Annotated in this window: 56 protein-coding genes and 2 tRNA genes (1 of these 58 running past the window's edge); 32 read left to right on the forward strand and 26 right to left on the reverse strand. The window is 36.7% G+C overall.

Annotated features, from left to right (window positions below; translation table 11 throughout):
- Positions 1–1,089: 1,089 nt before the first annotated feature.
- The 11 genes from B154_RS32495 (at position 1,090) to B154_RS0116540 (ending at position 12,178) form a co-directional block, all read left to right on the forward strand.
- A complete protein-coding gene (locus B154_RS32495; protein WP_018615366.1) occupies positions 1,090–1,236 on the forward strand; it encodes a hypothetical protein in 147 nt (48 codons plus the stop codon).
- Positions 1,233–2,570 (forward strand): sigma-54-dependent transcriptional regulator, encoded by a 1,338-nt coding sequence (locus tag B154_RS0116490; protein ID WP_018615367.1) that lies wholly within the window; start codon positions 1,233–1,235, stop codon positions 2,568–2,570. The genes B154_RS32495 and B154_RS0116490 overlap by 4 nt, the downstream gene beginning before the upstream one ends.
- Positions 2,571–2,716: 146 nt before the next feature.
- Positions 2,717–2,911, forward strand: a complete 195-nt coding sequence (locus B154_RS32500) for a hypothetical protein (protein ID WP_157580825.1) — start codon at positions 2,717–2,719, stop codon at positions 2,909–2,911.
- Positions 2,912–3,202: 291 nt separating this feature from the next.
- Positions 3,203–3,280 (forward strand): potassium-transporting ATPase subunit F, encoded by a 78-nt coding sequence (locus B154_RS31510; protein ID WP_071595307.1) that lies wholly within the window; start codon positions 3,203–3,205, stop codon positions 3,278–3,280.
- 17 nt (positions 3,281–3,297) lie between these two features.
- Positions 3,298–4,998, forward strand: coding sequence for a potassium-transporting ATPase subunit KdpA (kdpA, locus tag B154_RS0116510; protein WP_018615371.1), 1,701 nt, complete (start codon positions 3,298–3,300; stop codon positions 4,996–4,998).
- A gap of 12 nt (positions 4,999–5,010) precedes the next feature.
- The gene (gene kdpB / locus B154_RS0116515) at positions 5,011–7,065 is read left to right on the forward strand and encodes a potassium-transporting ATPase subunit KdpB (protein WP_018615372.1); all 2,055 of its coding nucleotides are present in this window, start codon (positions 5,011–5,013) and stop codon (positions 7,063–7,065) included.
- A gap of 11 nt (positions 7,066–7,076) precedes the next feature.
- The gene (locus B154_RS0116520) at positions 7,077–7,643 is read left to right on the forward strand and encodes a K(+)-transporting ATPase subunit C (protein WP_018615373.1); all 567 of its coding nucleotides are present in this window, start codon (positions 7,077–7,079) and stop codon (positions 7,641–7,643) included.
- Positions 7,644–7,653: 10 nt separating this feature from the next.
- The gene (locus B154_RS0116525) at positions 7,654–8,748 is read left to right on the forward strand and encodes a porin (protein WP_018615374.1); all 1,095 of its coding nucleotides are present in this window, start codon (positions 7,654–7,656) and stop codon (positions 8,746–8,748) included.
- A complete protein-coding gene (locus B154_RS0116530; RefSeq protein ID WP_018615375.1) occupies positions 8,748–9,884 on the forward strand; it encodes a FrrC, osmosensitive K+ channel histidine kinase in 1,137 nt (378 codons plus the stop codon). The genes B154_RS0116525 and B154_RS0116530 overlap by 1 nt, the downstream gene beginning before the upstream one ends.
- A gap of 161 nt (positions 9,885–10,045) precedes the next feature.
- Entirely contained in the window at positions 10,046–11,575 is a 1,530-nt protein-coding gene (locus B154_RS0116535) for an ATP-binding protein (protein WP_245542611.1), read from the forward strand.
- A gap of 195 nt (positions 11,576–11,770) precedes the next feature.
- Entirely contained in the window at positions 11,771–12,178 is a 408-nt protein-coding gene (locus B154_RS0116540; RefSeq protein ID WP_018615377.1) for a ribosomal maturation YjgA family protein, read from the forward strand.
- A 551-nt stretch (positions 12,179–12,729) separates the two neighbouring features.
- Here the strand turns inward: B154_RS0116540 and B154_RS0116545 are convergent.
- From B154_RS0116545 to dnaA, 3 genes are all read right to left on the reverse strand, one after another.
- A tRNA-Pro gene (locus B154_RS0116545) sits at positions 12,730–12,804 on the reverse strand.
- A gap of 24 nt (positions 12,805–12,828) precedes the next feature.
- Positions 12,829–12,917: transfer RNA gene (locus B154_RS0116550), tRNA-Ser, on the reverse strand.
- A 237-nt stretch (positions 12,918–13,154) separates the two neighbouring features.
- Entirely contained in the window at positions 13,155–14,588 is a 1,434-nt protein-coding gene (dnaA, locus tag B154_RS0116555; protein ID WP_026260250.1) for a chromosomal replication initiator protein DnaA, read from the reverse strand.
- A 1,029-nt stretch (positions 14,589–15,617) separates the two neighbouring features.
- Here dnaA and B154_RS0116565 point away from each other — a divergent pair.
- Together B154_RS0116565 and B154_RS0116570 are read left to right on the forward strand one after the other, a co-directional pair.
- Complete coding sequence (locus tag B154_RS0116565) at positions 15,618–15,998, forward strand: DUF3127 domain-containing protein (RefSeq protein WP_018615380.1); 381 nt, start codon at positions 15,618–15,620, stop codon at positions 15,996–15,998.
- 116 nt (positions 15,999–16,114) lie between these two features.
- Complete coding sequence (locus tag B154_RS0116570) at positions 16,115–17,707, forward strand: NAD(P)/FAD-dependent oxidoreductase (protein ID WP_026260251.1); 1,593 nt, start codon at positions 16,115–16,117, stop codon at positions 17,705–17,707.
- 222 nt (positions 17,708–17,929) lie between these two features.
- Here the strand turns inward: B154_RS0116570 and B154_RS0116575 are convergent, their stop codons facing one another.
- The 4 genes from B154_RS0116575 to B154_RS0116590 all read right to left on the reverse strand — a co-directional run bounded on the left by B154_RS0116575 (position 17,930) and on the right by B154_RS0116590 (position 23,196).
- Positions 17,930–18,412: a YkgJ family cysteine cluster protein gene (locus B154_RS0116575; RefSeq protein ID WP_018615382.1), complete on the reverse strand. Its 483-nt coding sequence runs from the start codon at positions 18,410–18,412 to the stop codon at positions 17,930–17,932.
- Positions 18,413–18,629: 217 nt separating this feature from the next.
- On the reverse strand, positions 18,630–21,032 hold the full coding sequence (lon, locus tag B154_RS0116580) for an endopeptidase La (protein ID WP_018615383.1): 2,403 nt from the start codon (positions 21,030–21,032) through the stop codon (positions 18,630–18,632).
- 183 nt (positions 21,033–21,215) lie between these two features.
- The gene (locus tag B154_RS0116585; RefSeq protein WP_018615384.1) at positions 21,216–21,800 is read right to left on the reverse strand and encodes a porin family protein; all 585 of its coding nucleotides are present in this window, start codon (positions 21,798–21,800) and stop codon (positions 21,216–21,218) included.
- Between the two features lie 145 nt (positions 21,801–21,945).
- Complete coding sequence (locus tag B154_RS0116590; protein ID WP_018615385.1) at positions 21,946–23,196, reverse strand: metallophosphoesterase; 1,251 nt, start codon at positions 23,194–23,196, stop codon at positions 21,946–21,948.
- A gap of 233 nt (positions 23,197–23,429) precedes the next feature.
- Here B154_RS0116590 and B154_RS0116595 point away from each other — a divergent pair, with 233 nt between their 5' ends.
- The 5 genes from B154_RS0116595 to dapB all read left to right on the forward strand — a co-directional run bounded on the left by B154_RS0116595 (position 23,430) and on the right by dapB (position 27,577).
- Complete coding sequence (locus tag B154_RS0116595) at positions 23,430–24,110, forward strand: metal-dependent hydrolase (RefSeq protein WP_018615386.1); 681 nt, start codon at positions 23,430–23,432, stop codon at positions 24,108–24,110.
- Positions 24,111–24,152: 42 nt separating this feature from the next.
- The gene (locus B154_RS0116600; RefSeq protein WP_018615387.1) at positions 24,153–24,974 is read left to right on the forward strand and encodes a ParA family protein; all 822 of its coding nucleotides are present in this window, start codon (positions 24,153–24,155) and stop codon (positions 24,972–24,974) included.
- 234 nt (positions 24,975–25,208) lie between these two features.
- On the forward strand, positions 25,209–26,126 hold the full coding sequence (locus B154_RS0116605; protein ID WP_018615388.1) for a ParB/RepB/Spo0J family partition protein: 918 nt from the start codon (positions 25,209–25,211) through the stop codon (positions 26,124–26,126).
- Between the two features lie 6 nt (positions 26,127–26,132).
- On the forward strand, positions 26,133–26,792 hold the full coding sequence (locus B154_RS28880; protein WP_018615389.1) for a DUF5683 domain-containing protein: 660 nt from the start codon (positions 26,133–26,135) through the stop codon (positions 26,790–26,792).
- Positions 26,793–26,860: 68 nt separating this feature from the next.
- Positions 26,861–27,577 (forward strand): 4-hydroxy-tetrahydrodipicolinate reductase, encoded by a 717-nt coding sequence (gene dapB, locus B154_RS0116615; protein ID WP_018615390.1) that lies wholly within the window; start codon positions 26,861–26,863, stop codon positions 27,575–27,577.
- A 329-nt stretch (positions 27,578–27,906) separates the two neighbouring features.
- Here the strand turns inward: dapB and B154_RS0116620 are convergent, their stop codons facing one another.
- Positions 27,907–28,425, reverse strand: a complete 519-nt coding sequence (locus B154_RS0116620) for a hypothetical protein (RefSeq protein WP_157580827.1) — start codon at positions 28,423–28,425, stop codon at positions 27,907–27,909.
- 86 nt (positions 28,426–28,511) lie between these two features.
- On the opposite strand from B154_RS0116620, the gene B154_RS0116625 reads away from it, so the two are divergent.
- The 3 genes from B154_RS0116625 to kdsA all read left to right on the forward strand — a co-directional run bounded on the left by B154_RS0116625 (position 28,512) and on the right by kdsA (position 30,657).
- A complete protein-coding gene (locus B154_RS0116625; protein WP_018615392.1) occupies positions 28,512–28,943 on the forward strand; it encodes an RrF2 family transcriptional regulator in 432 nt (143 codons plus the stop codon).
- 21 nt (positions 28,944–28,964) lie between these two features.
- A complete protein-coding gene (locus tag B154_RS0116630) occupies positions 28,965–29,693 on the forward strand; it encodes a DUF3575 domain-containing protein (RefSeq protein WP_083934981.1) in 729 nt (242 codons plus the stop codon).
- Between the two features lie 142 nt (positions 29,694–29,835).
- On the forward strand, positions 29,836–30,657 hold the full coding sequence (gene kdsA / locus B154_RS0116635) for a 3-deoxy-8-phosphooctulonate synthase (protein WP_018615394.1): 822 nt from the start codon (positions 29,836–29,838) through the stop codon (positions 30,655–30,657).
- 104 nt (positions 30,658–30,761) lie between these two features.
- On the opposite strand, the gene B154_RS0116640 is transcribed toward kdsA, so the two are convergent.
- The 3 genes from B154_RS0116640 to B154_RS0116650 all read right to left on the reverse strand — a co-directional run bounded on the left by B154_RS0116640 (position 30,762) and on the right by B154_RS0116650 (position 33,074).
- On the reverse strand, positions 30,762–31,757 hold the full coding sequence (locus B154_RS0116640; RefSeq protein WP_018615395.1) for a helix-turn-helix domain-containing protein: 996 nt from the start codon (positions 31,755–31,757) through the stop codon (positions 30,762–30,764).
- A 74-nt stretch (positions 31,758–31,831) separates the two neighbouring features.
- Positions 31,832–32,821 carry a helix-turn-helix domain-containing protein gene (locus B154_RS0116645; protein ID WP_018615396.1) on the reverse strand — a complete coding sequence of 330 codons (990 nt, stop codon included), beginning with the start codon at positions 32,819–32,821 and terminating at the stop codon, positions 31,832–31,834.
- Between the two features lie 31 nt (positions 32,822–32,852).
- Positions 32,853–33,074 carry a PspC domain-containing protein gene (locus B154_RS0116650; RefSeq protein ID WP_018615397.1) on the reverse strand — a complete coding sequence of 74 codons (222 nt, stop codon included), beginning with the start codon at positions 33,072–33,074 and terminating at the stop codon, positions 32,853–32,855.
- A 155-nt stretch (positions 33,075–33,229) separates the two neighbouring features.
- Here B154_RS0116650 and B154_RS0116655 point away from each other — a divergent pair, with 155 nt between their 5' ends.
- Positions 33,230–35,509: an aconitate hydratase gene (locus tag B154_RS0116655; RefSeq protein WP_018615398.1), complete on the forward strand. Its 2,280-nt coding sequence runs from the start codon at positions 33,230–33,232 to the stop codon at positions 35,507–35,509.
- Positions 35,510–35,592: 83 nt separating this feature from the next.
- On the opposite strand, the gene B154_RS0116660 is transcribed toward B154_RS0116655, so the two are convergent.
- The 4 genes from B154_RS0116660 to thrS all read right to left on the reverse strand — a co-directional run bounded on the left by B154_RS0116660 (position 35,593) and on the right by thrS (position 39,957).
- Positions 35,593–35,850, reverse strand: a complete 258-nt coding sequence (locus B154_RS0116660) for a hypothetical protein (protein WP_018615399.1) — start codon at positions 35,848–35,850, stop codon at positions 35,593–35,595.
- A gap of 164 nt (positions 35,851–36,014) precedes the next feature.
- Complete coding sequence (gene yiaK, locus B154_RS0116665) at positions 36,015–37,031, reverse strand: 3-dehydro-L-gulonate 2-dehydrogenase (protein WP_018615400.1); 1,017 nt, start codon at positions 37,029–37,031, stop codon at positions 36,015–36,017.
- Between the two features lie 58 nt (positions 37,032–37,089).
- Positions 37,090–37,665, reverse strand: a complete 576-nt coding sequence (gene infC, locus B154_RS0116670; RefSeq protein ID WP_018615401.1) for a translation initiation factor IF-3 — start codon at positions 37,663–37,665, stop codon at positions 37,090–37,092.
- Between the two features lie 351 nt (positions 37,666–38,016).
- Entirely contained in the window at positions 38,017–39,957 is a 1,941-nt protein-coding gene (gene thrS, locus B154_RS0116675; protein WP_018615402.1) for a threonine--tRNA ligase, read from the reverse strand.
- Positions 39,958–40,152: 195 nt separating this feature from the next.
- On the opposite strand from thrS, the gene B154_RS0116685 reads away from it, so the two are divergent.
- On the forward strand, positions 40,153–40,737 hold the full coding sequence (locus B154_RS0116685) for a bifunctional nuclease family protein (RefSeq protein WP_018615404.1): 585 nt from the start codon (positions 40,153–40,155) through the stop codon (positions 40,735–40,737).
- Positions 40,738–40,989: 252 nt separating this feature from the next.
- Here B154_RS0116685 and B154_RS0116690 read toward each other — a convergent pair whose 3' ends face one another.
- The 3 genes from B154_RS0116690 to B154_RS0116700 all read right to left on the reverse strand — a co-directional run bounded on the left by B154_RS0116690 (position 40,990) and on the right by B154_RS0116700 (position 43,048).
- Positions 40,990–41,187, reverse strand: a complete 198-nt coding sequence (locus B154_RS0116690; protein ID WP_018615405.1) for a hypothetical protein — start codon at positions 41,185–41,187, stop codon at positions 40,990–40,992.
- Positions 41,188–41,262: 75 nt separating this feature from the next.
- The gene (locus tag B154_RS0116695) at positions 41,263–41,679 is read right to left on the reverse strand and encodes a response regulator (protein WP_018615406.1); all 417 of its coding nucleotides are present in this window, start codon (positions 41,677–41,679) and stop codon (positions 41,263–41,265) included.
- 4 nt (positions 41,680–41,683) lie between these two features.
- A complete protein-coding gene (locus B154_RS0116700) occupies positions 41,684–43,048 on the reverse strand; it encodes an ATP-binding protein (protein WP_051084315.1) in 1,365 nt (454 codons plus the stop codon).
- 298 nt (positions 43,049–43,346) lie between these two features.
- Here B154_RS0116700 and B154_RS0116705 point away from each other — a divergent pair, with 298 nt between their 5' ends.
- Both B154_RS0116705 and B154_RS0116710 read left to right on the forward strand, forming a co-directional pair.
- Complete coding sequence (locus B154_RS0116705) at positions 43,347–43,778, forward strand: DoxX family protein (RefSeq protein ID WP_026260254.1); 432 nt, start codon at positions 43,347–43,349, stop codon at positions 43,776–43,778.
- 224 nt (positions 43,779–44,002) lie between these two features.
- Positions 44,003–44,335 (forward strand): hypothetical protein, encoded by a 333-nt coding sequence (locus B154_RS0116710; RefSeq protein WP_018615409.1) that lies wholly within the window; start codon positions 44,003–44,005, stop codon positions 44,333–44,335.
- A gap of 6 nt (positions 44,336–44,341) precedes the next feature.
- Here the strand turns inward: B154_RS0116710 and B154_RS0116715 are convergent, their stop codons facing one another.
- The 3 genes from B154_RS0116715 to B154_RS0116725 all read right to left on the reverse strand — a co-directional run bounded on the left by B154_RS0116715 (position 44,342) and on the right by B154_RS0116725 (position 47,106).
- Positions 44,342–44,752, reverse strand: a complete 411-nt coding sequence (locus B154_RS0116715; protein ID WP_157580829.1) for a hypothetical protein — start codon at positions 44,750–44,752, stop codon at positions 44,342–44,344.
- Positions 44,753–44,762: 10 nt separating this feature from the next.
- A complete protein-coding gene (locus tag B154_RS0116720; RefSeq protein WP_157580831.1) occupies positions 44,763–45,599 on the reverse strand; it encodes a hypothetical protein in 837 nt (278 codons plus the stop codon).
- Positions 45,600–45,867: 268 nt separating this feature from the next.
- Positions 45,868–47,106 (reverse strand): MFS transporter, encoded by a 1,239-nt coding sequence (locus tag B154_RS0116725; protein WP_211217511.1) that lies wholly within the window; start codon positions 47,104–47,106, stop codon positions 45,868–45,870.
- A 365-nt stretch (positions 47,107–47,471) separates the two neighbouring features.
- On the opposite strand from B154_RS0116725, the gene B154_RS0116730 reads away from it, so the two are divergent.
- The 3 genes from B154_RS0116730 (at position 47,472) to B154_RS0116740 (ending at position 49,563) form a co-directional block, all read left to right on the forward strand.
- Positions 47,472–48,458, forward strand: a complete 987-nt coding sequence (locus B154_RS0116730; protein WP_018615413.1) for a manganese catalase family protein — start codon at positions 47,472–47,474, stop codon at positions 48,456–48,458.
- Positions 48,458–49,267: a DsbA family oxidoreductase gene (locus tag B154_RS0116735; protein ID WP_018615414.1), complete on the forward strand. Its 810-nt coding sequence runs from the start codon at positions 48,458–48,460 to the stop codon at positions 49,265–49,267. Before B154_RS0116730 ends, B154_RS0116735 begins: the two co-directional genes overlap by 1 nt.
- Before the next feature lie 65 nt (positions 49,268–49,332).
- Positions 49,333–49,563: a hypothetical protein gene (locus tag B154_RS0116740; protein WP_018615415.1), complete on the forward strand. Its 231-nt coding sequence runs from the start codon at positions 49,333–49,335 to the stop codon at positions 49,561–49,563.
- A 70-nt stretch (positions 49,564–49,633) separates the two neighbouring features.
- Here the strand turns inward: B154_RS0116740 and B154_RS0116745 are convergent, their stop codons facing one another.
- Together B154_RS0116745 and B154_RS0116750 are read right to left on the reverse strand one after the other, a co-directional pair.
- On the reverse strand, positions 49,634–49,963 hold the full coding sequence (locus B154_RS0116745) for a DMT family protein (RefSeq protein WP_026260256.1): 330 nt from the start codon (positions 49,961–49,963) through the stop codon (positions 49,634–49,636).
- Between the two features lie 178 nt (positions 49,964–50,141).
- Positions 50,142–50,684 (reverse strand): hypothetical protein, encoded by a 543-nt coding sequence (locus B154_RS0116750; RefSeq protein ID WP_018615417.1) that lies wholly within the window; start codon positions 50,682–50,684, stop codon positions 50,142–50,144.
- A 67-nt stretch (positions 50,685–50,751) separates the two neighbouring features.
- Between B154_RS0116750 and msrA the strand changes: the two genes are divergently transcribed.
- Positions 50,752–51,426, forward strand: coding sequence for a peptide-methionine (S)-S-oxide reductase MsrA (msrA, locus tag B154_RS0116755; RefSeq protein ID WP_018615418.1), 675 nt, complete (start codon positions 50,752–50,754; stop codon positions 51,424–51,426).
- 503 nt (positions 51,427–51,929) lie between these two features.
- The gene (locus B154_RS0116760) at positions 51,930–52,385 is read left to right on the forward strand and encodes a response regulator (protein WP_018615419.1); all 456 of its coding nucleotides are present in this window, start codon (positions 51,930–51,932) and stop codon (positions 52,383–52,385) included.
- A gap of 521 nt (positions 52,386–52,906) precedes the next feature.
- On the opposite strand, the gene B154_RS0116765 is transcribed toward B154_RS0116760, so the two are convergent.
- Together B154_RS0116765 and B154_RS30820 are read right to left on the reverse strand one after the other, a co-directional pair.
- The gene (locus B154_RS0116765; protein ID WP_018615420.1) at positions 52,907–53,341 is read right to left on the reverse strand and encodes a response regulator; all 435 of its coding nucleotides are present in this window, start codon (positions 53,339–53,341) and stop codon (positions 52,907–52,909) included.
- A gap of 495 nt (positions 53,342–53,836) precedes the next feature.
- Positions 53,837–54,505 carry a dioxygenase family protein gene (locus B154_RS30820; RefSeq protein ID WP_018615422.1) on the reverse strand — a complete coding sequence of 223 codons (669 nt, stop codon included), beginning with the start codon at positions 54,503–54,505 and terminating at the stop codon, positions 53,837–53,839.
- Between the two features lie 344 nt (positions 54,506–54,849).
- Here B154_RS30820 and B154_RS0116780 point away from each other — a divergent pair, with 344 nt between their 5' ends.
- On the forward strand, positions 54,850–55,521 hold the full coding sequence (locus tag B154_RS0116780) for a carbonic anhydrase family protein (protein ID WP_018615423.1): 672 nt from the start codon (positions 54,850–54,852) through the stop codon (positions 55,519–55,521).
- A 100-nt stretch (positions 55,522–55,621) separates the two neighbouring features.
- Here B154_RS0116780 and B154_RS0116785 read toward each other — a convergent pair whose 3' ends face one another.
- Positions 55,622–55,975, reverse strand: coding sequence for a VOC family protein (locus B154_RS0116785; protein ID WP_018615424.1), 354 nt, complete (start codon positions 55,973–55,975; stop codon positions 55,622–55,624).
- 318 nt (positions 55,976–56,293) lie between these two features.
- On the opposite strand from B154_RS0116785, the gene B154_RS0116790 reads away from it, so the two are divergent.
- A protein-coding gene (locus B154_RS0116790) for a T9SS type B sorting domain-containing protein (protein WP_157580833.1) crosses the window boundary here: on the forward strand, positions 56,294–57,671 show its 5' portion. Its footprint extends 473 nt past the window's final position; the window shows 1,378 of its 1,851 coding nt (coding positions 1–1,378); it begins with the start codon at positions 56,294–56,296; its stop codon lies off the right edge, out of view.

Below are 57,671 nucleotides of genomic sequence, written 5' to 3' on the forward strand. Positions count from 1 at the left end.
GACTTTGATAATGATGGCGATATTGATTATGTAGCAGGTAACCTTGGCCTTAATTCCAACTTTAAAGGCTCGCCTGCCGAACCCATGACCATTTATGCAAAAGACCTNGATAATAATGGTTTGGTTGACCCCATGCTCTTTTGCTATTTAATGGCTGAAGACAGCACCAGNAAGCCTTTCCCGATGCATGCGAGGGAAGACATGGTGAGCCAGATGATTTCGATGAGAAAGCGATTTCCTACCTATCAATCATTTGGAAAAGCTTCGATGGATGATTTGTGGACAGAAAAAGATAAGGAAAATGCTGTAACGATGAGAGCTGTTGATGTCAATACCAGTTATATAGAAAATAAAGGCAATGGCAAATTTGTAATAACGCCATTACCAATAGAAGCACAGACGGCACCGGTGTATGGAATGGCAAGTGAAGATGTGGATGAAGATGGAAACCTCGACCTGCTAATGGTAGGTAATGACTTTGGAATGGAGCCGGGCAGCGGAAGGCATGATGCCTTTATGGGCTTGTGTATGAAAGGTGATGGCAAAGGCAACTTCAGCAGTATGCCAATAGCTAAAAGTGGTTTTTTTGTAAAAGGTGACGCTAAAGGATTAGCCACGATCCATACGGCAAAAAATGAGGACGTGACAGTAGTTACTCAAAACCAGGATAGCCTGCAGGTGTACAGCAAAGGCGGTCAGCAGGAAAGAGGCAAATGGATCAATCTGGGTGAAAATGATTTTTGTGCAGATATAATTTACAACGATAACAAAAAAAGAAGGATAGAATTTTACTATGGCTCTACATTCTTATCCCAATCTTCAAGAAAAATGAAAGTTGATAAAAACGCCGCAAAAATTGTTATCACTGATTTTAAAGGAATTAAGAGAGAAATTAATAAATAACTATTAATCGTTGCCGGTTATTAAGTGTTTTCTGTTATAACCACATTCTTCTTTATTGTGTTATTCACTTATGCTCTGACTAGCTAGTTTAGTGAGAAGTGCTCCTTAGAATCGCATTTAAATGATAAAAATTTTAAAGAGGATAAAATAGTTTTTAATGTTTATTTAACAAATTTTACTTTATCTATGATAAATAAATATGGAAATAAAAATAGAGAAAAGAATACCCTCATCTTTTCGTTTATAACAGGTGAAAAAGATGCCAAAGACCATTTTCATCAAAGGCTGATAGTACTTTTTACAGTAGAAGTAGCCATTTTTGTTCTTGCATGACAGGAAAAATCTTGCTTATAGACGATGAAGAAAAGCTAAGAAGCCTTTTAGCACGACTGCTGAAACTGGAAGGCTATGTTATAACTGAAGTTGGAAACCTGAAAGCTGCACACAAGGCGATTGAAGCAGAAGACCCCGACGTTGTGCTTTGTGACGTAAAACTGCCCGATGGCAACGGGGTTGACTTTGTAACTGAAGTAAAGCAAAAACACCCGTTTATTGAAATTATCCTGCTTACTGCTTATGGTAACATTCCTGATGGTATCCAGGCAATGAAGAACGGCGCTTTTGACTACATTACAAAAGGTGACGATAATGATAAAGTCATTCCATTATTAAGTAAGGCAGTGGAAAAAGTGCAGTTGCAAAAGAGAGTACTCCAGTTAGAAAACCTGGTAGGGAAGAAATACAGTTTTGAAAGCATTATCGGCCAATCAAAACAAATAAAAGCTGCGATAGAGTTAGCTAAAAAAGTAGCTCCCACTGATGCTACCGTTTTGCTGTTAGGAGAAACAGGAACAGGCAAGGAAGTGTTTGCCCAGGCCATTCACAATGCAAGCACAAAAGCGAACAAGGCATTCGTTGCACTTAACTGCAGTGCCTTTACTAAAGAACTATTGGAAAGTGAGTTGTTTGGACATAAAGCTGGCGCATTTACAGGGGCAGTAAAGGATAAAAAAGGCTTGATGGAAGAAGCAAATGAAGGCACCTTGTTTTTAGATGAAATTGGTGAAATGCCTGTTGACTTACAAAGTAAATTATTGCGGGTATTAGAGACAGGTGAGTTTATTAAAGTAGGAGATACAAAATCGACAAAGGTAAGTGTTCGTATTATTGCTGCTACGAACAAAAATCTACAAGAAGAAGTGAAGGAAGGCAGGTTTCGCGAAGACTTTTATTACAGGCTCAATGTTTTTAGTATCACCCTTCCACCCCTTCGGGAAAGAAAAGAGGATATTTTATTACTTGCTGAATATTACACAAAATTTTTCGCTTCGAAAATGAACAAGAAGATCAGAAGGATTGAAAAAGAATCGTTGAAACTATTGTTAGAGCATGCATGGAAAGGAAACATCCGCGAATTAAAAAATATCATTGAAAGGGCAGTGATATTAGAGGAAAGTAACCAACTGACAGCAGAAGTATTACCGTATGATATTCAAAGCAATTCGCAAAGTTCAATAAATGTCTTTGACATATCAGTGATGGAAAAACAACATATTCAAAAAGTATTGGATTTTGCAAAAGGCAACAAGACAGAAGCTGCGCGTTTGCTTAATATTGGTTTGACAACACTTTACAGAAAGATGGAAGAATACAAGATATCCAAATAGCTAAACCTTTCCGATTTGAAAATGTACCCTTTCATTTTGAAAGGTTTTTTTTATAGCCATTCTGCTCGTATAAAACAAAAAAGTATTTAACGATGTGACTTTCAGTCCTTTCTGCGTGATCCGCCCATCTTCTTTCCTATTAAGGCATGTCATTTGGCATTATAACGGAAATGAAAATATCAATTAACAGACTTTTCATGGCACAGGACGAAAACATACCGAACAATCCATATGGAGACGAAGCACCGACATGGAAACAATTGCTGATTGTGTTCATCATCGTGGCAATCCTTCTCGCCTTCTCGTGGACAGCTTATTACAAGTTGGGATGGCTACATTGAAAAGTGTACCAGGTGACGGGTAGCATGACTGCTGTTGATGTTGCTCATAGTTATTGTCAGCAACAAGCACAAACTTTAAGTAATGGCAAAACAAAGAAATATAAGAGATGTGTTTGGGATTGTTTTAGCCTGGTTAATAGCTATAAGTCTCCTTTTCATTGTGTTTCTGAAAATCAAATTATTCACTCACTAACAAATTTTATCATGCAAACGCTGATACTGATTGTTGCCGGCCTCGTTGCCTTCTGGCTCTTTTTCAAATTCATTGATTGGTTCGAAAAAATCTAAAGTATGACACTATTATTCATTATCGCAATCATGGTTTTTTTCTATTTATGTTATGTATTGATAAAACCCGAAAAATTCTAAATCTAATACAAGTAATCATGACCACAGAAATTGCAGGTATCATCTTCATGTATGCATTTACCCTTGCGCTGGCTATTCCGATCGGACGCTATATCGGTAAAGTGTATGAAGGAGAAAAAACCTGGCTCGATAACATCTTACATCCATTAGACAAAATATTTTTCAAACTAGGAGGTATCAATCCTATTAATGAAATGAACTGGAAGCAGCATTTGGCGGCATTGCTTACCATTAATCTGGTATGGTTCATTTTATCTATGCTCATATTAATGAATATGGGATGGCTGCCTCTAAATCCTGATGACAATCCATCTATGTCAGCGGATCTTGCTTTCAATACCACTGTAAGCTTTGTCAGCAACACCAACCTACAGCACTATTCTGGTGAAACAGGTGTGTCCTATTTAGGACAGCTAACGCTAATGCTTTTTCAATTCATTAGTGCCGCGGCAGGTATGGCTGCCTGTGCGACCGTGTTCATTGCAATGAAAGAAAGAACCACAGAAAACCTTGGAAATTTTTACAACTTCTTCATCAAATCGTGTACAAGAATATTGTTGCCGATGGCCATTGTAGTTGCATTGATGCTTGTGTTTAACGGCACTCCCATGAATTTTGAAGGCAAAGCTCAATATATTTCTTTGCAGGGTGACACTGTGCACGTAAGCCGCGGTCCCGCTGCTGCTATGATCGCTATTAAACAATTAGGAACAAACGGAGGCGGGTATTATGGTTCAAACGCTGCGCATCCCTTAGAGAACCCCAATTATTTCACCAATATAGTAGAGAACATTAGTATCATCCTTATTCCAATTGCAATGGTGTTTGCTTTAGGATACATTATTAAAAGGCGAAGGTTTGCATGGATGGTGGTCGGTGTAATGACGCTTGGATTCCTATTCTTACTGTTCAACGCTGTTTATAATGAAATGCATGGTAATCCAATGATCAGCAGGATCGGTATTTCTCAACCATTAGGAAGCATGGAAGGAAAAGAAGTCCGTTTTGGTCCGGCGGCATCGGCCTATTGGGAAGTAACTACCACTGTTACCTCAAACGGTTCCGTAAATGCCATGCACGACAGCTTTACCCCCCTCGCTGGCATGAGCGCTTTGCTGGGCATGATGGTCAATTCCTTCTATGGGGGTGTTGGCGTAGGCTATCTCAACTTTTACGTTTTCATCATTATTGCAGTCTTCATCAGCGGGTTGATGGTAGGACGAACCCCTGAATTTTTAGGAAAGAAAATAGAAGCAAAAGAAATGAAGATCGCCTCCATCATTGCACTGCTTCATCCGTTATTAATTCTTTCGGGAACGGCTTTGGCATCGTACCTCTATGCTCATAATCCCGATGCCTACTCCGGGTGGTTAAATAATCCCGGTAACCACGGTTTCAGTGAAATGCTTTACGAGTTCACTTCTTCATCTGCCAACAACGGAAGTGGTTTTGAAGGATTGGGTGACAATACTCCATTCTGGAATATCGCCTGCGGAACTGTGATGTTAGTTGCAAGATTTTTACCGATAATAGGCCCTGTCGCCATTGCAGGAATCTTGGCCCACAAAAAATTCATCCCTGAAAGTGCAGGTACGCTAAAGACAGATACAGGCACATTTGGAATCATGGTGTTTGCAGTGATAATTATTGTTGCCGCTTTATCATTTTTCCCGGCATTAACCCTTGGACCAATTGCAGAACATTTTGGAATGAAATAAAACGAATTGATTATGTCAGTACATAGAAGAAAAAATAAATTATTTGAAACTGAACTGGTAAAAGAGGCTGTCAAACAGTCCTTTAAAAAATTAAACCCGGTTGTCCAGTTTCGCAATCCTGTAATGTTTACCGTATGGGTTGGAACATTGGTGATGGCTTGTGTCATTGGATGGATTGCTACTGGTGAAACTTCCCAGGGAAGCTTAGCTTACAACATTATTATCACGGGGGTCCTTTTTATTACATTGCTGTTTGCCAATTTTGCTGAAGGCATTGCAGAAGCAAGAGGAAAAGCACAAGCGGATAGTTTACGAAAAGCAAGGGAAGACACTCCAGCTAAAAAAATATTTCCTGTTGGAGAAATGTATGTAAATGAGGTGCATATTGTTCCATCATCAAAACTGGAATTAGGCGATCATTTTTTGTGTGAGGCCGGCGATATTATTCCCATGGATGGAGAAATTATTAAAGGAATTGCCACCATTGATGAGAGTGCAATTACAGGTGAAAGTGCTCCCGTTATTCGTGAAGCAGGCGGAGACAAATCATCGGTTACAGGCGGAACAAAAGTTTTATCTGACAGGATAGAAGTGAAAGTTACTACGCAACCTGGCGAAACATTCTTAGATAAGATGATTGCATTGGTTGAAGGAGCAAGCAGGCAAAAAACGCCAAATGAAATTGCACTGACGATTCTATTGGCCGCATTCACATTGGTGTTTATAATTGTTTGTGTAACACTAAAACCATTTGGCGATTATGCAAACACTCCAATTACCATTGGTGCGTTCATCTCTTTGTTTGTCTGCCTCATTCCAACAACCATAGGCGCTTTATTATCTGCTATAGGCATTGCAGGGATGGACAGGGCTTTAAGAGCTAATGTAATTACCAAGAGTGGGAAGGCGGTTGAAACTGCCGGAGATATCGATACATTATTATTAGACAAGACAGGAACAATAACCATCGGTAATCGCAAGGCCACTAATTTTTATCCTGCTATTGGTATAAAAGAAAGTGAATTTGTGGAGATGGTGGTGTTGAGTTCACTTGCAGACGAAACACCTGAAGGGAAATCAATTGTTGAATTAGCCGCATCAAACGGAGTAAAGCCTTTTGCCGATACATCAAACATGCGGTTCATCAGATTCACAGCAGAAACAAGAAGTAGCGGTGTTGATCTGCCTAATGGAACGAAGATTCGCAAAGGTGCATTCGATGCGATTTGGAATATCGTTTCAAAAAATGGCAATGGCATACCAGTAGAAACTGAGGAAAAAGTAAAGTTGATTGCACAAAATGGCGGAACGCCGTTGTTAGTGTGCGTAAACAATGAGGCAAAAGGTGTGGTTGAATTGCAGGATATAATCAAGCCGGGGATACAGCAACGGTTTGAACGCCTCCGCCGAATGGGAGTAAAAACAGTTATGGTCACGGGTGATAATCCGCTCACAGCAAAATACATTGCTGAAAAAGCTGGCGTTGACGACTTCATTGCAGAAGCAAAGCCCGAAGACAAAATGAATTACATCCGCAAAGAGCAACAGGGTGGAAAACTGGTGGCTATGATGGGCGATGGAACAAACGATGCTCCTGCCCTTGCGCAGGCAGATGTTGGAGTTGCCATGAACAGCGGCACACAGGCAGCGAAAGAAGCAAGCAATATGGTTGACCTGGAAAACGACCCTACCAAATTGATCGAGATTGTTGAGATAGGCAAACAACTTTTAATGACAAGAGGCACCTTGACGACTTTCTCAATCGCCAACGATGTTGCCAAATATTTTGCTATTGTTCCGGCCTTGTTTATTGCATCTATTCCAAGTTTGCAGGCTTTGAATATCATGAACCTTCATAGCCCCGAAAGTGCTATTCTTTCTGCAGTAATTTTTAATGCTATCATAATACCCCTTTTAATTCCATTGGCATTAAAGGGGGTAGCATATAAGCCAATTGGAGCAAGCGCTTTACTTAGAAGAAATCTGTTGATCTACGGCTTTGGCGGAGTCATCGTTCCTTTTATTGGAATTAAACTGATTGATTTATTAGTATCGATCTGGTTTTAAAATCAAAAACAATGAAACAAAATATTCTACCCGCAATACGATTGACAATTGTTTGCATGGTGTTTTTTATGGGAGGTTATACTTTAATCGTCTGGTTGACTGCGCAGGCAGCACCGGGTAAAGGAAAAGGTGAAACGGCAACTGCACATAACAGAACTGTTGGCTGGAAATTGTTGGGACAAAAATTTACCGACGACAAATACTTCTCGAGCCGTCCTTCAGCAGTCGATTATCATGCGGACGGTTCAGGGGGCAGTAATAAAGGACCTACTAATCCTGGTTATTTAAAAACGGTTGAGGACAGAATTGATACATTTTTAGTTCATAATCCCGGCATTCAAAAAAAAGAAATTCCTTCTGACCTGGTGACCGCATCAGGATCCGGGCTTGATCCCCACATTTCTGTACAGGGCGCGTATGTACAGGTGAAAAGAGTTGCAGTCGCAAGAAATATTCCGGAGCAAAACCTTAAGGAGTTAGTCACAAAACATATTGATGATCCATTATTCGGATTATTTGGAACAGAAAGAGTAAATGTGTTGAAACTAAATATCAATTTGGACAAAATGAAAAAATAAAAGAATAAAAATGAAAGAGATTTTGGTAGGCGTGGGTATCTTAATTCGAACTTTTGTTATAGCACAGGATACAACCAAATACAAGCAGTCCCAAACAACCAACCCTTTATCATTTAGTGGTTTTTTAGAGGCCTATTACAGTTATGATTTTAATAAACCTCCAAATAACACCCGGCCCTTTTTCTTTTACAGTCATAACCGACACAATGAGTTTAACATCAACCTCGCTTACGTAAAAGGAAAGTACAATACGGAGAACACAAGAGCCAATATTGCATTGGCATCAGGCACCTACATGAATGCAAATTATGCTGCTGAACCGGGTGTACTAAAAAACATTTATGAAGCCAATGCTGGAGTAAAGCTTTCAAAAAAGAAGAATCTGTGGATTGATGCAGGAATTTTGCCATCGCACATTGGTTTTGAATCGGCACATTCTCCGGAATGCTGGATATTAACAAGAAGCATTATCGCTGATAACTCACCTTATTTTGAAGGAGGCGCTAAAATCACGTACACAACTGATAGTGGTAAATGGCTGATTAGTGTGCTGGTACTTAATGGTTGGCAACGCATACAAAGAGCCGCTGGCAATTCGCTTATGAGCTGGGGCACACAGTTGCAATACAAACCTACAGCTAAAACAACCATCAATTACAGTACCTTTTTCGGAACCGACAAACCGGATAGTGCAAGGCGATGGCGGCATTTTCATAATCTATATGGCATCTTTCAATTAAGCGAGAAATGGGGATGGATCGTTGATCTTGACCTTGGGCAGGAGCAGAAGTTTATAGGAAGCAATAGCTTCAATACTTGGTACGGATCAGCATGCATTTTGCGGTTTATGCCAACTACTTCCTGGGCCATTGCTTTAAGAGGAGAGTATTATAACGATAAAAATAGCGTTATCATTGTAACAAACACACCAAATGGATTTAGAACTTTTGGGGCTTCCCTGAATATTGATAGAACAATTAACGGTAACTTTCTATGGCGAACAGAAATAAGAATATTACATAGCAAGGACAAGATATTTACCAAGGAAACAAACCCTGAAAGTAACAATACGGCAATTACAACTTCACTTGCACTTACATTTTAATGGAAGAGATAAACGACAGGGAAAAAAGGGTTGAGCAGTTTTTAAAATTGGCTAAGACGGAGAGTCGTGGCAAGCTCAAAATATATTTGGGAATGAGTGCGGGTGTGGGTAAGACATACCGGATGTTGCAAGAGGCTCATGCATTAATGGAAAGTGGTGTTAACGTCAAGATTGGCTACATTGAAACGCATGGAAGAAAGGAAACACAGGCATTAACCGAAGGTTTGCCAATCATTCCTCGACGTGAAGTCTTTTACAAAGGCAAACGTCTGGAAGAATTAGATGTACAGGCAATCTTGTTGCTACAGCCGGAAGTAGTTCTTATTGATGAATTAGCGCATACAAATATACCTGGAAGTAAGAATGAAAAAAGATGGCAGGACGTATTGGACGTACTGGACGCTGGTATTAATGTTATCTCAGCAGTCAATATTCAGCACATTGAAAGTATCAATGAAGATGTAAAAGAGATTACGGGTATAGAGGTAAAGGAAAGGATACCTGATAAAATGTTGCAGATTGCAGATGAAGTAGTCAACATTGATTTAACGGGCGATGAGTTAATTTCAAGATTAAAAGCAGGAAAGATTTATGATCACGCAAAAGTGCAGCAAGCATTGGTTAACTTCTTTCAACCTGACAAAATACTGCAGCTAAGAGAACTTGCATTAAAAGAAGTTGCAGGACAGGTCGAAAGAAAAGTTGACTACCAGATAACAGCAAAGCAAACTGCGTTCCGGCACGAACGTTTTTTAGCCTGCGTTTCATCCAATCATGAAATAGCCCAAAAAATAATCCGTAAAACAGCCAGGCTTGCCTCATATTACAATAGCAAGTGGTATGTTTTATATGTTCAAACGACAAAAGAAGCTGCCGATAAGATACCTTTAGCAGCACAAAGACATTTATTAAACAACTTTAAGAACGCAGCAGAATTAGGTGCAGAAGTTATTCAAAAGAAGGGTGACAACATTGCAAAGATTATTATTGAAACAGTAAATGAAAAAGCAATAACAACCTTGTGCTTAGGAAAACCGCATCTCAACCTCTTCCAGGTAATTTTACGAACCAGCGTGTTTAACCAGTTGTTGAAGACACTTTCTAAAAACAATATTGATATTGTTATTTTATCATAATGGCCATAAGTGTAAAAAAGAAAATATGGCTCGGTACATTATTCCTGTTTCTCCTGCTATTAGTAACCGCCGGAGTAGGTATTTTTTATGTAGCAAAGCTGAAGAAGGAAGGAAAAAATGTTTTAAAGGCCAATTATGAAAGTCTCTCTTACTGTCATAAAATGCAGCAACAATTAAATACCCCTCAGGTAGCAAATAAACAATCACTCAAAATCTTTGAAGATGCATTAGTAAAACAGGAAAACAATATAACAGAAGCTAGAGAGGATAGGGTTACTGCTGAATTAAGAAGCAATTTTAATAAACTAAAGGCTGGTGATACGAGTAAAGAAAACATCCGCTCAACAGAAACTGTAATACAATCTATTCTCCTCCTGAATATGCAAGCCATTCATAGGAAGAGTAAGATTGCAGAGAGAACTGCCGATAATGCACTCTCTATGATCATAGCACTTGGTTGTATTGTTTTTCTAATTGCTTTTACTTTTATTGTAAACTTCCCATCTGTCGTTACCGATCCAATCAATCGATTAGCTGAAGCCATAAAAGAAATTGCCCACAAAAACTATAACCACCGTATTCATATTACTAATAAGGATGAATTCGGAAAACTCGCCGATGCTTTCAATGAAATGGCAGAACGACTACAATATTTTGAAAGCAGTAATCTGAATAAGCTAATGTTTGAGAAAAGCCGTGCTGAGGCAGTAATCAATAGCTTGAAAGATGCAAGTATAGGAATTGATAAAAATAATATTGTGTTGTTTGCAAACTACCAGGCGTTACAACTTTTAGGCTTACATTCAGAAGAAGTAGTAGGCAAACCGGTTGAGGATATAAAAAAGAAAAATGACTTATTTAGTTTTTTGATTGATAAAGAGACAACAACACCGTTTAAAATAGTGGTTGAGAACAGAGAGAACTATTTTGTAAAAGAGATTATTGAAGTAGCACAGGGAGAAGCTAAAAACAAAGTAATTGTTTTAAAAAATATCACTTCATTCAAAGAGCTAGATGTAGCTAAAACAAATTTCATTGCCACTATATCTCATGAGTTAAAGACTCCATTGGCATCTTCTGACCTCAGTCTGAAATTGTTGGAAGATAAGAGAACTGGGCAATTATCCGCAGAACAAAAAGAATTAATTGAAAGCCTTAAACACGATAACCAGCGAATGCTTACAATCTTAAGCGAACTATTGAATATGTCACAAGTAGAAGCGGGAAGAATACAGTTGAACATTAGTAAGGTGAACCCTGGTGATATTATTGAAAGCGCTATCGAAGCAGTTGCGGGTAATGCAAAAGAAAAGGAAGTCGTAATAAAAAACTTATCTGATAAAGATTTACCAGTAATAGAAGCAGATGCAGATAAGACAATTTGGATCTTAAACAATCTCCTCACCAATGCAATAAAATATTCTTTTACCAACAACTCTGTTGAAGTGAAAGCTTCAAAGCAAAATGGAAACATTATTTTCTCTGTCAAAGATTATGGTCCAGGTATAGACAAAGAATATATACCGAGATTGTTTGAAAGATATTTCCAGGTTCCAGGTTCGAAAGAAAAAGGCACGGGCTTAGGCTTGGCTATTTCAAAAGAATTTGTCGAAGCTCAAAAAGGAAAGATTTGGGTAGAAAGTGAGATAGGCCAAGGATCTGTTTTTAGCTTCCAACTGCCAGTTAACTAAGACAGTTAGCTATTTCACAAATCCTAACTCTTGGTCAACCAAATGAAGATCATTCCACCTGCGTGTACTAAGCAATAATATAAATTTTATTAAATATTATAACGATTTACAACTTTTAAGAGGTTAATTTCATCTTCTTTAACTTAATTTACTGCTACTCTCAATTGTTCAATCTAAAAGCAAAAACTGTTAACAGTGGTAAAGTTTGACCCTTGGTATTTTTTTATTGCAATCGTATTATTTGTTGTGGAAATCATTATTGCGGTTTTTATTAATGATAGCTTCGTACGTCCATATTTTGGTGATTTTCTTGTTGTAATTTTTATCTACTGTTTTATAAGGAGTTTCTGGAATGGAGCTGTTAACAAAACTGCCCTGTGGGTGCTGCTATTTTCATATTCAATAGAAGTTTCCCAGCACTTTAAATTTATAAAATTTATCGGTTTGGAAAAATCAAAAGCAGCAAAGCTTATTTTAGGAAGTTCGTTTGCCTGGTGCGATATAATTGCATATACTTTAGGGATATTGTTTGTATTGATTGTTGAAAAGTTGCGAGTAACAGGAATAAGAAAGCCAGAGCTATCCTCGCAAAGACAGGGTTAAAAATATATAAACAGTTACACCTTTTTATTAAGAGAAGCTTAAAAATGTTTATTGCCTGCGAGTCGCGAATAATTCTCCAACTCCTAAATTGACTTACAGATATCATCATAGGGCTAAAGCAGGTCTCCTCCTTACAGTCGTAAGTTGACATTCCCAAGAATATAACCACTAGTGCTTAACCCGCTCCTTGGGGGTGCAGAGTTACGGGGTGCATAACTGACCATACTTTTAAGTTAGAGAAGGAGAATGCATGCACTGACAAATTATTATCAGAGCCAGAATAAGAAACACGCCCCTCCCAAGTATTAAGTTTTAATACTAATACAAAGAATAGATAATAAAATATTCCAGATTTTGTTCGTCAGGGGCTTGTATTCTATCAATATAGCTCTGCCGTAATTGCCTTTAGAATCAAAAAATACATTATACTCCATAACCAAGGCGTTAAAGAATAACATATTTTCTATTAGTTATACACGAAATTTTGTGCAAATTGTGTGCAAATGAAAAAGGGCTTATGAAGTTGTGCTTCATAAGCCCTTGATAATTAGTCGGGGCGGCAAGATTCGAACTTGCGACCTCCTGCTCCCAAAGCAGGCGCGATAACCGGGCTACGCTACGCCCCGAAACCCAAAAGTAAACCGGTGAAGCGGTGAGGGAGGGATTCGAACCCTCGGTACAGTTTAACCCGTACGACGGTTTAGCAAACCGTTCCTTTCGGCCTCTCAGGCACCTCACCAACAACTTCCTTTTTTAAACGGGTGGCAAAAATAAGGGTATTTATAATTACTTTCAAAATTGCAAGCGATCTTTTTCAAAATCTTTTTTCAAATACATATTTATGCATAAAAATTTGTTTAGAATATTGAAGCTGAAGCGTACAATACCCCAGTTGTCAAATAATTATTTTTAAATATATGGCAAAAAAAATCCCAGACCTTTATAGCCTGGGACAATTAATTATTTCATGGTTAGTTTACATAGCCGCTAATTGTACTTTTTGTTGCAGTTCCATTACATTTTCTTTGAATAGACTGTCGGTATCCATCAAATCTTTTACCGTTTGGCAACTATGAATAACAGTGGTATGGTCGCGACCACCAAAATGCTCTCCAATAGTCTTTAATGAGTTTTTAGTGAAAGCTTTAGCAAGATACATGCTGATTTGTCTTGCCTGCACAATCTCGCGCTTACGGGTCTTCTGCAATAGCTTATCATATGGAACATCGAAAAATTCGCACACCATTTTTTGAATAGTATCGATAGTAATTTCTTTGCTGCTTGTCTTTACAAAATTTCTAAGCACTTTTTTTGCCAGGTCAAGATCAATTTCTCTTTTGTTTAAAGATGATTGCGCCAGTAGTGAGATTAATGCTCCTTCCAGTTCACGAATATTGCTGTTTATATTGTACGATACATACTTTACAACTTCACGAGGCATGTCGAGCCCGTCGTTCTTCATCTTACGGTCCAGTATCTCTATTCGCGTGTCGTAGTCCGGCATTTGAAGATCTGCACTTAAACCCCATCGAAATCTGCTAAGCAATCTTTCCTGCAACCCGTCTAAATCCTTCGGGGGCTTATCAGATGACAATACCAGTTGCTTGCCCGACTGATGAAGATGATTGAATATAGCAAAAAACGCATCCTGGCTTCTTTCGGCACGGTTAAAAAACTGAACGTCATCTATTATCAAAACATCAATTAGCTGGTAGAAATGTATAAAATCATTTATTGCATTATTACGGCTGTGATCCTGAAACTGGTTGATAAATTTTTCTGAGCTTACATATAATACCACTTTGTGGGGATGCATCCGCTTGACCTCATTACCTATAGCTTGCGCAAGATGGGTTTTGCCTAACCCTACACCGCCATATACCACCAAGGGGTTAAAAGAATTAGCTCCCGGCTTCTCCGCCACTGTCTTACCTGCACGACGCGCCACACGATTGCAATCTCCTTCTATATAAGAGTCGAAAGTATAAATAGGATTGAGCTGCGGATCAATTTGCATTTTTTTGAGGCCAGGAATAACAAAGGGATTTTTAACCGGATTGTTTATAACAAGCGGAAAGTCCATTTCATTATTAGAATAAGTCTTTATATTATTTGCAGGTACGTCCATAGTCAGTGGTTTATTGCTGCTATTACCGCTGTCAACCATAATTCTATATTCAAGCCTTGCATCTTTTCCTAATTCTCTTTTAAGCGTTTTAGCTAAGAGATTTACATAGTGTTCCTCAAGGTACTCATAAAAAAACTGACTGGGTACTTGTATTAATAATACGTTGCCTTTTAATTCTACCGGTTTAATGGGTTCAAACCATGTTTTATAATGTTGCCATTCTACTATGTCCTTAATAATTTTTAAGCAATTGCTCCAAACTATATCAGCAGTTTTGGCCATATTGATCATTAAGGTTTTTTTATTTAGTTAAGGATATTAAAAATTAATTTCCAATCATTTTTTGCTAACATAATGTGTACAAAATAATTTGGAAGGATGGCGAATATCAAACTTTATTATTTAAAAAAAAATTTTTAAAAGTGTGTTTTTTTTGTATTACATGCAGCTATTAGCTTTCGCAAAAAAATTTTTTTTTCTCTTATTAAAAACATACTTTATCCTAATTATCTAAATTGTCAAACAGCTTAAAGTTCTTGCACAAATGATTGTTTATCAATGCTGTTGATTCTTAGATATCATTATATTTTATGCTCTTGGCACCTGATCATATTCTTCTAAAAGTTTTTTAAAAATAATGTGTAAACATCTTATGCTTTACAATTTATCTCTAATAGAAGGCTTAATCGCCACGGCCTGTAACCAGGTCTGAAGGTCGCTTTATTTAAAGCTGTTTTCGTTGCTGTATTCACTAAATCTTTCGAACCAGCGTAAACACATTTTTATATTTTTTGAAAGCTTTTTACTCAAATTAATTCCAGTCACCCCTGCTTTTATAATTGCTACTAACAATAATTTTAACAGGGCTAAAACAAAAACTACAATTTTTTACAGCAGAATTGGATTTAATACAAGGAATTGAATCTTTGGATTTAAATTTTAAGCAATAAGATTGCATTGGAGTTAGATGAAGTACAACCATTGCTTCAATCGAAATTAAAAATAATAAAAAAGTTTGTCAGAAAAGACTCTTCTTTCATAAATAAAAATTTTTTTTCTGCTGTATTATTTTAAATTATTTCGCCTATTACTCTTCCTATAGTTAAGAGTAATTTTAGAGTATGTATTAAATGGAAGTGAACAAGTTTATAGCCATTACACTTTTTTTATACCTGCACCTGGTAATAATCAAAACAGTCATAGCTATAGCATGATGCCTCCCGGAATGAGAAGTGAAAAATATCTATTGCGGTAGGTTTTTATAACAGAAGTATTTTTAAAATGATACTTTTGTTTAAATAATTAAGAATAATGGCTTACGAAATAACCGGAAAATTAATTGTGCGATTTGATATTGTACAAAGAAATGAAAACTTTAAAACAAGAGAATTTGTAATCGAAAGTTCAGAAGAAAGTAATGGAAGAACATTTACAAATTATGTAAAATTTCAATGCATTCAGGATAAAACAGCAATGCCTGACAAATTTAATATAGGTGATGAGGTAAAAGTACAGTTTAATATAAAAGGCACACGGTGGGAAAAAGACGGCCGAACAAATTATATTACTAATCTTGACGCATGGCGAATGGAAAGCTTAAAGTTGAGTCAGAATAGTAACCCTACCCAGGGTCAGGATGTAAACTATAACGATATACCTCCCACAGACAATGTGGATGATTTGCCGTTTTAATATTACCTTGACCCAACAACGGGTTTGCTCAAATTAATTGTGAGGCTATAACTAGCAGTAATAATAATTAATAATGTTATTCTTTAATTTTATTTAAGTCCCCAGGGCATGGGCTAATGCAACAACAAATATCCGTTAAGGTGCTGCCATCTGAGGCCGCAAATGAAAATATTGTAATACAATACATAGCAAAAGCAACAGGCAAAAAAATAACCGATGTTACAGGTTACAATTTACTTAAAAGTTCTATAGATGCAAGAGGCATACAGCCATTTATCAATCTGTCGGTTAAAGCTTTTATTAATGAACCATTCGTAGAAAGAGAAGTTAAAAAGGTTGAATTTACAGATGTTAAAAAGGCCAATAGAAAAGTAATTATAATCGGTGCAGGACCGGCAGGTCTTTTTGCTGCATTAAAATTAATTGAAAAAGGTATACAACCTATTATTTTAGAAAGAGGCAAAGATGTAAGGGCACGAAGAAGAGACCTGGCAGCGTTGAATAAGGAAGGCATTATAAACGAGGATAGTAACTACTGCTTCGGCGAAGGGGGTGCGGGCACATATAGCGATGGCAAATTGTATACAAGAAGCAGCAAGCGGGGAGACATTAATCGGATCTTAAACCTTTTTGTTCAATTTGGGGCAGATGAAAAGATTCTATACGAATCTCATCCACATATTGGCACTAATAAATTACCCAACATTGTTACTGCTATAAGAGAATGCATTATTGCATATGGAGGTCAGTTTTTATTTAATAAAAAAGTAGTTGATTTTGATATAAAAAATAATAGCATACAGCGTGTAATTACTTCAGATGGTCATGCATTTGAAGGAGAGTCCTTCATATTGGCGACCGGACATTCTGCAAGAGACATTTTTACCTTGCTTTTCCATAAAAACATTTTAATAGAACCTAAGCCTTTTGCATTAGGGGTACGTATTGAACATCCACAAAGTATTATTGATAGTATTCAATATCACTGCAGTAGCAGGGATGAATTTTTGCCACCTGCTTCTTATTCATTAGTACAGCAGGTTGAAGACAAAGGAGTATTCAGTTTCTGTATGTGTCCAGGTGGAATTATAGCACCGGCTTCAACAAAGGCGGAAGAGTTAGTTGTGAATGGATGGAGTCCAAGTAAACGGAACAATCCCTTTGCAAACAGTGGTATTGTGGTCACCTGCCAGGCCAAGGATGTAGCCGATGTAAAGGATTATAAGGATTATATGAATGAGAAAAAAACTACCATTAATTCTCCCTTAAGTATGATGCACTTCCAGGAGATGGTGGAGAAAAAAGCCTACAAGGCAGGCGGTGGAAAATTCGTAGCACCTGCGCAGCGTTTGGTTGATTTCTGCAACAATAAACTTTCAGCCTCTTTACCTCTTTGCAGCTACTTACCAGGTATCAGCAGCAATGATTTGCGTAGTACTTTACCTCCTTTTATTTACCACAGCTTACAGGAAGGTTTTAAATCATTTGGAAAAAAAATGAAAGGATATTTTACAAATGAAGCTGTAGTTGTAGCCACTGAAAGTCGTACTTCGTCTCCGGTTCGTATTCCCAGAGATGAAATCTCTTTACAACATCCACAAGTAAAAAACTTGTATCCCTGTGGAGAAGGGGCAGGTTATGCGGGAGGTATTGTAAGTGCAGCTATGGATGGAGAAAGGGTAGCTGCTATAATTGCTGTTAAACAGTAAGACACAAAAAGAAATAAAGTATTAGATAGAATAATAATATTTTTTATCTTAAGCAAAGTCCCTATCAGGCTTTTTGTTTGTTTAGCCATGCTGAACGGGTAAAGACTAATAGTGAAAAGTTTTGGATAGCTTTTGGATAAATTTGAGCATAAATCAATTGTCCGCCTTCACCAAAACCGCAGTTATAACGTAGATTTAGTCTCTAGTTAAAGTATGAGGAACTTATTTAGAAGCAATTAGTTTTTCGAGAACATAATGTGCGATGGGACAAACAGTTGAATTTTTTTGAGTGAGTTGGGGTCTTTTTAAAAAAACATCTTCATTTGTATAGGGATAACGCGCGCAGTCCCCGGGACGTTCTTCGTAGATACTGCAATAATTGTCTTTTCCTAAAAAAGGGCATGGAGCACTTTTAGCAACATAGTCCCCATCGGAATCAAGGCGAAGGTAAGTTTCAATAAAGTCCCCTTCTTTCATCTTCAAATGCTTGCTGATACGCTTTATATCTGTCGTTTTAAAACGGGGAGAATAATTTTTACAACAATTACCACATTGGAGACAATCAATTTTGTCAAAAGCTTCTTCATGAAAACCAGGAAGCTGTTTTAAAGTTTTGTTTTTATCAGCTCGTTGCAAAAACTGTTTGTATTGTTTTTGATGTTCTGCTGAACGCTTTTCCCAACCCGGTATGTTGCCTACACTCATAATGCCGATAAAACTTCAAAGATAATTTTTAATAGATATGCGATTACTTCAGTAATAGTTAATATTCCTTGTTAACATTAAACTACAGCTGTAAAGGCATAGAGAAACAAACTACTGCAGGCTGTAAAAATCAAAGCCTCAATAAAGAGGCTTTGATGCATGCATTAATAAAATTCCAGCCTAATTATTTCAAAATAAAATAATTAGTCATTCAGATTTACAAAAGAGCTAAATCGAGTACCTGCTGCATGTTTTTTACATAATGAAAAGTAATACCTTTTATAAAACCGCTATCAATTTCATTTACATCTTTTTCATTTTGAGAACATAAAATGATTTCTTTTAAACCTGCACGCTTAGCCGCTAACACTTTTTCTTTAATTCCACCAACGGGTAAAACCTGTCCGCGTAGCGTTATTTCACCGGTCATTGCCAAAAAAGGCTTTACTTTTCGCCCTGAAAAAGCGCTTGCTAAAGAAGTGAACATGGTAATACCGGCACTTGGCCCGTCCTTCGGTACTGCACCCTCGGGCACATGAACATGAATATTTCTCTTCTGAAATAATTCGGGATCAATTTTATATTTCTCAGCATTGGCCTGTAAAAAGGTAAGAGCTGTTGAAGCGCTTTCCTTCATAACATTACCAAGATTACCTGTAAGTTGCAAATTCCCTTTGCCCTCGCTCAATAGGGTTTCGATAAATAAAATATCACCACCGACATAAGTCCATGCCAGTCCCACCGCTACCCCCGGAATATTAATAGTTTTATAAATTTCATTGCTATAGCGATGGGGACCTAAGATTTTTTCTATATCCTCCAGTGTAAGACTTGACTTTACCTTTCCCTTTACTGCCATTTCCTTTGCCTGGAAACGCATTATGGATGCCAGTTGCCGGTCAAGTTCACGAACACCACTTTCCCGCGTATAGCTTTCAATCATTTTCTCAAGCACTTTATCGGTTATTTTAAAACTGCCAACTTTTAAACCATGTGCTTCCAGTTGTTTAGGAATAAGGTGCCTTTTTGCTATTTCAACTTTTTCTTCAATAGCGTAACCGCTTAGATCAATAATTTCTAACCTGTCTCTTAACGCTGGTTGTATCTGGTTTATATTATTTGCTGTTGCAATAAACAATACTTTGCTAAGATCATATTCCAACTCCAGGTAGTTGTCGTAAAAAGTATGGTTTTGTTCAGGATCAAGAATTTCTAACAAAGCACTACTTGGATCGCCACGATGATCGTTTCCAACCTTATCAATTTCGTCAAGAATAATTACTGGGTTACTTGTTTTTATTTTACGAATGCTTTGAATTATTCTGCCCGGCATTGCGCCAATATAAGTCTTGCGGTGCCCTCTCAATTCACTTTCGTCGTGCAATCCACCGAGGCTAAGACGGACATATTTTCTGTTAACTGCATTTGCTATGCTTCTTCCTAATGAAGTTTTACCAATGCCCGGGGGGCCAATAAAACAAAGAATCGGGCTTTTCATATCACCCTTCAATTTCAAAACTGCCAGATACTCTAAAATCCTTTCCTTTATTTTAGACATGCCATAATGATCATTATCCAAAACTTTCTTCGCCTTTTTAAGATCATAGCTGTCTTGAGTGTATTCTTCCCATGGTAAATCGAGCAATAGATCAAGATGGTTATACACGACGGAATAATCAGGGGTGCTGGGATGCATTCGTTCCAGCTTTTCTATGTTACTTTTAAATAAAGATTTTGCAGCCTGCGGCCATTTTTTGCCTTCTGCTTTTTTCTTCATTTCTGCCAGCTCTCTATCATTTAAATCTCCACCTAATTCTTCCTTTATACTTTTAAGCTGCTGTTGCAAAAAATATTCGCGTTGCTGTTTATCAAGTTCTGTGCGCGTTTTATTAGTTACCTTATTTTTAAGTTCCGCAAACTGAAGTTCTTTTTGCAAAATGTACATAAGGTCTTCAGACCTTTGTCTTACATCATGTATCTCGAGCAATCGCTGCTTTTCAGAAAGATCGCTGTTGAGATTACTGCTTACAAAATTGATTAAAAAAGAAGGATTTTCTATGTTTTTCAAAATAATGGAAGCTTCTGTCGGAAGATTGGGAGACATAGAAACAATCTGGCCGGCCAAATCTTTAATATTGCTTACGTAAGCAGAAAAATCTTCATCTTTTGGAATAACATCTTCTTCAAGCAATGTTACCCTTGCCTTAAAGTAAGGGTCATCTGTTGTTATCTCATCAATTGAAAAACGTTTTTTTCCCTGTATAATAATGGTTGTGCCGCCATCAGGCATTTTAATAAGTTTCACTATTTTAGCAATAGTGCCTATTTCACAAAGATCTTTAGCCTCAGGATCTTCAATACTGCTATCTTTTTGTGCAAGTACACCTATCAGCTTATTGTCTTTATATGAATCATTTACCGCCTTTATGCTTTTATCGCGTCCCACTGTTATGGGCAAAACCACGCCTGGAAATAATACAGTGTTTCTTAACGGCAAAACGGGAATATCACCCGGAATATCAATTATTTTATCGCTGTCGTTTTCATTTTCATTCAAAGGAATTATCGGGATAAAATCAGTGTCATCGTCTGTGCCTAAAAAAAAGTTCTTTTGAGTCATAATTTATTTCTAGAGGACAGATTGTCATTGCCTCTTTATATTTTCTTATAGTTAGCCTGCAAATATACAATGGTTCAATATTAATGCCATAGCTGAAAAGTGATATTAACAGCTATATAAAAAGCATAAAAAAAGCATTGCCCAAAGGACAATGCAACACATTTTTTAAAGAAGTACTTTGAATTATAATCTTATACCAACACCTACCTGTAATTGCTGGCTCTTCCATTTGTCCTGGTTGCCTACATCGTTAATGTTGCTTAAGCCGACAACATATCTTCCATAAACACGAAAGGTTTTCAAATTGAGCTGCAGCCCTCCTACCATAGAAAAATCACCGCTTTTAAATGCTTCCTTACTATTATTCCACAAAGTTTTGTCTTTGCTGCTTAATATGCCAAATTGAGGACCAAGATGTAAGGTTACCAGGTTACCGATATTATAACGTAAGAGAATTGGAATAGTAAGATATCTTAGCTGAATAGTACCCGTACTGTCTTGCCAGTTGTTCAATATTGGATTGGTGCCTGATGCACGATGAGTATTCACCTGGTTCCAAAGCAATTCAGGTTGTATACCCCATTTTTTGCTTAGATCAATTTCTGCAAATATACCCAACTGGTAGCCAAGGTTGTATTCTTCCTTAAAAGCCTTTCCGGTAATTTTTGTCAGGTTAGCACCAGCTTTTCCGCCGATACTAAACGTTTGAGCATTAGCAACACCCGCAAGAGCAATTAAAAGAATGGCTGAAGCGATGATTTTTTTCATATATCATTGTTTTTCAAGCAGAAGGACAATTGTTATGCCAATACAATTAACTGTACTTCACTTCAATAAAAATATTCGTTAAAGAAAATAAATTCAAATAAAAAAAGATAATTGTTGTTTTTAGTATTAATGGAGAGCCTTTTTCTTACACTAATTCAATTACTGTTATTTCAGGTAATATCCCTACCCTGCCCGGATAACCGATAAACCCATATCCCCTGTTTACATATAATTTTTGATTTCCTTCTTCGTACAATCCTGCCCATTGTTTATATACCCATTGCACCGGGCTCCATCTAAAAAAAGGAGTTTCAAGGCCAAACTGCATTCCATGCGTGTGCCCTGACAACATAAGATCTACGTCACTATATTTAGGACGGACTTCTGCATCCCAGTGAGTTGGATCGTGGCTCATTAAGATTTTGAAGGGATATCTTTCCGTTCCATCATATGCCAGATCCATTCTACCATATTTTGGAAATCTTGCCAATGCACTCCAGTTTTCTATTCCAAGCAATGCGATGCTGTCTCCGTTTCTCTCCAGTGCAACATGCTCATTCATCAATAGCTGCCATCCCATTTGCTTGTGCACCTGTTTTAAATTTTCAAGGTTTTGCTTCTTGGCTGTAGGTGAAGGCCAGCTAACATAGTCTCCATAGTCGTGATTTCCAAGCGTACTGAACACCCCCATCGGTGCTTTTATTTTACTGAAAACGTCCTTGTAATGCAACATTTCGTCGGCCTGGTCATTTACAAGATCACCGGTAAATAAAATTAAATCCGCACCTTCTTCTAAAATCATGTCAACACCTCTTTGTACAGCTTTCTTATCTCCAAAACTACCGGAGTGTATATCGCTGATCTGAACAATTTTCAACCCTTTAAAACCTTTAGGAAGGTTTTTATATGCAAGCTGTATTTTTTTTACCTGGTAATTGTACTTGTTACTGAAGCCATAGATGAATGTTCCCAAAAAACTTCCACCAACCCCTATGCCTAACCAACTTAAAAAGGCAGATCGGTTAAGATTCCATCCCGCATTTGTATTAGTTCCGGTATCAGTTTCCGGGAAGACCTTACTCAATACCCAGGTAATTGCTCTTCTGGCATCATCCAAAACAAAAAATATTGCTGCCAGAAGTTTGGCAACAAACAGACCTACAAATGTTGCAAAAAGATAATTACGTACACTTTTAGGCCAGGTATCCGTGTTAAAGTAAGGCAGTAACAGCAGAAAAGCTATAGCTGAGATGGAAAGTGTCCAATAAATTGAAAAAATAGTAATTTTTGATTTTTCCGTAACTCCTGAAGTCAATGCTTTTATTACCTGGAAAACGTAGAAATCAAGTAGAAGCATTACTATTATTATCATCCACCAGCCGCTCCGGTTTCGCATATTAAAGTTTTTTTTACAAAATAAATGTAAACTTAGGCGTACTTAATAACACTTGATGTTATTGTTGTTGAAAACTTAAAATCTGGTATTAACCTTTTAAAAAGATATTTGTTCAGGGATGCTGTATTTTTGCCACGCAAAAAGTAAAGAGGCATTCGTTATCATGATCCGTTTACAAATTAAAAAAAACGTAATCGGGTGTCTCCCATCAACTTTTTAAAAAACCTACAATTATGCTTTTAACAAGTTATGGTCATTCATGTTTTTCGGTTGAAATAAAAGGTAAAATCATTTTATTTGATCCTTTTATAACTCCCAATGAACTTGCACATAATATTGATATTGAAAAGGTTGAGGCTGATTATATTTTTGTTTCTCACGGTCATAGTGATCATATTGCCGATTGTGTAAGCATTGCCACTCGTACAGGAGCAACTGTGGTGTGTGGTTTTGAAGTTGCCGAATGGCTTAAAAAACAAGGTGTTGAAAATACGCATCCAATGAACATTGGGGGTAACTGGCATTTTGAATTTGGAAAGGTTAAAAGTGTAATTGCCCAACATAGCAGCGCCTTGCCTGATGGTTCTTATGGAGGAAACCCGATGGGTTTTCTTTTTTTTCTTGAAGACGAGAACTTTTATTATGCAGGCGATACATCTCTCACGCTTGATATGCAATTAATTCCCAGGTGGGCAGAACTTAACTTTTGTATTTTACCTATTGGAGATAATTTTACGATGAATGTCGATGATGCCATTATTGCTGCTGATTTTGTTAAATGCCATGTTGTGGTAGGCGTGCATTATAATACTTTCGGATTTATTAAAATTGATACAGAAAAAGCATGCTCAGCTTTTAGAGCTGCCGGAAAAACCTTACTATTGCCGGAAATTGGACAAACAATTGAATTATAATTAAAGATTTTTAACAGAATATATAGAAACCTACAAACTTACATGGGCAGAATTATAGGTGTAGCAAATCAAAAAGGAGGTGTTGGTAAAACAACCTCTGCCATTAACCTGGCCGCAAGCTTTGCTGTATTGGAATATAGAACGCTGCTGGTAGATGCAGATCCGCAGGCAAACAGTACTACCGGTGTTGGCTTCGACCTGCACAATGTTACCAGCAGCCTGTATGATTGCATGGTAAACAACACTTCTGCAAACGATGTTATTTTAAAAAGTGACATCCCTTATCTTGATGTCATTCCTTCTCATATCGATCTTGTCGGCGCGGAAATAGAGATGATAAATTATCCGAATCGAGAGAATGTAATGAAACATTTACTGGCTGCAGTAAAAAATCAATACGATTTTATAGTAATTGATTGCTCGCCTTCTCTTGGTCTGATTACCGTAAATGCGCTGGTTGCTTCAGACAGTGTTATCGTACCTGTGCAATGCGAGTTTTTTGCATTAGAAGGCTTAGGAAAACTTTTAAATACCATTAAAATAGTGCAAAACAGGTTAAATCCTGAGTTGCAGATCGAAGGGATTTTAATGACAATGTATGATGGACGATTAAGATTGTGCAACCAGGTTGTTAGTGAAGTGAGACGGCATTTTGATGAGATGGTATTTAGTACGATTATTCACAGAAATACAAGGCTAAGTGAAGCACCGAGCTTTGGAAAGCCGGTTATATTATACGACTCTGACAGCAAAGGCGCGGTTAATTATTTAAATCTTGCAAAAGAAATTTTACAAAAAAACGACCTGACAAAAATTAAACAGGAAGAAAGAATGTTGGATGTGGAGGCCGAAAGGCAAGAGTAGTAAGTGCCGTCGAAGACAAAAGGAAAAGGGTAAAGGGTTTAGACACTGGTTAGTTCTTTACAATTTCAATTATATTTTTTAGTCCTGTCTTTATAACTTTGCGAATCACTGGTTGCGTCGCACTCTTGTACTAAAAACCATTAAGCAACTACAATAAGTGCTGCTCATATACCTCATCCCGACACCTATAACCCTTAGAGCTTTTACAGATAAAAGGCCAGAAACGAACAAAAAATGAACCAGCCAAATAAAAAAGATGCTTTAGGAAAAGGCATCAGAAGCTTGCTACAGAATATAGATTCAGATTTAAAAACTACAGCAGGTACATTAAAAGCACCGGTGGTAGAAACAGTTACAGGAATCAACCGTATTCCTCTTGATAAAATTGTTATTAATCCTAAACAACCCCGCCGCGATTTTGATGAGCAGTCACTCAACGAACTTGCTGCTTCTATCAAACTGCACGATATCATTCAACCGGTTACTGTTTCACAATTACCGAATGGAAATTATCAATTAATAACAGGAGAAAGAAGATTTAGGGCATCAAAAATTGCAGGCCTAAAAGACCTTCCGGCATATGTACGCCACGCTAATGATCAGCAGTTGCTCGAGCTTGCACTACTAGAGAACCTACAACGTGAAGACCTTAATGCAATTGAAGTAGGTCTTAGCTACAAGCGTATGATGGAAGAACTGGAATTTACACAGGAGCAGGTCGCAGAAAGGATGGGCAAAGAACGAAGTACTGTTACTAATTATATTCGCCTGTTAAAACTTCCGCCCGACATTCAGCTATCCGTACGCAACGGAAGCTTGAGTATGGGTCATGCGAGAGCACTTGTAAACGTTGATACTGTTGATAAACAGCTTTTTATTTATAACGAAATAAAGGAAAAAGGACTGAGTGTACGCCAAACAGAAGAATTGGTAAGGCAAATGTATAAGAACGAGGATAAGACTGTTAAAACTTCCGTAAAGTCGCCACTTCCGCCCGCATACAAACGCATAGAAGACAATTTAGCTTCTCATTTTGCGACAAAGGTAAAGCTGGCGCATAATAAAAAAGGTTTTGGCAGTATTAGTATAGATTATTATTCGCTGCAGGAACTAAATAAAATATTGGAGCAAATGAATGTGCCTGCAACCTAAGCGATCATGAAAGTTTCAGTATATATTGTATTTGCAGTTCTTTTGGTACATGCTGGTAATCTGTTTGCACAAACCGGCAAACGCATTGTTATACCTGCAGACTCAACGACCAGTACTAAAAACCCAGCATTTACAAAAGATACAGGGATACAGGTTGTAAAAGGAGATACCATTAAGACTGTTCCGAAACATGATCCCGGTAAAGCAACCTTACGTTCACTCATTATTCCAGGATGGGGACAGGCTTATAACAGAGAATACTGGAAAATACCTATCGTGTACGGTGCCCTCGGCACTGTCGCAGGTTTTTACATTTATAACAACACATGGTATAAAAGAACAAGAGACGCATTTAATATTCGCGTAAATAATGACTCGGCTCACTTCAAATCAATTCACCCCAAGCTACAACCTCTTTCAGCACAATCGCTTCAAATATACAGGAATGCATTCAGGCGCGACCGCGATTACTCCGCGTTGTATTTCATTATTACATGGGGCCTCAATATAGTGGACGCAACCGTATTTGGGCATTTGAAAGATTTTAACGTAAGCGAAGACTTATCGCTTAAAATACATCCGATAATCAGGGTAAATGGAAATACAGGGGTAAGCCTGGTACTAGGATTTAAATCTCCTTCAAAAAGTTTACCTGCTACCTTTTGAATAATTCTTCTACTTATTTTTTGTTTCTTTGATAAAAATAAAAAGTTGTACAACCGTAAATTATTCACATGAATATTGCTTTAGTAGGATATGGTAAAATGGGAAAGGCAATTGAAGAAATTGCTTTGCAGCACGGTCACCAGGTTGTTTTGAAGATTACAATTGACAATACAGAAGACATGACTATTGAAAATTTGCAAAAAGCAGATGTAGCCATTGAGTTTACAGGACCTGAAAGTGCAGCAGATAACCTGAGAAAGTGTTTTGACGCTGGAGTGCCCGTGGTTTGCGGCTCAACAGGATGGCTCGATAAATGGGATGAAATAAAAAACATTTGTTTAGCAAAAAACAGTGCTATGGTATATGCAAGTAACTATAGTATTGGTGTTAATTTGTTTTTTGAGTTGAACAAATATCTTTCAAAGTTGATGAAAGCATACGAAACATATGACGTGAAAATGGAAGAAATTCATCATACGCAAAAGAAAGATGCACCCAGTGGAACGGCAATTACGTTGGCCGAACAAATACTGGAAAACATTCAAACAAAGAAAGGTTGGGTAAATCATCCTTCAAATAACCATCAAGAACTTGAAATAATAAGCGTTCGAACAGATCCTGCACCAGGTATACACAAAATAAAATATACTTCTGACATCGATGACATCGAAATCATCCATACTGCTCATAACAGAATAGGTTTTGCGGGCGGAGCAGTAAAAGCAGCTGAATTTATTAAAGGTAAAAAAGGAATTTTTAGTATGAAAGATGTGCTAGGATTGTAACAGGGCTTTTATATAAACATAATGCATTAAGAAGGAGATGTGGAAGGATTTATAAAACAAAAATTATATTTTTTTGTTTTGAAAGAAATATAATTTTTGGCTTAAAACTTGACGTTTTTTTTTCAAATCTTATAATCAATGCTTTAAGAAAATTAAAACTTTTTAGTAATAACAAGTTTTTCTTTCGTAATCATAAAAAAGACCGCCTTGTTCTCAGGGTGGTATTTTGTCCGCAAACAAATATTTATTTGTCTTTACTCTTAGCAATAAAATTTAGAGACATAAAATTCGGATACTGCTTATCTTATTTAAAATTGAGACACGTTTAGTTATAAAGATAAGCTCCACCCAACTTTTACATTAAGACTGTTTGAAAAACCACTTGCATTTACATTCTTCCAGCCGTCATAGTAGAGGCATGCTTCCAGCCCAAGCAATTTTGCACCTACACCAATGCCTCGCGTAAAACGAGATTCATTAAAAGTTTTATTTTTTACAGTTGCCCGTCCTAGATCCGCATTTATAAATATTAGCTTTCTCAGAAGAAATTGCTTTAACCCTATTTTTACGGGAGTGTATTTTAATGTACCAGAATGAACATCTGATTGTGTTTTAAACTCTGAAAATCCTGCTGTTGCTACTACAAACGTTTTTCCCATACCTATGCCTCCAAACACTTCTCCACCCACACCTAATTGATAAGCCTGGTTAAAACTCCCTTTTGGTTTAGCATACAGCAAGTTTCCCCCTAACGTTATGCCTGGCTTTGGCAACTGGGCATGAACAGTTGTTGTCATTAAAAAAATAGCAAGGCAGCTAAGCGCTATATTAATAATCTGCTTGTGCATAAAAGTCTTTTTAAAAATTGAAAATATTAATTCTCCGGTTATCCGAATCATTATTAACGGTAATTTTAAATTTTAAAACTTTGTTTATGCTTTCAATGAAAACACAATATGCCTTTAAAGCTCTAATGTACATGGCACAGCAAGATAGACAAAGGCCTATATTAATCGCAGAAATTGCAGAGCAAAAAACCATTCCACTAAAGTTTCTTGAAAATATTTTATTGCAATTAAAAAAAGCTGCTATACTTGACAGTAAAAAAGGCAAAGGTGGTGGGTACCTCTTCGCAAAAAACCCTGCTGATATTACATTGGCTACCGTTATGCGTCTTATCGATGGGCCCATTTCTTTGTTGCCTTGCGTAAGTCTTCACTTTTATACGAAATGTAAAAATTGCGATGAAAACTTTTGTGGACTTAACAAGGTCATGCTGCAGGTCAGGGATGCATCTTTGGAAATTCTTGAAAATAAAACAGTGGCAGATATTGCTGGCACAAGCAACGAATCACTGGATATTTGATTCTTAGTTTAAAAAAATCCAATGATGGCTTTTAAAAAATTGATGTGTTTTTTTACTTTACTATTTTCCTTGCCTGCATTAGCTCAAACAATCGAAAAAAAAAATGAAATAAAACTTAATTTTTCTTCTGTAGCCTTTAAAGGTTTTAATGTGCAATATGAAAGGCAGGTAGCTGAAAAAATAACGGTGGCATTAAGCTATGGCATGGTTCCAAATTCTTCAATTCCTTATAAATCTTATATAGAGAAGCAAATATTTATTCCTGATGTAAATATTGGAGATTTTAGTTTAGGCACCCATATTTTTACCCCTGAAGCAAGATACTATTTTGGCGAAAAAGGAGCGTTTCACGGTTTTTACCTGGCGCCGTATGCAAGAATCGGCAATTATAAAATTAAGGGACCAATTGCTTATTCAAATAATGGCAGAAAAGATTATGCGCAATTTGCGGGTAGGCTGACAACAATAACAGGTGGAATAATGGCTGGCAGCAGCTGGCAATTATCTGAAAAGTTTTACATCGATTGGTGGATTGCAGGTGTAAGTTTTGGTGGAGAGAGCGGTAGATTGACTAACACATCTCACTTATCAGAAAGCGACCAGGCATCTCTTAAGAGAAAGATAGAAAGTATCTCTCTATCGTATACAAAACTCACCTCGGATGTAAATAGCAATGGTGCAATAGTTAACACTTCAGGCAGTATAGTGGGATTAAGAGGATTAGGAATAAATCTCGGAATAAGGTTTTAGAAGGCAATTTTCCTTAATTAAAATCACAACGGTTATCTCTTAAATATTCCTTCACTTTTTTTGTTTCAGTCTTTATCTGTTGTCTTTTTGCCTTACAGATCAATTTCTGCACCTTTGCCTTTCACTATAAAAAATTACAAGTATGCAGTTTTTACAGGAGTTATTCAAAAACCAGTCTTACGACCCGCAAAACTTTTTCTTAATAGCAGGACCATGTGTAGTAGAAAGTGAAGATTTGGTAATGCAGGTTGCAAATGACGTGTACTCTATTTGCAAAAAGCTGCATATTCCCTATGTTTTTAAAGCCTCTTACAGAAAGGCCAATCGTTCAAGCGCAAATTCATTTACAGGCATAGGTGATGAAACTGCAATGAAAATTGTAAAAAAAGTCGGTGAACATTTTGGTCTGCCAACGACATCAGATATCCATGCTCATGAAGAAGCTGCACAGGCAGCTAAATATATAGACATTTTACAAATACCCGCTTTTTTATGCAGGCAGACAGATTTACTGGTTGCAGCGGCAGAAACGGGCAAAATAGTAAATGTGAAAAAAGGACAATTCGTAAGCGGTGAGGCAATGAAATTTGCTGTAGATAAAATACGAAAAGCTGGCAATGAAAAAGTAATGCTGACAGAAAGAGGCAATACTTTTGGCTACCAGGACCTGGTTGTTGATTACAGAAATATACCTATAATGCAAAACAATAATGTGCCTGTTATAATGGACTGCACTCATAGTTTGCAGCAACCTAACCAGGTAAGTGGTGTAACGGGTGGAAATCCACAGTTAATAGCGACCATAGCCAAAGCTGCAATAGCTGTCGGCGCAAATGGATTATTTATAGAAACACATCCAAATCCATCAATAGCTAAAAGCGATGGAGCTAACATGCTTCATTTAAGCAAGCTGGAAGATTTGCTGGTGCAGTTAATTAAAATAAGAAAGGCAGTAGTGAGCTGAGTAAAAGAGATTGGGAGTTCTCGGTCACACGTTACTGGTTTCAGCAAAGCTTATATCATTTCACTTTGTAGTGGGCATCTTGCAACTTGTAAGCCGCCTGTCACTTATTTATTATAGACAAGCATCCCATCTTTTGCTGTTATTTCACTAGGCAAAAAACCAAATTCTTTTTTGAAAGTAGTTGCAAAATGACTAAGATTTGAGTACCCTACCATTTGCCCTACTTCTTTAATTGTATATTCACCAAGCGCTAATAAAGATTTAGCTTTAAGCATGCGGTTTTTCTGAAAGTATTTATAAACAGGTAAACCATATAGCGCCTTAAAATCTTTTTTCAATTTAGTAGAGCTCATTGCCGATATACGTGCCAACTCTTCTATCGTAGGAGCATTAATGGAAAAATTTTTCACCAGAAGTGCTTCTACCTTCATTAACCGCAAGGTTTCATCATCATTTCGTTTAACTTTCTTACCGCGTACGTCTCTTCTGGTGTGAAGCTTTACAATATATTTTTCAAGTAATAATAATACCCTGTTTTGTATATAGTTTAATCTTAACGGCTGATCAAGGTCATCTTTCCAAAGGTCGTCCAGCATCACGCGGTATTCAGTAGCTATAGGTTCAAGCTTCTCACTTTTCATTTCTAAGGGAAAGTGTTGATTTATGATAACGTCAAAAGCGTCTTTACTAAGCAAAGATGAAAGATGACTTGTATTAAAAAAGAACTTTACCGATCGCAATCTTTTAACCGCCGGAAACACAAAGCTTTCCTGTACCAGTGTATGACTAAGCTTAACAAAAGATTGAAACTCATCGTTATTCCTCTTGCTTTTTATTGAAACGTCTGTTTCATCTGCAGCTTCTTCATTAAATTGAAGAGTGAAATAATGCTTATCGCCTTCTGGGCGTTCTATAATTAAATTTTCTTTTAAACAGGTATCAGAGACTATAATGGTAATACCTGAGGGAAGTTTTGCAGCCCAGAAGTAACCTCTTCCGTAAGTTGAATTTACGGTAAACTGCAAGTTTGCAGGCTTAGCTTTAAAGTTATTTGCAATAATATGTAATAGGTCAGTAAAATCAGGCTTTTCTAATTGCATATTGGATCATGATATTCGTGTACAGGATACTTATATTGTAAAAATAAAATCTAAAATTTCCAACAGTAATGATTTTATCTACCCAAAAGATCACTTGGCAATTGGTCGAAAGCTTTTTTAAAAGCCTTAGCAAAATTGCTCAAATTACTATATCCCACTTCTACACCTACATCACTTATACTGTATTTTCTGCTCAGTAACATAGCTTTTGCTTTATTCATTCTATGTTTCTGATGATATTGACCAATAGGGAGTCCATAAATTTCTTTAAAGCTGTTTTTTAGTTTACTTGGACTCATCGCCGCCCTCCTGGCAAGAGTTTTTATCGACGGAGGATCTGAAGTAAAGTCTTTAACAAGCTCTTTTTCTATCAATTTCAATCTATTAATATCTTCATTACTCAATTTAACGTCAAAATGCATATCACTCATCTTATAAAAAATTCTTGTAAAGAATCTCTCGAGCAATAACATGATCCTGTTTTGAATTATCAATGTCTCAAAGGAAGGATGTACGTCGGTTTGAACTATTTCAGCAAGTATTCGCTTGTATTCCATATCCATTGGTTCATAGTTAAAAGCACTCATTTTTAAACTGAGATACTTCTTTATCATATCACCAACGCTTTCTACTTCCAAAAATTGTTCAAGCCATTCTCTGCTAAACAAAATATTTACCCCTTTCACCCTTGTACCTTTCTTACTAAAAAACATCCAGTCAAATTTAGTACTGCCTAAAAAAACAGCGGTGCGAATAGGGCTTAATTCTACAGAGGGTTGCGCTCCGTTTTCTGCAGGTTCAGAATCCGGAATAATAACTTCATCAAACCGAAGTGTGTAAAAATCTTTATTAATTTTTGTTCTGTTAAGTAAAAGGTCTTGTTTGACCGTATAGTCCGAAACAATTCCCTGGAGATTATTAGGCAGCTCTATTAGTTTCATAAAGCCTTCTCCAATATCTGGAGGTAAATACAAAGTGTTATTTTCTAGTTTGCCTTTAAAAACACTGGCAAAATAACGTAGCATTTCCTCGTAATCTGTATGATTAAATTCTATTTTTATCACTGGCTTTTACAATTTTAGCATCTTTACTTTTCTATAAATAGCGCAAAGGATTTCTTTTTGCTGAATAAATATAGTTTTTGATGTTAATCCAAAAAGCCAAAACCATATATATGATTAATGGAGAACCGAAAGTAAGAAAAGATATATAAATGAACCATGTCCGTATTCTGCTGCTGGCTATACCCATTTTTTCACCTATTGCCGTGCAAACCCCAAATGCCTGTAGCTCTATTATTTCGCGTATACTTTTCATAACACCGATTTTCTATAGTTTTTAATATCTAAATTGGAGTTGTTAACGCAATTTAAGTAAATAAATAATCTGATAATCATAATTCTGATTTTCAATAAGAATAGTTTTGATGTAATTTTGCTAAACTTTTTTTTAACACGTAAATCATCCTGTATATGCCATTTGACATAGAAATGATAAGAAGAGTCTACGAAGAACTGCCAGGCAAAGTTGAAGCAGCCCGTAAGGAAGTAGGCAGGCCACTAACTTTAGCAGAAAAAATATTATTTGCTCACCTGCACACTGATATGCCGCTTCGCAATTTTGAACGTGGTAAGGACTATGTAGATTTTGCACCTGACCGCGTAGCGATGCAGGATGCAACAGCTCAAATGGCGCTGCTCCAGTTCATGCAGGCTGGTCGTCCGCAGGTTGCAGTACCCAGTACTGTTCACTGCGATCATCTTATACAAGCAAAGTCCGGGGCAGCAGAAGATTTAGTAACAGCCATGAATACAAACAGGGAAGTGTACGATTTTCTTGCTTCTGTATGTAATAAATATGGCCTTGGTTTCTGGAAACCGGGTGCAGGCATTATACACCAGGTTGTTTTGGAAAACTACGCGTTTCCCGGGGGCATGATGATAGGTACCGATAGTCATACTCCTAACGCGGGTGGGCTTGGAATGGTTGCCATTGGCGTAGGTGGCGCGGATGCGAGCGACGTTATGGCCGGGCTTGCATGGGAACTGAAATGGCCTAAACTTATTGGTATCAAACTTACCGGAAAATTAAGCGGCTGGACTGCACCTAAAGATATTATTTTGAAAGTTGCAGGTATTCTTACTGTAAAAGGTGGAACCGGCGCTATTGTGGAATATTTCGGTGAGGGAGCTGACGGAATTAGTGCAACAGGTAAAGCAACCATTTGTAATATGGGTGCTGAAATTGGCGCTACATGCTCCATTTTTGCTTACGATGAAAAAATGAGCAACTACCTGAAAGTAACAGACAGAACTGAAATTGCAGAAATGGCTGATAAAATTACTGATCACCTGCGCCCTGATCCTGAAGTTTATGCTGCTCCAAAAAAATATTATGATGAAGTAATCGAAATAAATTTGAGTGAATTGGAGCCACACGTAAATGGTCCTTACACTCCTGACCTTGCATGGCCGATCAGTCGTTTTGCTGAAGCAGTAAAATCAAATAACTGGCCTGAAAAACTGGAAGTGGCATTAATAGGGTCTTGCACCAACAGTTCTTACGAAGATATCAGCCGTTCTGTATCTGTAGCCAGGCAAGCAGTTGAGAAAAACTTAAAAGCAAAATCAGAATTTACGATTTCTCCGGGAAGTGAGCTGGTACGTTATACAGTTGAAAGAGATGGGCTGTTGCAATCTTACGATGCAATGGGAGGAGTTGTAATGGCAAATGCTTGCGGACCTTGTATAGGACAATGGGCACGTCACATTGATGATCCTACCCGCAAAAATTCTATTATCACATCTTTCAATAGAAATTTTGCGAAGCGTAACGACAGTTTTCCCGGAACCCATGCTTTTGTGGCTTCTCCGGAAATAGTTACTGCCTTTGCGCTTGCAGGAGATCTCACCTTTAACCCGCTTACCGACACATTATTAAACGAAGATGGCAAACAGGTTATGCTAGATGAACCTACAGGATCTGAATTGCCTCCAAAAGGGTTTGCGGTTGAAGATGCGGGATACCAGGCTCCTGCAGAAGACCCAAGCAAAGTGGAAGTATTAGTAAGCCCGGACTCTCAACGTCTTCAATTACTAGCTCCATTTCCTCAATGGGAGGGTACTGACATTAAGGGTTTGCGCCTATTAATAAAAGTAAGAGGAAAATGTACCACTGACCATATTTCTATGGCTGGCCCCTGGTTAAAGTTTCGTGGTCACCTTGATAATATCTCAAACAACATGCTTATTGGTGCTCTTAACTTTTTTAACGACAGTGTTGATAAAGTAAAAAACCAGCTTAACGGTGAATATGGTCCTGTTCCTGCAACGGCACGAGCATACAAAGCTGCAGGTATCGGAAGCATAGTTGTAGGAGATGAAAACTATGGTGAAGGTTCATCAAGAGAACATGCGGCAATGGAACCGCGGTTTTTAGGGGTTCGTGCTATTTTGGTAAAATCTTTCGCACGCATCCACGAAACAAATCTTAAAAAACAAGGTATGCTGGCTCTAACCTTTGTGCATAAAGAAGATTATGATAAAATACTGGAAGATGATGTTATTGATATAGAAGGATTAACTCATTTCGCGCCGGGAACACCTTTGTCAGTGGTATTGCATCATGCAGATGGTACTACCGAAACTATAAGCGCTAATCATACATACAATGAGCAGCAAATTGAATGGTTTAAGGCAGGCGCTGCATTAAATATTATTCGTAAAAAAGCATTGGCCGCCCAACCTGCTTAATGTTAGCAGTAAAAAGTAAAAGGCTGTCTCAAATTTAGAGGCGGCCTTTTTAATTACAAAAAAACAAATGAAAAGACAGTTCATCAATTACTTTTTACCAGAAGATCTTTACACTGCTCCGATATCGCTTTTGATATAGAACTGTTTAAAGCGTATAGTTCAGAATGTGAACGATTTAAAGTATCGAAATTTACCGCACTGTTTTTTATATAAAAAGGAAGAGCTGGGCCGAATTGCTTCTCTAAATTATTGTCATTTAGCAGTACGATAATTTTTCCTTCCGGCTGCTTTGCCAGCCCGGCTTTATAGGTTGAACCATGGTAATTAAAATGAATGTACATAGAATATGTTTTAAGGATTAACAAATGGAGGAAAAGGGGCGTAAAATTAATTAATTTCTTAATTAATAAAATAATTATATATAAAAATTAATAAATTAATAAAAACCTGTTTTGTGAGAGAATAAACTAGTACTAATACCTAGAAAAAGTACGTTAAACAGCAGTTACAATGCTAAAATCTCGTCCCAAACTCGTTTATTTACCGGAATCCCTTTCTCAGTATTGTTTTTCCTCGTTGCTAAAACCCTTTCACTCGGATACAAAATTTTGTTAAAAGGACTAGCTGGCGCAGAACTATGGTAATCGGCAATAATGCTATCGATAACACTTTTTATAGCATTTGAATTATTGAGAGAAGTAAGCCTGATGGCAATGAAAACCTGCGAAACTGCAGATTCTATTTTTTGTTCCGTTATTTGAAAAGTTGATTTTCCACCTGATAAAACAGTAGCTAAAAGATCGAGAAGCAGTGACAGGCCAGATCCTTTCCAAAAACCAATAGGCAAAGACCTTTGAGTCTCAAGAACCTTTTGTGCATCCGTTGTTAATTGGCCCATTTCATCGTAGCCACCTGGAACTGGCAACGGCTTTTTTTCCATTGTAAACTTCTCCATTGCTCCAAATGAGAATTGAGAAATAGCCATATCCAGAACAACAGCCTCATTATCTTTCGGTATAGCTAAAATAAGAGGATTATTTCCGAGGTGGTTATCTTTTGCTCCCCAGGCAGGCATATTGGCAATGGTGTTTGTCCAGCAAATAAATGCATAACCTTTTTTTGCGGCTTTCCATCCGTATGTCCCGCCACGCATCCAATGATTTGTATTTGCAAGAGCTACACATCCTATTCCATTTTCATCTGCAAGACGGAGCGCTCTTTCAGTACAAAATACAGCATTTGAAGGGCCAGCGCCCAAATTGCCGTTCCATTGTTCCAAACCCCCAAATCCTGATACTTTGGTTGGCTCCTGATCTGGTAATACATGCTTATCTGCTACCATTTTTACAAATCGAGCAAACCTGTTTACTCCGTGAGTGTACACTCCATCGAGACTATTGTCAGCAAAAATGTGGGCACACAATGCAGCCTTAGACACGTCAAAAGAATGTCTAAGCAGAATATTGTGAAAAACACTTTCCATTTCAGCAAAACTTACTCTTACTTCATCTGCAGCAGACATAATCGTACAACAAAAAACAGTAGGGAACCTACTGTTTAATTTATAATGAAAATAGAAATTATTTATTTTTCTTCTGTCCCTTAGGAGCAAAAATGACTAACATTCTCTTTCCCTCCATTTTGGGCATGCCTTCCAAAACACCGATTTCTGATAATCGTTCTGCAAATTTTAAAAGAAGCAATTCTCCGCGATCTTTAAACATAATAGCACGGCCTTTAAACTGCACATATGCTTTCACTTTGTCGCCTTCTTTTAAAAATTTCTCCGCATGTTTACATTTAAAATCAAAATCATGTTCATCGGTACTTGGGGTAAAACGAATTTCTTTTACCTCGCTTTGTTTTGAGTTAGCTTTCATCTCCTTTTCCTTACGCTTCTTCTCGTACAAAAACTTTTTGTAGTCAATAATGCGACAGACAGGTGGAGCTGCGTTTGGTGAAATCTCAACAAGATCAAGACCTTGTGCTTCGGCCATTGCCAAAGCCTGCTCAGTAGGATATACTCCTGGTTCTATTCCCTCTCCTACCAATCTTACTTCAGGAATACGAATCATCCTGTTGGTCCTGTGTTCCTGTTGTTGTTCTTTTCGAAAATTCGGGTTTCTTCCCCTAAAAAAACCTGGGTTTACTGCCATTAATTGTTGTTTGTTTACGAATTGTTTTTTTATTTAAAAAAAATAGTTTTGCAAGCACTGTTATGATCATCCATGAGAGATAGTTGCAACAACTACGCTGTTAAATTATATAATAATTTTTTATGTTTTTATACTTTTCCCGCTCCAACTTTTTACTCAGCTGTTTTAATTTGAGAAAATCACCATAACGATATTTCTCTCATTAACTTTATCAAAAAAACCTGTCTTTGTCTCACAAAAGTTATGGGTAATTATCAAAAATCTTGCCTTATAATTCTTATCAACCTTCTTACAAAAAGAAATAATATATTTTCTGAAATGTAATACAATGATATAGGTAAAAATAGCAAATTATTCAAAAGCTCTTTTACTTTGTATTTCTTCTTTAAGAAATTCTTCTGCCTCTTCAAGTGTTTTTGTTCCTATATCGCCTTTTGATTGCTTTCTTACTGCTACTTTTCCTTCCTGCATTTCCTTTTCTCCCACTACAAACATATAAGGAATTTTGTTCATTTCCGATTCTCTTATCTTTTTTCCTATTTTTTCGTTTCTTTCATCTATCTCAATCCTTATATCTGCTTTTTTAAGCCTCATCCTTATTTCTTGTGCGTACTCTATGTATTTATCACTTATAGGTAATATAACCGCCTGAGTTGGAGCAAGCCACAATGGAAATTTTCCGGCACAGTGTTCAATCAAAACAGCTATAAATCTTTCCATAGAGCCAAATGGTGCACGATGTATCATTACCGGCCTGTGTTTCCCATTATCTTCGCCAATATATGTCAGATCAAACCTTTGAGGGAGATTATAATCTACCTGTATTGTGCCCAACTGCCATTTTCTACCTATAGCGTCCTTCACCATAAAGTCAAGTTTTGGGCCATAAAAGGCCGCTTCACCATACTCTATCACTGTTGACAGTCCTTTTTCGGCTGACGCTTCTATTATCGCATTCTCTGCAATCTCCCAGTTTTCATCTGTTCCTATATATTTACTGTGGTCGTCTTTGTCCCTTAATGAAATTTGTGCAGTATAATCAGTAAAGCTAAGCGAGGTAAAAACATACAAAACAAGGTCTATCACTTTTTTAAACTCATCTTTTACCTGGTCGGGGCGGCAAAACAGGTGAGCATCATCCTGGGTAAAACCGCGAACACGTGTAAGTCCATGTAACTCACCATGTTGTTCATACCTGTACACTGTTCCAAATTCTGCCAGGCGTAGTGGAAGATCTTTATAACTGCGTGGAATTGCTTTATAAATCTCACAATGATGAGGGCAATTCATGGGCTTTAGAAAAAATTCTTCACCTTCCTGCGGTGTCTTTATTGGTTGAAAACTATCCTTGCCATATTTTTCATAATGCCCACTTGTGATATATAGATTCTTATGGCCAATATGAGGAGTAATTACAGGCAAATAACCTGTTTCAATTTGTGCTTTCTGTAAAAATTGCTGTAATCTTTCTCTAAGCATAGCTCCTTTTGGCAGCCACAATGGCAGTCCTAAGCCTACTTTTTCAGAAAATGTAAATAACTCAAGTTCTTTTCCCAATTTGCGGTGGTCTCGTTTTTTAGCTTCCTCAAGCAATAAAACATACTCATCCAACTCTTTTTGATTGGGAAAAGTAATACCGTAAATGCGGGTAAGCATTTTACGCTTTTCATCTCCCCGCCAATAAGCGCCGGCAATGTTTGTTAGCTTTACAGCCTTTATAAAACCTGTGTTTGGTATATGTGGACCGCGGCAGAGATCGGTAAAATTACCTTGCGAATAAAAAGTTATTTCCCCGTCGTTCAGTCCGTCAATCAATTCCAGTTTGTACTCGTCGCCTTTTTCGGTAAAATACGCAATGGCGTCTTGCTTGCTTATTTCTTTACGTGAGTAAATACTATTATTTCTGGCTAGTTCAGCCATTTTTACTTCAACTTTTCTCAAATCATCTTCTGTTATCTGCCTGTCGCCTAAATCAATATCGTAGTAGAAACCCTTTTCGATTGCTGGGCCTATCCCAAGTTTAACACCCGGAAATATAGCTTCCAAAGCTTCAGCCATTAAGTGGGCTGATGAATGCCAAAAAGTAGATTTTCCTTCAATATCGTTCCAGGTTAGTAGCTGTAGTTCAATATCTGTAGTGATAGGACGTGACAAATCCCAAACCTGGCCGTTTACCTTTGCGGCTAAAACTTTACGAGCGAGGCCTTCGCTAATTGATTTGGCAATGTTGAGTGCTGTAATACCATTCTCATACTGCCTGACTGCACCATCTGGAAAAAAAACATTGATCATAAAGGGTTTGCAATTATTTTAAACGAGTGCAAATGTAGCAAACAAATAGCAGAGGTAAATGGCAGATGATGTTGGTTTAATTGTTATATTTAAATACAATTTGAAGAAAATTGCAGATCAATTAACTATATGCAAAAATATAAAATCTTAAATCTTTACATTTGCGCATAATTTACATTCTGAAGTAATGCAGGTATGAAGAAAATAGAATTGGAAATTGTAGCTTTATCTCATAGTATAACACAGACGCACTCATATGCAGTCGTATTAGGTGAAGTAAACGGTCTTCGCCGGTTACCAATCGTTATTGGCGGTTATGAGGCGCAGGCTATTGCCGTAGCTTTGGAAAGAATGCAACCCAGCAGACCGTTGACTCATGATCTGCTTAAGAATTTCATGAATGCTTTTAATGTAGATCTGCAGGAAATTATTATAAGCGATCTGCAGGAAGGTATTTTTTACTCAAAACTTGTTTGCATAAACGAACATGATACGATAGAAATTGACAGCCGTACAAGTGACGCTCTCGCTTTAGCAGTTCGTTTTGGCTGCCCGGTTTATACTTATGACCACATTTTGGAGAGTGCAGGAATATTGATGGAAGACTCAGGTGCTGCAAAGAAAAAATCAATAGCTCCTTCAGCCGAACCCGGAAGCCGGGACGATCTTAGTGGATTAACGGTAGAAGAATTGAATAACCTCCTAAATGAAGTGCTTGAACAGGAAGATTATATAAGAGCAATAGCCATAAGAGATGAGCTTAATAAAAGGAAAAAATAACTGAATCGTTCTTTTTCTGAAATTAATTTTATTAGTAGTTGATAAAAAAATCGTGTCAAGCGCTGCTTGACACGATTTTTTTGCTTTTCAGAGAGAACGGAAAAAAATTCTGGCAACTCTTTTAACCGAGGTGCGATTTCAATAAATTTACCCAGAACAAATAAAACCGTAGCAGTAAACTTTGAATAATTATTTCGATTTGTTTACTGCTATTGTTTGCTGATATCTTACAATTTTTGTTTTTGCTCCACATTATTTCATTCCCGGAATAAAACCTTTAATTTCTTCCGGAATCAATTCTCTAATCACATTTCTTCCCGTGTCTTTTATATCACTTACAATTTTAGTTTTCTCTTCACTTGTAAGCTTAGAATATTTGTAGTAAGCAAATGCGGCGAGACCTGCGATAACTAAAATTTCAGAAAGTTTTTCCTTCTGTGCGTTTGTCATAAATTTCTATCTTTTGTTTTTAATATTATAAAAATTATACCGCCTCATTATTTATAGTATTTGTTTTTGTAATATTTAATCAACTTTCATATTCATTAGGTCAATCATTAAATTGAAGACATCCATCGAAGACGGATTATTTAATTTTAAAGGTTTAATTATATACCCAGACACCCCTAGCTTTTCCGCAGCTGTCTTATCTACTTCCTCTTCGGAGGTCGTGATGATAAAACATTTCAGATCTTTCCAAACTTCACTATTACGTATAATACTTAAAAACTCCAAACCATTTAGACGAGGCATATTTATATCAATTAAAACTGCATCGGGCAAGGGCATAGAAGCTTCTTTACTTTCTAATAATTTAATTGCTTCTTCACCATTTTTTGCTATTTCCAATTTATAAATAACCTTCATTTTATCCAAGGTTCTTTTAATATCCAAGGCATCTAAATGGTCGTCTTCAACCAATAAAATATTTATAACTTTCATACTATTAAATTTTTGACCAGGTAAATGAAAAAACTGAACCCTTACCAGGTTCAGATAAAATTTTTATCTGTTCTTTTCGATCATCCAAAATCTTTTTTACTATTGCCAGCCCAACACCCGTGCTTTCGAAACTATCCCGATCCTGCAATGTTTGAAATATCATAAATATCTTCTTTTGATGAGAACTTGCTATACCAGGACCGTCATCTTCTACAAAAAATTCATAATTGTTCTTTTGCTCCTTGCTATAAACTTTTATTTCACCTTTTTCTTTGTTGTGATATTTTATAGCATTGCTAATAAGGTTGGTAAATATCTGCATTAATGGAATTTTTTCAGAATAAATAACAGGCATATCCTTTTGAACATTTATATGTATGCCTTGCTTCACCGGAAGATTTTCTAATATTTCATCAATCAGCGCAGTAAGCTTAATTTCTTCATGTTCCTTCACTTCTTTTCCAACTCTTGCATAAGTTAAAATGCCTTGTATTAAATTTTCTGACCTTGTTACCCGCCCTTTAACCAGATCCAGGTATTCCTGCACTCCCGAAGGCAGTTGGTTAGCATAATCTTCCTGTACCCACGAAATCAAATTATCAATTCCTCTTAAAGGCGCTTTTAGATCGTGCGATACAATATAGGCAAACTGGTCCAGCTCCTTGTTCTTTCTCTGAAGAAGGGAAATTGTTTCTTCCAACATTTCTGCCATACGGTTCAAAGATCGGGTTAACTCGCTTAACTCATCATTTCCTTTATCTTCAACATTTACCTTATAGTTGCCTTCAGCAATACTATTAGACATCTTAACCATTTTCGAAATACGCCTTGAAATATGGCGGGCAAGTAAAACAGCGATAATAAATCCGGTAACGATAGAAAAGACAGTTAGTATCACCGATATAACTTTGGTCTTTTGCTCGTTTTTGTCCATTATAATTCTTTTCTTTTCCCGGCTTGCATATTCTACATTAAGCAATTCTCTAAATTGCTGTTGCAATGCTATATTTATTTTTTCTTCTCCTTTTAGTAATTGCTGTGGTTTTAGTGTAGTCTGATAAGATGCCGACGTATCGGGCTTTGACGCCATTATAGGTTTAGCAAACTGTTCAATCCACTCATTATAAAGTCTCTTTATTTCGTTTATTTTTTTTAGTTGAGTAGAATTGAAATGAATTGAAGCCGTAAGTTCATTTAAAAGAGTATTATTTTGAATGGATGCCGAATGATAAGTTTGAAGCAAATACTCTTCACCCGTTAACATATATCCCTTTAACGCCCGTTCCATGTAAAGAATATTTCGCTGAAATTGATTACTCTCTCTCACCACATCTGAGGAAATAGAAAGAAATTCGGCGTTTTCCCTCACCTTTTCAGATTGTTTATAGTTAACGTAAGTTGTAATGGAAAATAAAACCAGGATAAAAAAAATGCAGAAAAAAATGAGATGTGAGATTTTCAATGCTAAAAGTGTATTTGGAAGAAGTTTATAACATCGGCTACTTCAATGTTTATCAAAGTTTTATCACTTCTTTATTAAGTAAAACAGGTTTTTAATTTTCGCCAAAATTAGTTGAAAGAAGACTTTGTAAAATAACAGTAAATGAATTCTAATATTATTCTAATTCATTCTATTTACTAACTTTGTTATATTAAATTCAACTGTCATGGGTATCACACAATACATACATCAGTCGAACGATTTCCGTTACACCTTCTTCAACCTCGCGCTTCGACTGGTCACTGGGTTGCTTCTGTTACTAAAAGGAATTTATTTTGTAAGTCATAGCCAGCAATTAGAGGCGATTATAATGTCAAGCAATGCAAGGCCTGCCGTTACCTTCCTGGTTGGTTATATTACATTTGCCCATTTGTTTGGCGGCGCTTTTATTATGTTGGGCTTGCTCACCAGGTTTGCTGTTATACTGCAAATTCCTATTCTTATCGGTGCCCTGTATTTTAATCTGACACCGAATGCATTTGGCACTGGTGGCGAGCTTTTATTATCAATTGTTGTACTTGTGCTTCTTATTTACGTTTTATTGTATGGTAGCGGTCATGTATCGATGGATGATTATTTAAAGAAGCACTTGTTATAAAAGTAGCAATGTAAAGGACCTCGATATTGAAACAGAGACGATGGTAAAAGATCGTTTTATCTTACGTATTTTATAAAAGTTGGGACAGACCTCATTTCTGTCAAATTATTTATTCTTTTCGTCCACTGATTTCCCCACATTCTAATATGCGATATACAAAATTGTATGTTAAAAAAAACGGCATTATTCTTTGTATTAATTAAGAAAAAGGGAGAAATCGAACCATGACAATTGAAAATTTTAATTTATTGAATGAACATCAAAAAATTCAATTAATTTTTGACGCAGATAAGGTAAGTGAAAAAGTAGATAACGAAGCAAACTATCAACTTTTTAAAATAGACAACTTTTTTGTTGAAGCAAAGACAAGTCTTGAAGGCAAATTTAAAATGTCTTTCGCATTCTACACTTTAAAAGAATTACCAGCCGAATATGCTTCTGAAATTATATCAATTCCGTATGTTATATTGAATACAGAAACACCAGAAAATAAATTTAAAGTGCCCGTCTTAGAAAGAAAAGAAAGGCTTGCTCATACACTAAAAAAAGCTATATAAGATAATTTATGTCTTTTTGTTGTTTATGGCACTGATCAAGCTGGTTGCCCTACCGCAGTTTTTTGCAAACAATTTTGGATCTCTCGATATAATTGCTGTACCTATTCCTACAAGACTAGTTGCTATATCTATTGCCTGCTGAACAGTTAACACTTTTTTTATTGTCTTTTGCACATCTGCCGTAATTTTATTCATCTCTTTCAATGCATCTTGCACTTCGTCAAAAACAAGGGTAACACCAATTAAATTAATTCTGCCAGCAAATTGCAATAGTTCTATTTGCTTATCATACAGATAATTTCTTTCATCATTTTCCAAAAAGTTTTTATTTTGTTGTATATATTCTCCTACCGCGTTGCCTAATTGGTGAAAATAGTCTGAAAGTTCAAATACCTGTTGTGTATCTGGGTTTAACATAAAAAGTGTTTTATTTTTGAAGACTTGCAAGTATGTCTTTTGCATCTTGAGCATATCGTTTTATAAGCCCTCTTATTTTTGTATCCTTCAAATTATTTCGCTGCAAGAACAATTCGTGATGGCCTTTTTGAACAGTCCGCAACAATGAAACATAACTATTAATGACTGTTTCATGCTTTTTATAATATGTTCTTTCATCTAAATATAACTTTACAACCACTTGCTTAAATCCTTTGTCATTTTTCGCATTATCCAACATTTGGCTAATGTTGGCCAACCGCGTCTCATAATCAATTCTCAACTGCTCTCTCAACCGGTTATTGATTAGGAAAATAAAGGTTTCAGTAAGGCTCTGAAAAACAGGATCGGCGCGCTCTATATATTGTTTCAGTTTTTTCTTTCTGTAAAATATGCTTGAAGCAGTGGCAATAAAATTTCCCGCTGAATTGTAAACCCCGATTTGCTCGTCCGTTAGTTTCAACAGAGGATTTTGTTGAAGAGCCGCCGTGAGATTAGACACATCATAAGTAAAGCCTTTATTATCACTTAAACGCTGTATAGCAGTAAGGTACGATGTAATGGTAAAATGAATTTTTTGAATTGCTTCATCAGCTTTGCCGGCCTGTTGTTCGCATTCGCACTTAAAAAGTGTATCTATTTCTCCTTTTCTGATTTGTTGTAACTCGCAATCGTGCAGGCAGTAATCGCTGAAAGTGTAATCAATATCGTTTACTTTACTTAATGCAGCTGTTGATGTAGCAGCATATTGATTTACCTCGTTTAATGCTACACAGCCATGTAGCAGAGGGAAAAGTACAATTAAGATAAACAGATTTTTTCTACTCATATGCTCTTTTATGCTGCTTTTAGATATTATTTCTGTAATAAAGATTATAATTACTTTCAATAATTGCAAGAGAAAATATAAATATGGTCTTTCCCCCATAAATACTTTCTTAATGAAAACGACCTTAACTGATAATATTTATTTTACAGTTCCCAGAGGCGCAGGCAACTATAAAACCATAAGGAAGGTCTACACGTAATTTTAGTAAAGTAAGTTCTCCGGGAAATAAAAATACGATAATTAAAAATCGCCTTATTTTTCCTAATAATTATAATTGAACTTTAATTCTTTTATACGCCTTATCCCCCAGCGTGAGGTGAATGATAAGCGATAGGACAGATAATAATATACCCATCGCTACAACTCCTTTCCATTTGTAGATATGCCATGCCTGGCTTGCAAGAAACGTTCCGCCGGCCCCGCCAATAAAATAAGTAACCATATAAACCGTGTTGAGCCTGTTACGTGCTTCGGGACGTAAAGAAAAAATAACAGCCTGGTTAGATATATGAGTTGCCTGTACCCCCATATCCATTAGAATAACTCCGACAACTAATAATACAAGACTACTTGCAGAAAAGCCAAAAATAATGTAAGAAAGTACCACCAAAAGAATACTCCAGGTAGTAAGTTTTTGACTGTTGCCTTTATCACTCAATCTACCCATCTGGGAAGCTGCGAGTGCGCCAAAAGCACCCACAAGTCCAAAAGCGCCCGCTACTTCACTCCCTAAATTATATTGAGGTTCTTTCAATAAGAAAACAAGTGTCGTCCAAAAGCCGGAAAAGCATGCATAACATAAAGCGCCCCTTATAGCTGAAATGCGCAAAAGCGGTTCTTCTTTTATTAACTCAATTAATGATTTCATAAGCCCTTTATAACTTCCTGTATAATCCGGATGCACCTGGGGCAGTAAAAAATATAAGGCTATCCATAATATTGTCATTAAAGCTGCTGCAATCAGAAACATCGCTCTCCATCCAAGTTGTGCACCTATATAACCACTTACTGTCCGCGATAGTAATATGCCGATCAGCAAACCGCTCATAACAAAACCAATCGTTTTTCCTCGTTCACCCGGAGCTGAAAGATGTGCAGCCATCGGTACAATTAACTGAGGAATTATAGAAAAAGCTCCAATGAGAAAACTAGCTACCATTAGTACATTAATCGCCGGCGCCCACGCGGCAAGCAGCAAAGCAACAATAGTCATAAAAAATTGAAACATTATAAGCCTTTTGCGTTCAAACATATCCCCCAGGGGAACGGTAAAAAGCATTCCGGCAGCGTAGCCTGATTGTGTAAGCATAGCGAGCATGCCGCCTTGCGCCTCCGAAACTTTAAAGTCTTTTGAAATGTCAGCAAGAAGTGGCTGGTTGTAATAAATATTTGCTACCACCATACCAGTCGTTATTGTCATCACCCAAAGATGTAATTTCGTCAAATGTGGTTTTTCTTTCTTGCTAACATTTTTCATGGGCTGCAAAAGTAGGGAGGATTCTGCCACTGATGCAGCTTTTACGCCTGCGAATATTTTTGTCTTCTGGAGTAAGGATGGGTATGTCAGACTTAGGTCTATGTAAATCACGAGATCTGTATTTTACTTAGAAATTGCTGCTATTTATCAACAGTATATATAAAAAGAATAAGCAAAAAAACTAATTAGGAAAGAGTTGTAGAAAATAACATTAAGGCATATCTTATTTAAATACTTGTATTATCCATTAAGCGGGGCATCTATTTATAGCCTGCTTCAAAATAATACAAGCAATAATCCATTTATAAGTTTCTCGCACCTTTTTTTGAATAGCTTGCCTCGTCGATGGCATGGTTTTACTGCTTCTTTTTCTTTATTAAATTAAATTTATTCTTATGTTTTACCATGTAAAAGACTTACAGTTTAACGCAAGGGTGTCGAAGCCTGACCCTGCATTTGCCACTTTACTACTCGAGCAATTTGGTGGAGCCAACGGCGAATTAGCGGCTGCTCTACGATATTTTGTGCAGGCATTCGGCGCAAAAAACCCTTACCCTGATAAATATGATTTGCTGATGGATATTGCAACAGAAGAGTTTAGCCACCTGGAAATTGTTGGAGCTACAATTCAGATGCTGCTAACCGGAGTAAACGGTGACCTTAAAAAAGCTGCCGAAAATTCTGAAATCATGCAATTATTAGATGGCAAAGCTGCCAAAGAAAACATGATCCACCAGGCAATGGTGGCACCCCAGTTTTTAGTTCAGAGCGCCGGCGGACCTGCATATACAAACAGCCAGGGAGTACCTTGGACTGCCGCATATATAAATGGTGACGCACAAGGAGATCTTACATCAGACCTACGCTCAGATATAGCTGCTGAAACAAGGGCAAAAATGGTATATGAATATCTTTTACAATTTACGGAAGATCCATTTGTAAAGGAAACACTTCGTTTTTTAATGACAAGAGAGGTCGCACACTACCAAATGTTTGAGGCAGCTTTAGAAACCATTAAACCTAACTTTCCAATGGGAACACTACAAAGTGATCCACGATACGGAAATCTTTACTTTAATTTGTCAAGTGGAAACGCAATTCGCGGTCCATGGAACCAGGGCCAAAGTACCCAATTAGGTGAGACCTGGCAATATATTGAAGATCCTATTAAGCATGTTTTGGAGACTAACAGCTTGCTCGATCAAAAAGCTACAGGTACAAACAAGACAGTAAAAGAAAATGATAGCGCAGAAGTGCAGCTAGGTAAAATGCGAAGTGAACTGGTAAACATGGCTGCTCCTATTGGTCCTCAGCAATGGAATAAGCCTTTGAGTGAAGATGTACTTGCAGTAGAAATGAAAAATACTAACTTAAACAGTTAATGGAATTACCACAGGACTTATCAACCAATAACAGTCAAGTCAAACAAGACCAGACGGATCAGGTGCAAATTACTTTTTACACCGATCCGCTTTGTTGTTGGAGTTGGGCATTTGAGCCTCAATGGAGAAGGCTTCAATATGAGTACCATGATACTATCTCTTATCGCTATGTAATGAGTGGTCTTCTACCAGCATGGCAAAATTATAATGATCCTGTATATTCAGTCAGCAGGCCTATGCAAATGGGACCCGTTTGGCACGAGGCCGGCCAGAAGTCAGGAATGCAGATGTATGACAAGATTTGGGTTGAAGATCCTCCGGCATCTTCGTATCCAGCCTGCATTGCAGTAAAATGTGCAGAATTGCAATCGCAAAATGCAGGAGTAAAATACCTGAGAATGTTGCGTGAGGCAGTAATGTTGCACGGAAAAAATATAGCCAGGCAAGAAGTTTTAATAACGATTGCAGATGGATTGGCAAATAAATATCCAGGCATGTTAGACACTGAAAGATTTCTTATGGATTTAACTGCAAACGATAATGGAATTAATGCATTTCGAACTGACTTAAATGAAGTGCAAGGCAGAAACATCACACGTTTTCCAACCTTGATTATGCGTTCGGTAAACAGACCTTCTATTATGATAACCGGTTATCGCCCCTACCCTGTTTTACTTGATGCCATTAAGCAAGTTGCCCCGGCAACAAAGCCACTACAAAAACCTGTGTCTGAAGAAGCATACATAAGGTATTGGGGAAATAATATTACAAAACGGGAAATTGAAGAAATCTTTAGTGAGCATGGCTAAGAAACCGGGATCATCAATTTGATGGCCTTGTCTAAATATATCTTCTAAATACAATGCAAGTTTAAATGGAAAAACAAACGAAAGCAGCCAAATTTATTGGAGGTCCCTTAGATGGCAAAACACTGCAGATTGAAAAGTCATTGAGTATATATAAACACGAACAACCTCCTGTTTCAGATGATATCAGATTAGGAGAAATTCCTATTGGTTTTTTTCCTCCTATGCATGAATACATATATGAGGAGAGTTCTGAAAGCTCTGGTATTTTTATGTACAAAGAACAGCGTCACCAATAAGGAGAAAACAAACTTCTCTTCTTCCAACTTAAATAACTGTAATCTGAAAAGATTGCTTAGCAGAACCTATTTACTTTCTAAATGCAAAATATACTGCTCCTAAAATAAACGCAAAGCTTACCAGGTACTTCCAATGAAACGGCTCCTTAAGATACAGAACTGCAAAAAAGCTGAAAATAACCAGGGTAATGATCTCCTGGATTATTTTTAACTGAAAGCCATTAAAGCCAGAGGCAAACCCAATTCTGTTTGCCGGCACAGTAAGACAATATTCAAAAAACGCAATGCCCCAACTGATTATTATGGCTTTCCAGATAGGAATCCCTTTATCTTTTAAATGCCAATACCAGGCGAACGTCATAAAAATGTTTGAAAAAAATAAAAGGGATATTGTTCTCATATTAATTCTTTAATCAGCTAAAATGTTTATTTAAATTCGAATCAAATAAACATTTTTTCTTCACACTTGGTTTACTTGTAATTATTTTTTATAGTTCCTGCGAAACGACTAACTAAAATTTTTGTGCCTCATTTGATGAAAACGATACGCTTACGCGAGAGACTAGTTGTTTTCATATTTAAACGTCATATTTTCTTTTTCTCTTATCATCATTACCGGGCAACGTTGGTATATTGTTTTTACCGGTAATAACCATTGCAGCAATAAAAAGAATAATGAAAATTACAGCGGTAAAAAACACTTCTCGCAAAGTAATCCAATAACCAATAAATGTATAAGTACTGGCTATTTCAGGATTAGAAGGGCTATAGATCATAGTTATCCGCTCGCCCTTTTTATAGGACCTCATGTTCCATTGATAAGATATATATAAAAATGCTTCGCTTCCAACCTTGTAACATACAGTCATTACAGGATGCTTTTCTTTTACTGAAAATGTTGCTTTTAAAACCACACCGTCAACAAACTCCCCATCAAAATAATCAGGCACCCTCGAAAACAAGACATAACATAAAAAGCAGACAACATATATTATTGAGACAGCCTTGTACAAAATAATTTTTACTGACAAAGAACGCAAAAAGCCTTTAGATTCAACCGTCTTATTTAATGTTAAAGGAACTGTATTTTTATCAATCTTGTTGTTAACACTGCTGCTCAACCAATTACTTTCAATAGCGTTAAACTACATTTGTGTTTTCCTTCAAATGCTTGAAAAAAATAGATAGATGATTGAAAAAGCTCTACACATAAGATTTTTATTATTTATCAATCTCGTTGCATCAGTATCTATTATCTCCTGTACACAATTAGAGTCATCTCCTTATAAGACAGCAAATTTAAAAAGTATGACAAATCTAAAAACCGATACAGCAACGTTTGGAGCAGGCTGCTTTTGGTGTGTTGAGGCAGTTTTTCAACAACTTGATGGAGTATTAAAAGTAACAAGTGGCTATAGTGGCGGACATGTTGCCAACCCGACTTATGAGCAGGTGTGCTCAAAAAAAACAGGTCACGTAGAGGTTTGCCGTATTGTATATGATCCTGCAAAAATTACTTTTGATGAACTGCTTGAGGTATTTTGGAAAACACACGATCCCACTACCCCTGATCAGCAGGGCAATGACCGGGGACCACAGTATCGAAGCGTAATCTTTTATCACAATGAAGAACAAAAAAAATTAGCAGAAGAGTATAAAGCGGCACTAAACAAGTCCGGCGCATGGAGTAAGCCGGTTATAACAGGAATAGAGCCATTGAAAAATTATTACGAAGCAGAAGATTATCACCAGAATTATTATAACACTAATCCTGACCAGCTATATTGCCGCTATGTAATTCAACCAAAACTGGACAAATTTGAAAAAGTGTTTAAAAATAAATTGAAAGGTGTAAAGCATTAAAAACACATAAATGAAAATCTTCAAAAGCCTCTACTATAGAGGCTTTTAGTTTTTACATACTTTCTGCTTTTCCTAGTTCCAGTTTTTATATAAAAAATTAACAGCTCTATTAATAGCCAATTTAGAACGATAAAAATAAGTTCAAAAAGCTAATCAGGAATAACTAACGGTGTGGGAAAGTGCGCTTATCTAAGCGCAATAAAGACAAAAGTAAAATTTGTATTAACAGTAACATTTTTGCAGACCAACTTGGTCAACAGGAAGTAGGCATTTCGTTCCTCCCGTTTCATGGGTTTTGTTAAAAATTGCAGAGCTTCAATAAATGAAAATAACTGTAAACTGCCTTCTCTTTAGTTTAATTCTTATTGATTGTTAGCTAAACTTCACACTGCCCTGTTTAGTTTTTTTAAGGAATAAATTTATTTTAATTATTCATATATATAAAATATCCTTATCTTAGCCGCCATTATTAAATAAATAACGAATATAAACATCCGACATTTATGAAAAATTCATCCATTAATATTTTAATTGCTGACGATGACAATGATGACGTTTTAATGTTAACAGAAGCGCTTCAGGATAATTTACCTTCTTGTAAATGCATTCATAAACAAGACGGTATAGCTGCATTAAGACATATAAAAACGGATGTTAATCCAGACATTGTTTTCCTGGATGTGAATATGCCTTTAAAGGATGGAATTAATTGTTTAAAGGATATTTATAATCATAACCTGCTTCCTACTACACCGATAGTTATATGGTCAACTTCACAAAACATGAAGGACATTAAAATAGCGGATGAATATGGGGCAGCATTTTATATAATAAAACCAACCAGTTTTAGTGAATTCAAGAAAATTATTAAACGTGCTATTGAGTTATTAGGAAAACCCAAAAGTGAAAGAGTAGATAAATCAAATTTTGTTTTGAGAGAAACAAGCTATTATAATTGATGTAAATAAAATTTGTTATTCCATTACAAACTAATAGTTATTACGGTGCCATCATTGCCTTCACAAAATCGACTGCTCCTGAATTAATCTAAAACAACCACAGATCGCTTTACTTCCATCCCCCGGTAGTTCGACGAATTATAATGAAAAAGTAACCTCTTTTTAAATACTAATTTAATTCAACTAATATGACAAATCTGCAAGTTTATTTTAAAAATAACACAGCAAACTCTTTCTACTGTTACTTAGAGGAATACAATATCAAATGGATTTTAGATATTGGACTCAACTAAAGGAATTCCTTAAAAAGCATTATAGCATAAACCAGGAACATCCTATAAACCGATGGTATAAGGAATTGCGAAGAGAAGATAAAAAGGAAGTTATCGTGAGCATAAATAAATCTTATACAATTAAATTTTAAGCATAAAGAAGAATGGCAATACACCCCTTTTAATTGAACGATTAATAAAAACTCCTTTGATGATTATCGAAAGGAAGGGACTTAAAGAATTATGAAATCATTTTATTATAGCTTCATCAGCTACTAAAAAAGCAATGTTTTTATAAAGCTTTGAAAAAATGTCATTCATGCTGTATGGTTTTTCCAGGAAATCGCCAATATTTAAACGATTTAGTTTAAACCTTTGATAAGCAGATACCGAGCCGGAGTTTATAATTATTGGAATTTCTGAGTCTATTTTACCTCGTATATACTCTGATGCCTGTACACCGTTCATAACAGGCATTTCAAGGTCCATTAAAATAACATCTGGTTTTAATCCTGCCAGTAGTTTTTTAATAGCTTCATCACCATTTTCAGCATGAATTATTTTTATCCCTACACTTTGCATTATCTTAGATAAAACGATTCGGTTCATTTCATTGTCATCTACATTTAATACAACCTTGTTTTTTAATTGCGGATAAATTTCAGTAAAATTTTTCTGAAGCATAAATGAGTTTTAAATAGATATTGGCTAAGGACTTCGTTCAAAAACAGCTCCAAATTCTCTCTTTAATGTAGAATTTCAAAAATTTTTTTTTAGGAAAAATAGCTCTTCCATTATTATTATTTGTTTGATATTTAACGTGTTGACGCAGCTTGGTGTTAAATATTATTATTCTATGCTCTGTAAGTATGAACTTATCAAAGCCAGGAAATAAAAAAAGATTTAACATATTTAACTGTAAGATCAGAAAGGTTGTGGGCCTGTTTTATAAAAGTAACGAAAGTCAGAAATAACTGCACAAAGACCGGCAATCGCCATGCATTTGCCAGTCGTAATTTTGAGTATACACAATTTAATAAGTAAGATAATTCCTGCAGCCGCATATGAACCCTGGCGACTTATAGAATATAGGTGCCTTTATGAAAGTAAAGTGTAAGGTATTTTTTCAAGATTTATCGTAAAGGAAAATCAGCAGGATCCAAACTTCTTCTTGCTAAGCTAAACAACAGCAATGGTATAAGAAGCTGTAAGATTTCCTTGATGATCTTTTTCCAATTTCATTAAAAGTGCGTCGTGTCTTTTTGCATCTTTATCAACCCGCAGTTCTATATCTTTTTTAAGAGAAATTGGATTTATTCCTTTAGGGTATAATGAAGCACTGTTTTTATATATCTCATCCTCCATCTCTTTGGGAAAGAAAAAATTAGTCGTTAATACAGTTGTGTTTTTCACACGCACTTTTCCATGTAAATGCGTAATTCGTCCTTCGTACCAGCCGGGAAAGACTGATTTGAACCGGCACATTCCATTTTTATCAGTTACCTGGTAGCCTCTCAACCAGGTTTTGTTCTCAGTGTTCTCTTGTTTAAAATCAGAATAAACACCTTCGTTATCACATTGCCAAATGTCAACAATCGCACCTTGGATAGGTTTGCAATGCTCATCCTCAACTTTAAATATATATTCTACAGGTGTTCCTTTTTTTGTTTCTGTTATATCATACCGGTTCATTTTTTCATCTTTATAAAAAGGTCCTTCCGGTACCGGCGGTGTAATGGGATCATTGCAATCTGTTACCGGCCTTGCAGATCCTTTAGATCTTGCTGACAAGAAAGAAGAACTGATAAAACCAAAACCAATGAGCGACAAAAAGTCTTCTCGTTTCATAACAGCTAATTATTTATGGAAGAGTTATAAGGCTTCTAATACAAACACATTTTGATTACGTCTATCAATAAATCCATCTTTTTTATAAAGATGTCTAATTGTTTTCAAGGGTTAATAATCAGATAGTTTTTATTTCTACCTTTTAAGGACTGTTAGGACTAACTTATTTCTACTTAAATTTATTTTCCAAAAAGTTGACTGCATCGTTAAATCTGAAACATCATTTTTTGGTTACGAGTATCGACAAGAGGATAAGTTCTGTCCCGAAGTCCAACGCAGGTAACTAAGAAATATTCATCAAAAAATAGTATTAATTCGTAACTAGCACTTGAAAAATTAAAATTATGAGAACGCTCACACAAGAACTGCAGGAAAAGATGACTCCGCAGCAAGCGGTTGATATATTAAAAGAAGGTAATAAACGATTTGTTCAGAATCTAAAAGTAAACCGTAACCTTCTTGAGCAGGTAAATGACACGCGGGACGGGCAGTGGCCTTTTGCAGCTGTTCTGAGTTGTATTGATAGCCGCACTTCGGCTGAACTGATTTTTGACCAGGGCCTCGGTGATATTTTCAGTATACGCATAGCGGGAAATGTTATTAATGATGATATTCTCGGAAGTATGGAATTTGCCTGCAGAGTGGCGGGATCTAAGCTTATTTTGGTGTTGGGTCATTCTAAATGCGGTGCTATAAAAGGTGCATGTGATCATGTTCAATTGGGCCACTTATCTGCTTTGCTGGCGAAAATAGAACCAGCTATAGAAGCAGAGACAACTACTACAGAAAACAGAAACGCCAACAACGCCGAATTTGTCGCAAATGTCGCAATGATCAATGCAAAAAAGAGTGTTGAGGACATACTGAACAGAAGTACTATTCTTAAGGAAATGGTGGAAGATGGAAAGATTGGAATAGGGGCTGCCATGTACGATGTAACATCAGGACAAGTTGAATTTTATAATGATACGGTTATCATCAATCAAGCTAAAGCGAATGAATTGATGGGAGCGTGATCTAAAACTTTCTATAATAGATCTACAATTTTTAAGACTCCCGTTTGCCATTGCGACGGGAGTTTTTTTATTAGGTGCTTTATTTGGTGCCGGGGAAAAATTATCCTTGCCAGAGTGTTAATCCATTTCCATCAGGATCGGAAAAGGAAGCAAATCTGCCCCATGGTGTATTGTCTATCGCCTTTACTTCAACACCTTTAGCGTTTAAATCAGCTACTTCTTTTTCAATATCTTCCGATTTTAAAACAAGTCCCTGCACAGAGCCTGCCGCCATTTGTTTATACCAGTTTACCAGCGTAATCGATATTGCTTGTTCAGGCAAGCCTAATTGTACCCAAGTACTTCCGTTGCCCATGTCTGCTTCTGTTATCAGTTGAAAACCTATTTTAATATAAAAATCTTTAGCTACCTGCTGGTCTGTTACAGGAATTGAAACAATAGAGATAGTTGTCATAAAAAACGTTTTAGGATAGTTGATGGTTTAGATAAGCTAAGTAAAAATAAAAAACATGCGGTAAAATTTTTAGCTGCAAGGCGAAAAATAGAGTTTATACAGGAGACAATATTTTATGGTATTTATATAATAATTATTTGCAGGTGAAGAACACCTGCAAAGGAGAAAAGGCAAAAAAAGGTAACAAGAAAGCTACCATAACATTTTTTCTGAATCCCATGAAGTTATGTATTACCTAAGTTAACTTTATAAACATGATCTCATGATAAAATATTTTCTTAACTTAATTGCACCATTTTTAGCTCTCAATTGCCTGCAGTGAAAGAAACTTTTTTTGCCTTTTTATTGTTGACTTATCCTGTTACTTTTTTAGTCAGGGCTTGCAACAATATTTTTATTGAGATAAATCGATCATGCAAAGAAGGTGTCTCAAACCGGGAAGATGCGTTTAAAGTGCAACTTGCTTCCCATATACTTTCCCTATGCCCCGTGCTAAAATATTTGATCATCATATTTCCTGTTTTCTCTTGCGAGTTATTTGCCCAAAATTCTCCAGGTGATACTGACTGCGTTCCTGCTGTTACGATCAGCGTCAATCAAAATGATATCTGTGCCAACACTGCTATAACATTTCATGCAGCTACCAAAAATGAGGGTACGGATGGAACCTACCATTGGAAAAAGAATAACGGCAATGCGGTTGTAACGAATACTACCTATTTTACTTCTGCAGATTTCAAAGATGGCGATGTCGTAGTATGTGAATATAGTTCTAAGACAAAATGTGGTGTAGATACGACTGTCAGGAGTAATTCGATTACGGTGCATGTTGTCAACGATATTACCCCTAGCATTACCATTGCGAACACCGACCCTCTTATTTGTGAAGGTGAGCTAACTGTTTTTACGACCCAATCAACTTATGGCAACGCAACGCCCTCCTATCAATGGATTGTAAACGGCCAGCCGGTAGGAAATAGTACTCCTGATTATTCCACAGACTCATTAACTAATGGTTCGCGTGTGGAATGTATTCTAACTATTTCAACTCCATCTTGCCCGGGAACTTCAATGTCTGCAACTTCCCAAATGACAATTTACGTTTATCCAATGATCCATCCCAAAATAGAAATAACACCAAGCAAGACCCAAATTTGCAGGGGAGAAACTGTTACTTTTACCGCCACAGCCAATGGTGGCACTGCCCCAACCTTTAGCTGGGAAATAAATGGTAAACCGATAGGCGAAGTAAGTCCATCGTTGGTTACAAGTACACTAAAAGATGGCGACTCAGTAAGCTGTACAATAACGATCGACCAGGATTCAAGGTGCCGTACCAGTACAAGTGCGCCGTCAAATAAAATAGGTATACATGTAATTGATTATCCCGAACCATCGTTGGTCATCGCCGCGCCGATTTTAGATATTTGTCCGGGTACGCCTGTTACCTTTACGGCTTTTGTGCAACACCCGGGAGATCATAACTTTTATCAATGGAAGGTCAATGGCAATGACATTGGTAACGACTCTCCAATCTTTGTTAACAATGAATTTAGAAATGGTGATGAGGTTTCGTGTATTTTATCGACAGACATTCCGGGTTGTCCTTTCCCGGCAAAAGTTGCTTCAAACGCTGAAACAGTTACAGTTAGAGATCCTCCTGTAATCACGTTTTTACCGCCTGAGATTTCAGTTG

The organism is Segetibacter koreensis DSM 18137, from assembly GCF_000374045.1.
In the GTDB taxonomy this organism is placed as follows: Bacteria; Bacteroidota; Bacteroidia; order Chitinophagales; family Chitinophagaceae; genus Segetibacter; species Segetibacter koreensis.

Coding starts and splice junctions, on each gene's coding strand:
- B154_RS32495 (WP_018615366.1), top strand. CDS start 1,090: ATGATAAATAAATATGGAAATAAAAATAGAGAAAAGAATACCCTCATC.
- B154_RS0116490 (WP_018615367.1), top strand. CDS start 1,233: ATGACAGGAAAAATCTTGCTTATAGACGATGAAGAAAAGCTAAGAAGC.
- B154_RS32500 (WP_157580825.1), top strand. CDS start 2,717: ATGTCATTTGGCATTATAACGGAAATGAAAATATCAATTAACAGACTT.
- B154_RS31510 (WP_071595307.1), top strand. CDS start 3,203: ATGACACTATTATTCATTATCGCAATCATGGTTTTTTTCTATTTATGT.
- kdpA (WP_018615371.1), top strand. CDS start 3,298: ATGACCACAGAAATTGCAGGTATCATCTTCATGTATGCATTTACCCTT.
- kdpB (WP_018615372.1), top strand. CDS start 5,011: ATGTCAGTACATAGAAGAAAAAATAAATTATTTGAAACTGAACTGGTA.
- B154_RS0116520 (WP_018615373.1), top strand. CDS start 7,077: ATGAAACAAAATATTCTACCCGCAATACGATTGACAATTGTTTGCATG.
- B154_RS0116525 (WP_018615374.1), top strand. CDS start 7,654: ATGAAAGAGATTTTGGTAGGCGTGGGTATCTTAATTCGAACTTTTGTT.
- B154_RS0116530 (WP_018615375.1), top strand. CDS start 8,748: ATGGAAGAGATAAACGACAGGGAAAAAAGGGTTGAGCAGTTTTTAAAA.
- B154_RS0116535 (WP_245542611.1), top strand. CDS start 10,046: ATGCAGCAACAATTAAATACCCCTCAGGTAGCAAATAAACAATCACTC.
- dnaA (WP_026260250.1), bottom strand. CDS start 14,588: ATGGCCAAAACTGCTGATATAGTTTGGAGCAATTGCTTAAAAATTATT.
- B154_RS0116565 (WP_018615380.1), top strand. CDS start 15,618: ATGGCTTACGAAATAACCGGAAAATTAATTGTGCGATTTGATATTGTA.
- B154_RS0116570 (WP_026260251.1), top strand. CDS start 16,115: ATGCAACAACAAATATCCGTTAAGGTGCTGCCATCTGAGGCCGCAAAT.
- B154_RS0116575 (WP_018615382.1), bottom strand. CDS start 18,412: ATGAGTGTAGGCAACATACCGGGTTGGGAAAAGCGTTCAGCAGAACAT.
- lon (WP_018615383.1), bottom strand. CDS start 21,032: ATGACTCAAAAGAACTTTTTTTTAGGCACAGACGATGACACTGATTTT.
- B154_RS0116585 (WP_018615384.1), bottom strand. CDS start 21,800: ATGAAAAAAATCATCGCTTCAGCCATTCTTTTAATTGCTCTTGCGGGT.
- B154_RS0116590 (WP_018615385.1), bottom strand. CDS start 23,196: ATGCGAAACCGGAGCGGCTGGTGGATGATAATAATAGTAATGCTTCTA.
- B154_RS0116595 (WP_018615386.1), top strand. CDS start 23,430: ATGCTTTTAACAAGTTATGGTCATTCATGTTTTTCGGTTGAAATAAAA.
- B154_RS0116600 (WP_018615387.1), top strand. CDS start 24,153: ATGGGCAGAATTATAGGTGTAGCAAATCAAAAAGGAGGTGTTGGTAAA.
- B154_RS0116605 (WP_018615388.1), top strand. CDS start 25,209: ATGAACCAGCCAAATAAAAAAGATGCTTTAGGAAAAGGCATCAGAAGC.
- B154_RS28880 (WP_018615389.1), top strand. CDS start 26,133: ATGAAAGTTTCAGTATATATTGTATTTGCAGTTCTTTTGGTACATGCT.
- dapB (WP_018615390.1), top strand. CDS start 26,861: ATGAATATTGCTTTAGTAGGATATGGTAAAATGGGAAAGGCAATTGAA.
- B154_RS0116620 (WP_157580827.1), bottom strand. CDS start 28,425: ATGCACAAGCAGATTATTAATATAGCGCTTAGCTGCCTTGCTATTTTT.
- B154_RS0116625 (WP_018615392.1), top strand. CDS start 28,512: ATGCTTTCAATGAAAACACAATATGCCTTTAAAGCTCTAATGTACATG.
- B154_RS0116630 (WP_083934981.1), top strand. CDS start 28,965: ATGATGGCTTTTAAAAAATTGATGTGTTTTTTTACTTTACTATTTTCC.
- kdsA (WP_018615394.1), top strand. CDS start 29,836: ATGCAGTTTTTACAGGAGTTATTCAAAAACCAGTCTTACGACCCGCAA.
- B154_RS0116640 (WP_018615395.1), bottom strand. CDS start 31,757: ATGCAATTAGAAAAGCCTGATTTTACTGACCTATTACATATTATTGCA.
- B154_RS0116650 (WP_018615397.1), bottom strand. CDS start 33,074: ATGAAAAGTATACGCGAAATAATAGAGCTACAGGCATTTGGGGTTTGC.
- B154_RS0116655 (WP_018615398.1), top strand. CDS start 33,230: ATGCCATTTGACATAGAAATGATAAGAAGAGTCTACGAAGAACTGCCA.
- B154_RS0116660 (WP_018615399.1), bottom strand. CDS start 35,850: ATGTACATTCATTTTAATTACCATGGTTCAACCTATAAAGCCGGGCTG.
- yiaK (WP_018615400.1), bottom strand. CDS start 37,031: ATGTCTGCTGCAGATGAAGTAAGAGTAAGTTTTGCTGAAATGGAAAGT.
- infC (WP_018615401.1), bottom strand. CDS start 37,665: ATGGCAGTAAACCCAGGTTTTTTTAGGGGAAGAAACCCGAATTTTCGA.
- thrS (WP_018615402.1), bottom strand. CDS start 39,957: ATGATCAATGTTTTTTTTCCAGATGGTGCAGTCAGGCAGTATGAGAAT.
- B154_RS0116685 (WP_018615404.1), top strand. CDS start 40,153: ATGAAGAAAATAGAATTGGAAATTGTAGCTTTATCTCATAGTATAACA.
- B154_RS0116690 (WP_018615405.1), bottom strand. CDS start 41,187: ATGACAAACGCACAGAAGGAAAAACTTTCTGAAATTTTAGTTATCGCA.
- B154_RS0116695 (WP_018615406.1), bottom strand. CDS start 41,679: ATGAAAGTTATAAATATTTTATTGGTTGAAGACGACCATTTAGATGCC.
- B154_RS0116705 (WP_026260254.1), top strand. CDS start 43,347: ATGGGTATCACACAATACATACATCAGTCGAACGATTTCCGTTACACC.
- B154_RS0116710 (WP_018615409.1), top strand. CDS start 44,003: ATGACAATTGAAAATTTTAATTTATTGAATGAACATCAAAAAATTCAA.
- B154_RS0116715 (WP_157580829.1), bottom strand. CDS start 44,752: ATGTTAAACCCAGATACACAACAGGTATTTGAACTTTCAGACTATTTT.
- B154_RS0116720 (WP_157580831.1), bottom strand. CDS start 45,599: ATGAGTAGAAAAAATCTGTTTATCTTAATTGTACTTTTCCCTCTGCTA.
- B154_RS0116730 (WP_018615413.1), top strand. CDS start 47,472: ATGTTTTACCATGTAAAAGACTTACAGTTTAACGCAAGGGTGTCGAAG.
- B154_RS0116735 (WP_018615414.1), top strand. CDS start 48,458: ATGGAATTACCACAGGACTTATCAACCAATAACAGTCAAGTCAAACAA.
- B154_RS0116740 (WP_018615415.1), top strand. CDS start 49,333: ATGGAAAAACAAACGAAAGCAGCCAAATTTATTGGAGGTCCCTTAGAT.
- B154_RS0116745 (WP_026260256.1), bottom strand. CDS start 49,963: ATGAGAACAATATCCCTTTTATTTTTTTCAAACATTTTTATGACGTTC.
- msrA (WP_018615418.1), top strand. CDS start 50,752: ATGATTGAAAAAGCTCTACACATAAGATTTTTATTATTTATCAATCTC.
- B154_RS0116760 (WP_018615419.1), top strand. CDS start 51,930: ATGAAAAATTCATCCATTAATATTTTAATTGCTGACGATGACAATGAT.
- B154_RS0116765 (WP_018615420.1), bottom strand. CDS start 53,341: ATGCTTCAGAAAAATTTTACTGAAATTTATCCGCAATTAAAAAACAAG.
- B154_RS30820 (WP_018615422.1), bottom strand. CDS start 54,505: ATGAAACGAGAAGACTTTTTGTCGCTCATTGGTTTTGGTTTTATCAGT.
- B154_RS0116780 (WP_018615423.1), top strand. CDS start 54,850: ATGAGAACGCTCACACAAGAACTGCAGGAAAAGATGACTCCGCAGCAA.
- B154_RS0116785 (WP_018615424.1), bottom strand. CDS start 55,975: ATGACAACTATCTCTATTGTTTCAATTCCTGTAACAGACCAGCAGGTA.